A 57,671-nucleotide genomic window follows, 5' to 3' on the forward strand; every position below is an offset into this window, starting at 1 on the left:
GGATAAAGAACCAGAGGTTACTCTTCCTTAGATGGTCAAAAATAAATGTTTTTTTTCAGTTTTTACTTGGATTTTAAAACAGTACCTTTTTTTGTGTTGCTTATAGGATGTTTATAGATGCTCCTGTTTGTTTGGATTATAGAAGTAGGCCAGTACTTTACTTATTTATATGGTAATACCTAAAAAACGGTTTGATGTTTCATCAAACCGTTTTTTATTATTGTGCTATTAATCTAATGTATTTAATAAATCCCTGACCGTTTATTTTCTGATTGAAAATACTATCGGTTAAGACTATTTCTACATCTTTTTTATAATATTCTTGGTCTTCTACTGCGGTTTCAAACCGAATTTTGTAGCCTTTGTTTATTTTGTTGGGCTCTATTTCTAACATACTCATTCCTCGTTTGCCACTACTTAGTGTTGCCCCTGTAATGGCATCCAAAGAAGTTCTTCTTTTTCCGTAGAAATTCCACCATTCCGAAATGTCAAAATACCATTCATCATCTGCACCGTTTACATACAAGGTTTTTTCGTAATCCCCTTGCTTATTGATTAAAGAGACAATTACATAAGCACCCTCTCCTGTGTAGTTTTGCATTTGAATTAAGCACTTGTATTTGTTTGGATTGGAAGTTCCTATAAAAGCAAACAAACACAAGGCTATAGGGAAGTATAGGAACTGTTTCGTTCTTGTTCTCATGAATTTATTTTACAAAATCTTCTATAATTTTACTGATTTTTTCTTGAGATTGGTACTCGTCAGAAAATAAGTATTTGTACAGTAATTTGTTATTTACTTTAGCTTCTAGGTGTACATCTTTATTTCTACTGTATACTTGATCCCATTTTGCACGTACAACAGCCCATTTGTCTTTGTTTTTTGTCCACCAATCCTGGGCTGCTTGGCATTTTTCATCGGCTACTTTTGTGTAGACATTATACCCTTTTTCATGGGCAATGATGATATCTTCTTTTCCTTTTTCGCGAATTACTTTTGCATTGTCTTGATCGTGAACCCAACCTGTTTTTGTGATTTCTTGACGATTTCCTCTTAATGTTATGTTGTAATCACTACGCTTGGTGTATTCTCTTCTAGGTAAAGGGGCTGTAGTGGTACTTTCCCAATAGGTTTTTCCATCTACATGTACCCAAGAACCTGATCCTTCGTATCTAGGACTGTCATCAACCTGATATACTTTTTGAGTCCATTGGTTGTTTACTTCTTTTTTAGATTTCTCTTTAAAATTCCACTCTCTATCTCCATTAAACACATAAAAATCTCTGTTTTGGTATAACCAATCCTGTCTCCAGTGCTTAACAATAAAAGGTTTGTTTGGATCTCCTACTTGCAGTAAGTGTTGTATAGAAATATGGTTTTTATCATCTTTTACCAATTGAGCCCATTCTAGAGCTGTTTCATTTTGTTTGGTTTTAGAAGGTTGGTACAAAGAATCTTTACTGTAATTAAAAGTTTCGGCAAAATTAAAACTCACTTCAAAGCAACCACACATTTCTTTTATGGCTTCTCTGTCTTTCTTTTTTTGAGCTTGTACATTTCCTGCTAGGGAGAAACACAGCATTAGGCTGGTTATCAAAAACTTGTTCATTTATTATAATTTTTAAGAATTTATCTGCCGACAAATTTACTAAATTAATTTAGATTGATTTAAAATAGTTTCTATATTTGCTGAAAATTTATTTGGAATGATTTTAAATAGAATTCATAAAACCTTGCTTTTTTATTTTATATCTACTTGTTTGTGGTCGCAAACAACAGCGCATGATAAAGAAACAACAGCCGTAGAAGCATTAAAAGCCGTAGTACTTACACATAAAGATCAGGTTATGTCTTTAAGTAAAAAGTTGTTTACGGTACAAGAACTTACCAAAGAAGATCTAGAGAAAGTAGCTGCTAATAACTTAGCCGATTTATTGACTCAAAACTTAAATATTACCATTACACCAGATGCATCTACAGGAAAATCAACTATAAGCATGTTTGGGTTGGATGGTCAGTATGTAAAAGTTTTGTTGGATGGGATTCCCGTAGCCAATGACAATGGGATGGGAAACAACATAGATATTAGTCAGTTAAACGTAGAAGATGTATTACGGATAGAGGTGGTAGAAGGATCTATGGGAGTTTTGTATGGAGACAATGCTGTTGCCGGAGTTATTAATATTGTTACCAAACGAAAACAGAGAAGCACATGGCAAATTCAAGCCTCTCTACAAGAAGAAAGCATAGGAAAGGAATATGCCTTTTGGGATAGAGGTAGGCATTTACAAAACTTAAAATTAGCACATAATTTTACTAAGAATGTGAGTCTAACCTTGGGAGTTTCTAGAAATGATTATCAAGGGTTTTACAATGGATATCAAGGAAAAGACTACGTACACATACAAGATGGAGCTGTAAAAAACGATACGTTAAGAGGAACCGAATGGAATCCAAAACAACAAATGACTTATTATGCCAATACGAATATTGTTTTGGGGAAACACAGTATTTTTTACAAGCTTCAATATTTTGATGAATCTGTTTCTGTGTACGACAAGTTTGTTACTGGAAGAAAACAAGATGATGGAAGTGTAAAAGCCACAGCAACTGATGAAATTTTTGATACTCAGCGCTGGGTAAATAATATTACGGTATCGGGACCTTTAAAGGGGGAAACAGATTATAATTTGTTTTTTTCGCAACAAAGTCAGAAACGCTATTACCAAGATTATATCTACAATATTCTGTTACAAGGAATAGAAGGTTATAATACAAATGCTTTAAGTCAGTCTAGCGAAGTGTGGTTTTCTAAGGGGTTTGTAAATCATTTAATTCCGAATTCTAAGGTATTTAATCTGCAATTGGGTTATGAGTTTTCTTGGCAAAAAGGATTTGATGCCATTGCTACAGGAGCCTATTCTGATGATGTGGTTGAAAATCAACTGAACAATTATGACTTTTTTGGAGTTGCAGATTTTCACGTTAGTTCTAAACTATCTTTTTATCCTGGAGCCAGAGTTACCCATAATTCTCAGTTTGGAAAGAAGCTGATTTGGTCTATGTCTTCTACCTATCAATTTACCGATCAATTAAGTCTTAAAGCCGTATTTGGTTCTGCGTTTAGAGCTCCAAATTTTAGTGAGTTGTTTTACTATTTTGTAGATGCGAATCACAATGTACAAGGAAACCAAAACTTACAGCCTGAAGATGGAATTTCTCTTCTTTTGAATATCAACAAGCAAAGTCAGTTTTCTACTCAAAGTCAATTAAAAACCACCTTAAAGGGATATTATTTTGATATAGAAAACAAAATTGCAGATGTGACCCAAGTAGACGAGGATGGAAGTAATCTGTTTACGTTTGCCAATATAGATAACTCTAAAATTGCGGGAATCTCTTTAGAAAACACATTTCAATACAAACATTTATCCTTGGGACTAGGAGGAACTTATTTAGGAACTTCTACCAGTATTAATTCCTTAGCTGTTCGTAATTCCGATTTTTTATGGAGTTTTAATTTGCAATCACATATCAATTATCGCTTTCCCACATTAAAAACCACTTTGTCGGGTCAGTTAAAATACACAGGAAAAAGGCAAGTCTTATTAGGAAACACAACAGGAGGAAATGAAGTAAGCATTGGACAAACCGATAGTTTTACTTGGTTAGATGCCTCTATTAGACAAGAAATTACCCAACACTTACAGCTCACTTTTGGAGCTAGAAACATCTTAAATATTGTTACTGTTAATGCTTCGGATGTTTCTGCCGAAGCACATCAAACTGCATCCAATGCAAGGCTGTTTGGTAACGGAAGATCTTATTTTTTAAAATTATTATTCACTTTAAACTTTAATTAAACATCAATCAATATGAGAACCTTATTATTTACAAAACTACTATGCACCTTATTACTATTTAGTTCGTGTAGTAAAGACGATAGCGACAATTTAATTGACTTTTCGGCCTCTTTTAAAAATGCTAGTACCGGAATTTTGGAAGGAGATTCTGAAATAAACTTAGATATCAATTTTTCTAGAACAGCTACAGAATCTGGAAGTATTGAGATTGCTTATACGACTGACAACGCTGTTTATGGGACTGATTTTACAACACATCCCTCTGGAGAAAATGGTAGCCTTACATTACCTGTAAATGCAGGAGATGGTAAAGCTACTATTACTTTTACCAAATTAACAGATCCTATAGAGGGAACTTCTAGATCTATTGATTTTTCTATACAATCTTTTGAAGGAGTTGGTTGGAATGTGGGAGCTAACAAAAACCTAAACCTTAGTTTTACACCTGTGGCTTCTAGCGGAGCTGTTATTGATTTGTTAACAGGAGGATCTAATTTTCCTAATCAAGTATATATAGACTTAAGTACTAGTAAACAAACAGCTGTACAAAGAGATACTTGGGAATTGGCAGTGTATAATGGAACTGAAAATCGTGTATTTTTAAACTCTTCCTTATTAGTAGCAGCTGCTCAATTAGAAGGAAAAACAGATTTGTTAGCGGTTACAGAAAGCACAGCCTTAAGCTCCCCATTAACTTTAAACTCTTGGGGACAACCCTCTCAAGTAAGTACTGTTGCAGAGTTGTTGGTAAATTTACCTGTAGGTTATTCTCAGTTTAGCAATTTAGCAGAAGGAATTGTATTTACAGATAGTAAAGAAGGAAATTTAGATGAAACTGCTTTTGCAGAAGTATCTACCACAGCAAGTGAAAACAACGTTTATCTTGTTTCTTTAGGAAATGAAATTCCAACCGATGCTGCCGAAGCAGGATCCATTAATACTACAGGAGCTCATAGAGGATTTTTAAAAGTAAGAATTTTGTCAGATGGAAATTCATATACCATTCGTTATGCTGCTTTGAATGAAACTAGCGCTTATCAAGAAATTACCGTAGCAAAAAATAGCGATCAGGTAAAAACAGCGGTTAGTTTCACAAGTGGAACCGTTGTAGCTGTAGAGCCAGAAGCTTCTAAATGGGATCTTAATTTTACAGGAATTTATTCTTACAGTTCAGGAGGTTATGGATTGACTTATTCTGATTATGGATTGCACAATTCTTTAGGAAATGTAGGTTTGTATGAGGTACTTACTTATCAAATAACTGATGCTGTTAGAACTGATTATGATGTACCTAGTTATACTAATTTTTCTATTAGTGATGTAAATGAGTCAGCCTTAATCTATAACAATCAAGCTGTTATTGCGAGTGATTGGAGAAATAGCGGAGATGGAATTGCTAAAGATGACCGATACTATATAATTAAAGACGGAGAAGGTAACTTGTATAAGTTGCGTTTTACAGCCTTGTTAAGCAGTGGAGGAGAAAGAGGGTTTTCTCAATTGGAATATGAGAAATTGAACTAGTAAACAAAGAAGTTTTGTCTTGAAAAAAGAGCGGCTCTCCCTAAGGAGAGTCGCTCTTTTCGTTAGATAAGCATACCAACTATGATTTATAAATGGGTTTTATTGTTTTAATCCCCATCATTATCTGTAGGTAGAACCGTTACTGATAATAAACTAGCCCCATCTACCGAAAAATGATTGTTTAACAAGGTAAAAGAATTGTATAAGGTGGCTACTTGTGTAGGATTTTCTGTAATAGCAGTGTATAAACTATTAGGAATTGCAGTTATGTTGGCATCTACTTCTGTAAAATGCAGTGCTATTTGTTTGGATAGCTCTTTAGAAGTATCAATCCCATCAATAATACTGGCAAAATTCACTTCACTTTTGCTATATACATATTCAATCTCTTCTAAACTAGCTTTGATCAATTCCAGAGAAGTTTCACTTCTATAAGCCTCTAATAGTGTAGGAGCCAAGTTGTCTGATTTTTCTAAACCTGCTGGCTTTCCTATTTTGGTGACTTTGTTGACATCTAATATGTTGATGATTTGATTAAAAGCCAAACAACGAGCATTGTCTGTACAAGCTTTTCCGTTAGAATTTGCAAATTCTGTTTTGTAACCGTTTTCCCAAAAATTAAGTAGATCTTGAATTTGTTTTTGTACTTCTTGGGTAACTCCTATTAAATAGTCGGTTCTAAAAGCCTCTTCCTGAAATAAGTTGAATGCTTGCTGACGATCTTGGTTGTTAAACAATAAATATTCTAGGGTACCTAATCCTTTGACAGTGGTACTTTTGGTTGCTATGTTTTGAATGTCTGTAGGATCCTTTTTTTGGATGACATTTTCTATTACGGTTGTGTTTACTGGAAAATTGTAAATGTTTACATCGTAAAATAAGTCCTTTACTCGTCCAAAATTATAGACTCTTGTTTTGGCATAGGTAGTAGCTGTTACTTTCCATTGCTCTTGCAAGATTTCTAAATTGGCTAAGGTTTTATTTTGTTGAAATTGTTCTGTGTAAAGAATTTGTTTTTCTATTTCCGTTTTAAAATTGGTTAATGCCGGCTGTATGTTAACCTCGTAATAACTTTGGTAAAAGGTGTCTAAAGGTTGATTTTCCTCTTTTTTACAAGCTACTAGTACGGTTAGTGTAGCTAAAATGCTTAGGAATCTTTTTTTCATCTTATAAAGAGTTTAAAAATGCGATTAATTGTTGTCTGCTGCTGTTGTCTAAATTCATAAAATCTTGTTTAGAAGTTTCTGCTTCTCCACCGTGCCATAAAATAGCTTCCTCTATATTTCTAGCCCTACCATCGTGTAATAAATAGGTATGGTCATTTACCAATTCAATCAAACCTAAGCCCCATAAAGGCTGTGTTCTCCATTCTTTTCCTGTTGCTAAATAATCAGCTCTGTTGTCTGCCAAAGCCTCTCCCATATCGTGTAGTAAAAAATCAGAATAAGGTTTGATGTGAATGCCCTCTAATTGAGGTAAAAAAGGATAGTTTCCAGTGGTGAAATTATCTATATGACATTTGACACAAGACAGTTCTGTAAACAATTGTTTCCCTTTTAAGACCTCTTCATTTTTAAAATTTCTTCTGATAGGTACAGAGATTGCTGCCTGATAGGTCATCATTCTACTAAATTGCATGTCGGGTATTTCTACGGTTTCACCTTCGTTATTTCCATTTGGCATATCGGTACAATCCATCCCTTGAGGACAGGTTTCTTCAGGAAAAATAGAAGAGGTTAAACCCATATCTCCATTAAAAGCACCGGCTACTTGTTGTTCTAAACTAGGTTGGTTGGCTTTCCATCCAAATTTACCAATGGTTAATTGGTTTGCTTTTACATTCCAAACGTAATTGGCTTTTCCAGAAATTCCATCACCATCTGCATCATTCTCATCTGCATTGGCTAATAAACTCTCCTCGCTTAAGGCATCAATAAAACCTAAACCAATAACTTGTGGCCCTACTCTAGAGGATTGTTCTACCCCTGACAAGCTTCCATAATTTGGAAGTAGGGTGTAGGTAGGTTTTCTTAATTGATAAGCAGTACCATCAGGATAGGTTCCGTTGATGAATTCAAAACTAACATTGATATCTCCTTCTGGTTTTACGTTAAAGTTGGCATCATCTTGAAACTGTCCTCCATAATTAGGAAAAGGAATGGGACCCTCTGTAAGACTGTTTCCAGCACTTAATCTTATTAAGAAACCAGATGAGGCAGCACCTGTTTCTAACAAAGGTTTTCCTCTACCATCAGCTAAATGGCAAGCACTACAAGCTCTAGCATTAAATAAAGGTCCTAATCCGTCTCTAGAAGTAGTAGTAGCTGGAGCAGAAACCCAGTTCTGATCAAACATAGCATTTCCAACACCAAAAAGAGAAAGTTCTAACTCTGATAAATTAGGAATGGCTCTACCAAAAGCTTTGTCTGCCGTAAAAGCTTCTACAGATAGTTCGGAAACTAAATTTTCTTCTCCCTCTACGTAGTATTTTGTTATGTATTCATTTTCACTATCTATGTTGTCTGTGTCTGCTGTACAACCAACAAAAAGCAAAGCAATTGATAGTTTATAAAAGGTATTCATGCTAATTATTTTAAAGCCAAAAAACTGAAGCCATTATTGGCTTCAGTTTCTATTATTTATTTACTGGTATTTAGGATCTTATTTCTAGTTGATAGAAATGCTTACTCCTAATTCGCTAGCTGCATCTGCAACCGCTGTTCCTTGTGCTTTTAAGGCAGAAGATAATTGGCCTGCAGGTCCATTAGAACCTAAAGTTTCTTCGCTAATAATCTCATCAAAGTTTTTATTTAAGGCTAACAAAGCATTTAATTTTGTGATGACATTTGTTGCTTTTGTATTTAAATTTGTTGCAATTTCAGCATCATATTCAGCTACTACATCAATTAATGAAGTTCCAGAAACTAGGGTGTTGTTTTTAGCTTTGTAAGAACCGTTAATTACATTGTTTAATCCTGTAGCATTTGCCCACATGTCTTGATTGGTGTTGTCTGAAAAACAAGAATGTTCGTTTTCTTGTCCCTCATCAATAGCAGGATCAATTCTTTCTAAGGCTACCTCTCCATTAGAGATGAAGCCTATACCGTTTAAAATATTTTTTAAAGCAACATCTGTATCTAAAGCATTAAACGTAGTTCTGTAAGAACCTCCTGTAGCCCATGTATCGCTTAAGTCTTTTAAATCTTTTACCAATAAATCTGTTACCACTTTTAGGTAATCTTTTCTTCTTTCTGCAAAATCAGCTGCTGAAGTATAATCTGTATAAGGTCTGTTTCCAGAAACAGAATAATCTGTTGCATGAGTTTCTGAATTATAGTTTAAATCTTGTCCCCATAATAAAAATTCAATAGCATGCCATCCTGTAGAAATGTTTGCATCACCACCTTCTTCGTTTTTGGCTATAATATTAGCTTCTGTAATTTCAAATGTATCATCTGCAATTAAACCGTTATTTACATTGTCATGGGTATTGCTATCAAAAACGTAGTCTATATAACCTTCATCTAAAGGCCAAGCATTCATTTGTCCTTCAGTAGCTAATAAATCATCGTTGTCAATAGGTCCATTTGCTTCTCTAAAAGCTTCAGTTTGTCCATAAAAATCACGAGCATATAACCAAGCCTCTTTTGCAGTTTCTAAAGTAGTTTCAGATGGAGTTGCTAAAAAAGCATTAATAGCTGTTTGCATTTCTACAGCCGATGTATAAGCATCGTTGTAGTTGGTTGCTGCAATATTAGCATAAGTACTAATAAAAGCGGTTTTACTTACTTCTAAAGTATTGTCTGTTACGTTATCATCATCATTGTTACAACTTGTAAAAGCTAGAGCTAATACTAAGCTAGATTTGGTGATTAATTTTAAATAGTTAAAATTCATTATTATTTAGATTTATTAAATATAGTATTTGAATGCAAATATATGTTTATTTAGATTGTATTAAAATAATAGTTAGTTTATTTTATATTTATTTAATAACGTATCCATAGAGAGTTTAAAATCAGTCCCTTTTAACAAATCTTTTAATTGTAGTAATTGATTGTAACTTAACAACATTCTTATTTCGGTTTGTTCTGCTTGATAGATAACCATTTTATTTTTCAGGTCAGGAGGACAGGTACATTGGCTGTGGTAATTGAGTATAGACTCTGTAGATTTTACAAATTCGCTTAATTCTCTATCGTTAATTAGAAAAGAAACTTTGTTAATTTCTAGCGCTAAGAAAGCATTATCTTCTGTGTTGTTTATTCTGTAAGAAGTACCTAAGTTGTTTTGATATATATTTTCTAATGTTCTCATTTGATGTTTTTTTACAAAACTATATATTTATTTTTATTTAGAATAAATTAAAATAGATATATTTGTAATGTCTTTATACAAATATGGTCATGTATAGGATTATTTAGTTTGTTTTTGTTTTGGCGATAAGCCTTCTATTGATTTAGAAGGCTTATTTTATAAGAAATAACTTGTAAAGCACTTAAAAATAGGGGGCTTTTTATTTTAAATAAATCTAAATAGTTTATATCTTTGGCATTCCTTTTAAAGAGAAAACGTTCCCTTAAGTAGTTTGTATAGGCTTAGGAAACTTAGTGTTTAAAGGAGTAAGTTAATTGTTTGACAAGACGATTGACTAGGGAGTTTTTATCCTGACAAATATAGAATTGAATGACAAAAGCAAACACAATTGCAGATTTACAAAGAGGGGAAAGAGCCATTATTAAATCTTTTTTTGAACTAGACGTTCCTTTAAAATTGATGGAAATGGGTTGCATAGAAGGAAATTATGTAGAAGTGTTACAAAGAGCCCCTATGCAAGATCCTATCTATTTAAATATTAGCGGTACTTATTTGGCTATTCGTTTAGAAGTGGCTTCAAAAATTTTAGTAGAAAAATTATGAGCGATATTAAAGTAGCTTTAATAGGAAACCCTAATACTGGTAAAACTTCACTATTTAATAGATTAACAGGATTAAATCAAAAAGTAGGAAATTACCCAGGAATTACTGTGGATAAAAAAACAGGGATTTCTAAGATTGACAAAGATATTCAGGCAGAAATTATAGATTTACCAGGGACTTATAGCTTAAATGCTAGTTCTATGGATGAAGATGTTGCCGTACAAGTCCTTTCTGACACTAGCAACGAGAACTATCCAGATGTTGTGGTTGTGGTGGTCGATATTGAAAATTTAAAACGTAATCTTTTTATTTTTACACAAATTAAAGATTTAGGTTTGCCTACCATTTTGGCTATCAACATGGCTGATCAAATGACCTTAAAAGGAATAGACATTGATATTCCTACTTTAGAAACGCTGTTAAAAACCAAAGTAGCTTTGGTAAGTTCTAAACAGAACAAAGGATTGTCTCATCTTAAAAAACTAATTGCTTCTTATGAAGGTCTTGACACAGCCCCTTGTTTTGTAGAACAAGATACGGTGTTGTCTAAGTTTGCTAAAGACGAAAAAAAGAAGCATCATTTAGAAACGGTAAGAAGATACCAGTTTTTAAAAAATGTTTTAGAAAAAACATATAGTCAAGATCCACAAAACGCTAAAGACATTCGTACTCTTTTAGATCGAGTTTTGATTCACAGAGTTTACGGATACCTTATCTTTTTCACTATTTTATTCACTGTCTTTCAGGCTTTATTTAGTTGGTCTGCCATTCCTATGGATTTGATTGATGCAGCGTTTGCCAATTTATCAGAATTGACAAGAACTCATTTGCCCGAAGGAATTTTTACCAATTTATTGGCCGAAGGAATTATACCAGGAGTTGGGGGGGTGGTTATTTTTATTCCACAAATCGCCTTTTTATTTCTGTTTACTTCTTTTTTAGAAGAAAGTGGTTATATGAGTCGTGTGGTTTTCTTAATGGATCGCATTATGCGTAGGTTTGGTTTGAGCGGAAAAAGTATTGTTCCTTTAATTTCTGGAACAGCCTGTGCCATTCCCGCAATTATGGCTGCAAGAAATATAGAAAATTGGAAAGAACGTTTGATTACCATATTGGTAACACCGTTTACCACTTGTTCTGCACGTTTGCCAGTATATGCTATTATTATTAGTTTGATAATTCCTGAAGAAGCTACTTTGTTAAGTTTTAACGTACAAGGTTTGGTTTTAATGGGCTTATATTTACTAGGTTTTTTTACGGCTATTTTGGCTGCAGCTATTTTGGATCAGGTTTTGCATATTACCTCTAAGTCTTATTTTGTGGTAGAAATGCCTAATTACAAAATGCCATTGTTTAAAAACGTAGCTTACAATGTAATTGAAAAAACCAAAGCGTTTGTTTTTGATGCCGGTAAAATTATTTTAGCTATTTCTATTTTGTTATGGGTATTGGCTTCTTATGGACCTGGAGATCATATACAACAAGCCACTGAAGTAGTTCAACAAAATCACCCTAGTTATCATGATGAAGTTTTGCAAGCAGAGGTTGCTTCTTATAAATTGGAACATTCATATATAGGTATAATGGGGAAACTTATAGAACCTGTTATTAAACCTTTGGGGTACGATTGGAAAATTGGAGTAGCTGTGATTACTTCTTTTGCTGCAAGAGAAGTGTTTATTGGAACGTTGGCGACTATCTATAGTGTTGGAAATGCTCAAGAATCTACCATTAAAGAACGTATGAGAAATGAGGTCTTTAATGATACCAAGCAACCCGTTTATTCTTTTGCAACAGGGGTTTCTATTTTATTATTTTATGCTTTTGCCATGCAGTGCATGAGTACAATTGCAGTGGTAAAAAGAGAAACTAATGGGTGGAAATGGCCTTTGATTCAGATGTTTGTGATGTCTGGATTGGCTTATGTTACTGCTTTCATTGCTTATCAAACACTTAGCTAATGGTGTGGATTCAAAACATATTAACTATTATTGTAGTTGCAGGTGCTATATGGTATTTGTATCGTAAATTTATTCGTCCTTCTTCTAACAAAAAAAACTGTGGAGATGATGGTTGCGGATGCTAATTAAACAATAGTCTTACATGAAAAAAGTTGCTTTGCATTGGAAAATTATGATAGGATTGGTACTAGGAGTTGTTCTAGGATTGATTTGTTCTCAAATCACTGGTGGTAAACAATTTATTCTTGATTGGGTGCAACCTTTTGGAAACATTTTTGTAAAACTTTTAAAATTAATTGCCATTCCCTTAATAATGGGATCGTTAATTAAAGGAATATCCGATTTAAAAGATATTTCTAAGTTTCAGTCTATGGGACTTAAAACCATTGTCCTTTATATTTTTTCTACAGTTATAGCCATTTCTATAGGACTTTCTTTGGCTAACTTTTTTAAACCCGGTGATGGAATTTCTTTAGAAACTGTAGAAACACTAAAGAGTAATTATGTAGATAATGCTAGTGTGAAAAGTAAGTTGCTAGAAGCTGAAACTCAACAATCACAAGGACCTTTACAATTTATAGAGGATATGATTCCTAGCAATATTGTAGAGGCTATGGGAGATAATAAGAGCATGTTAAAAGTGATCTTTTTTACCTTATTCTTAGGGATCTGTTTGTTGTTGATTGAAGAAAAAAAAGCCAAACCTCTAAAAGATTTTTTTGACTCTTTAAATGATGTTATTCTTAAAATGATTGACATTATTATGCTTTTTGCTCCTTATGCAGTTTTGTCTTTATTAGCTACCGTAGTAGTTACTTCAGATGATGTTACTGTGTTACTTGCTTTGTTAAAATATGCAGGAGTTGTTGTTTTGGGGCTTTTGTTGATGATTGTTTTTTACTGTTTGTGTATTTCAATTTTTGTAAAAAAATCACCTATATGGTTTTTAAAGAATATTTCACCAGCTCAACTATTAGCCTTTTCTACCAGTTCTAGTGCTGCTACTTTGCCTGTTACTATGGAAAGAGTAGAAGAACATTTAGGTGTAGAAAAAGAGGTGTCTAGTTTTGTGTTGCCAGTGGGGGCTACTATGAATATGGATGGAACTAGCTTGTATCAAGCTGTAGCAGCAGTATTTATTATGCAAGTTTTATGGCCCGAAGGACTAACGTTTAGCAATCAGATTACAATTATATTAACCGCTTTATTGGCTTCTATAGGTTCTGCTGCAGTTCCTGGAGCAGGTATGGTAATGTTGTTAATTGTATTAGATACCATTGGCTTTCCAAAGGAATTATTGCCTATAGGATTGTCATTAATCTTTGCTGTAGACAGACCTTTGGATATGCTAAGAACTACTATTAATGTAACAGGAGATGCTACAGTAGCTATGCTAGTTTCAAAAATGGAACGTACAAAATAAATTTGTTAGGCCATTTTTACACTCATGATAGGGTAGTTGTTTTTGTCAGAAATATCGAATTTCTCACTCTTTTTCAAGAATTTACCTACACTTGTTTTTCCTTGTGTAGACATGGCAATAAAACCAATATTGTTGTCTTCTGCAAAAGTATGCGTTCCTCTACCTACAGATTTACTATCTATGCTTTTAAAGTTTTCTAAGTTGTCTAAATTTCCATCCGCAGCCAATAAAAAGATTTTAATTCTTTCTTTAACTTCTATTGCAGATAAGTATTTATCTCCAAATTTATTTACAAACAAAAGCGTAGGAGTTATGTTTAATCCCTTAAAAATTTGCATTGCTTTTTGGTAGGCAGCAATGGCATTAGGTCTGTAATTACTTACAAATAAGGTATTTTTTGTGTCTAAATCTATTTCAGCTTCTTTCACAACAATTACAGGAATATCTGTAGTTCTTACTGCTTTTTCGGTATCAGCACCTAAAAAGTAATCTTCCACATTGCTAGTACCATGAGTTCCCATGATAATTAGATCACCATTTACGGTGTTTGCAAAATCACCCAATTCACTAAAAATTCGGTAATGCTTAATTAAGTAATCTACTTTTATATCTTTTAAAAGTTCTTGTTTTACAAAAACTTCCATTTTAGCTTCTGCTTGTTGTATAGAAAGAAAGTTATCTTTAGAAAAAGAGATGGTTTCTTCTGAAAAAGAAGAAGGATTTTTAATCATTGTAATTAAAGTAATCTGCAAGTTATTTTTCTTTGCTAAAGAAACTGCAGTTTGTAAAGCATGTTCAGAATACTCCGTAAAATCAATCGGTACTATAATCTTTTTCATTCCCTTTTGTAAAAGTTTGATAATTGTTAAAACAAGAGGCAATTATACTAAGATTCTAGTTAATACACAACCATATTAAAGACAAAAAAAGCCCTGTTTCCGTAGCAAAAACAGGGCTTTTTGTAAAAAAGATAAATATTTTAGATTAAGACTGTTAATACAGGTCTTGTAGATTTATTTGCAATGTCTAAAGAGATACTTTTGTTAAAGAATTTTGATAAACTAGACTTTCCGTGAGTAGCTACAGAAATTAAAGAAATATCATTTTCATCGGCAAAATATCTTACTCCACTAGCAACGGTATAATCGTCGTAGTTTGCAAAAGCATCTAAATTGTCTAAGTTCCCATCTGCTTTCATTAAAAAGTTTTCAAATCTAGCATTCATTTCACTGGTAGATACAAAGCCACCATCAGGTTTGTTAATAAATAATAGGGTAGGTTTTACATTTATAGATTTAAAGAAGTTTTTTGCTTTTTGATACGCTTTCACAGATTCCATTTTAAAATCACTCACAAATACCGAGTTTTTAAAATCAATACTAGGCAGCTCTTCTTTGATCACTAAAACTGGAATAGGGGAATTTCTCACCACTTTTTCGGTATTAGAACCTAAAAAAGTATCGTTGTGTTCGCTAATTCCATGAGATCCCATAATAATTAAAGAAGCATTGTGTTCTTCTGCCAAGTCACCAATTTCTGGGAACAAGGCAAAATGCTTGATAATTACTTGAATTTTTACATCCTGCAAATAGTCTTTTTCAATAAACTTTTGCATTTTCTTTTCAGCATATTTAATTAAAAAAACAATGGTTTTTCCATAATCACTATCATGATCAGAATAGCCCGTTGGCATCTCTAACATGTGCACTAAAATTAGGGTGGAATTTTGTTTTTTTGCAAATTTAGCAGCTGCTTTTAGTGCATATTCAGCATATTTTGAAAAATCTACAGGTATAATAATATTTTTCATAATTGTATTTGTATTAGAGTGTCTATTAAAGTTACTAAAAAACGAGTTGATATACAAAGGTTTAAGGATTGAAAATTCTTTAAATTCCTTTAGTTTGAATCGTTTTAAATGTTGTATATTTGCATGCAATTAAATCATAACTAATTGCAAATGTCTACAAACAAAGTTATTTCTGAAGGACTTACTTACGATGATGTATTATTGGTCCCAGCTTATTCAGAAGTTTTACCTAACACCGTTTCAATAAAGTCAAAATTTACGAAGAATATTCCTTTGAATACTCCGATTGTTTCTGCTGCTATGGATACTGTAACAGAAGGAAGAATGGCTATTGCTATTGCACGTGAAGGTGGAATAGGAGTGATTCACAAAAACATGTCTATCAAAGAACAAGCTAAACAAGTTAAAAAAGTGAAGCGTTCTGAGGCAGGTATGATTTTGGAGCCTGTAACCATTACTGCTGGAGAAACTGTCATGGCTGCAAATTCCTTAATGAATGAGCATAAAATTGGTGGAATTCCTGTTGTAGATGCTGATGGTGTTTTAAAAGGAATTGTTACCAATAGAGATTTGCGTTTTGAGAAAAACAGTCAAAGAAAGATTTCAGAAGTAATGACTTCTAAAGGATTGGTTACTGTTTCTGCCGGAACTTCTTTAAAAGAAGCCGAAGTTATTTTACAAGATAATAAAGTAGAAAAATTACCTATTGTTGATGACAACTTTAAATTGGTAGGCTTAATTACTTTTAGAGATATTGTTAAAGTAAGAGAAAACCCAGAAGCAAATAAAGACGAATACGGAAGATTAAGAGTTGCTGCAGCTATTGGAGTTACTGATGATTGTTTGGAACGTGTTGCTGCTTTGGCAAAAGAAGGAGTAGATGCAGTTGTATTAGATTCAGCTCACGGACATTCTATTAATATTTTAAATAAATTAAAAGAAGTAAAAGCAGCTTATCCTAATTTAGATGTAGTTGCTGGAAATATTGTTACAGCAAAAGCGGCTTTAGATTTAGTTGCAGCAGGAGCAGATGGTGTAAAAGTAGGAATAGGACCTGGTTCTATTTGTACTACACGTGTTGTTGCAGGAGTGGGGTATCCACAATTGTCTGCTGTTATGCAAGTTGCCGAAGCTTTAGAAGGAACAGGAGTACCTGTTATTGCTGATGGAGGAGTTCGTTATACAGGAGATATTCCTAAAGCGATTGCTGCAGGTGCAGATTCTGTAATGTTAGGATCTTTGTTAGCAGGAACTAAAGAAGCTCCAGGAGAAGTTATTTTGTTTAACGGAAGAAGATTTAAGTCTTACCGTGGAATGGGATCTGTTGAAGCTATGAAAAAAGGTTCAAAAGACAGATATTTCCAAGGAGATGAGGATAATAGTAAGAAATTAGTACCTGAAGGAATTGAAGGACGTGTTCCTTATAAAGGAGAGTTGTACGAAACAATGCACCAATTTATTGGAGGGTTACGTGCAGGTATGGGATACTGTGGTGCTGCTACTATAGCAGATCAAAAAACAGCAGAGTTTGTAAGAATTACAGCTTCTGGAATTGCTGAAAGTCACCCACATGATGTTACAATTACCAAAGAAGCTCCGAATTACTCAAGATAATCGTAGTTTTTTTTCAAATAAACAAGGCCACCTACAATTCATGTTAGGTGGTTTTTTTATACCTTTTTAGCTTAAAAAAAAATGAAAAATTAATCGTTTACACAACACCTGTTTAACCTTTTAAGTTATGAATTACATCCTTTTTGATGGTGCTTGTAGAGAAGCATTGTTGCCTTTTACATTTACCAGACCTGTTGCCGATCTTAGAATTGGAATTTTAACGATTCGAGAAAAGTGGGAAACTTTTTTAAGATTTACCACCACAACATTAACAGAAGAATATTTAGAAGAAAAATATCCTATGTTAGAGTTGGAAGAAAACATTTTTATCAATGCAGGTTATTTACCCAATCTAGCTTTTTTTAAGGCAGTTAAAAATTTAAAGAAAAATCAAGCTGTTTTTTGTGATGATGAAATGATTGCTTTTTACAGTTGTGAAGATCAAGAAGAAGTAGATTTTTCTACTTATGATATTATTGAAGTTCAAGATGTAAAAGCTATTGAACACAAATGGGATTTGTTTTTGTTAAATGATTATGCCATTCGACAAGATTTTGAATTGCTAAGCAAAGATGAGTTTTCTGCAGATATTCCTGTTTATGTACAAGCCATCAATAAAGAGCAAATTTTTATAGAAGAAGGAGCGCAAATCAATCCCTGTATTTTAAATGCCTCTTCCGGACCTATTTATATTGCTAAAGATGCAGTTGTTTTAGATGGAGCTATGATTAGAGGGCCTTTTGCTTTGGGAGAAAAAGCTTTGGTAAAAATGGGAGCTAAAATTTATGGAGCTACTACGGTAGGACCTAATTGTAAAGTTGGAGGAGAAATTAAGAACAGTATTTTGTTTGCCAACTCCAATAAAGGACACGAAGGATATTTAGGAAATTCGGTCATAGGAGAGTGGTGTAATTTTGGAGCCGATTCTAATGTGTCGAATTTAAAAAACACATATAGTAATGTAAGATTGTGGAGTTATGAAGAAGAAATTTACGAAGAAACCAATCAGTTGTTGTGCGGGTTAATGATGGGAGATCATTCAAAAACCAGCATCAATACAATGTTTAATACTGGTACAGTTGTTGGAGTAAGTGCCCATATTTTTGGATCTGATTTGCCCGAAAAATTTATTCCATCTTTTAGTTGGAGTGGAAATAAAATTATAGATGTGTATCGTTTTAAAAAAGCAATTAGAACAGCTACTAAAATGATGGAATTGTCTTCTGTAGAAATTTCAGCACAAGACATTGCTATTTTAGAGCATGTAAAAAACATAACAGAAAAATACAGAAAAAAATAACATGAATTTAAGCCTTCAAGACAAGATCAAATCCGTGATTAGAGATGTTCCCAATTTTCCAAAAGAGGGAATTTTATTTAAAGACATTACTCCTATATTATTAGACCCTATTTTGGTTGATGAATTGGTGAGTGCTATGGTAGTACAATTTAAAGATGATGCTATTGATGCAGTTGCAGGTATAGAATCTAGAGGTTATTTGTTTGGGATTTTATTGGCTCAAAAATTACAAGTTCCTTTTATCATGATTCGTAAAGAAGGTAAACTACCCGCTAAAACCATTAAAGAATCTTATGATTTAGAATATGGATCTGCAACTATAGAAGTTCACGAAGATGCTATTGTTCCTGGAAGCAATGTGTTAATTCACGATGATTTGTTGGCAACTGGAGGAACGGCTATTGCTGCGGGAAAATTAATTCAGCAAAAAGCCAAGGTCGCTGGTTTTAGTTTTGTGATTGCCTTGGAGTTTTTAAATGGAATACAGCATTTGAATGAAATGAGTTTAAATACAAAATCTTTAATTACGTATTAATTTATGAAGAGAATAGCCACTTATATTTTATTGTTTGCTGTTGTTTTTTATAGCCATGCGCAACGTGTGTATCGTTATAACGACAATGGAAAAACAAGTACCAAAGAATTTAACTTGATTGACACCAAATTGAATTTAAAATTTGATTTTGAAGAGCAAACCGTAGATGGTGAAGCTTGGATTCAATTAATTCCACATTTTGATAGTGCTAACAGTTTACAGTTAGATGCTAAAAAAATGAATGTGTACGAAGTAAAATCAGAAAATAAAGATTTAAAGTTTTACAATTCAGGTGAAAAATTAAATATTGATTTGTTAAAAACGTATACTAGAAATGATACCATCAATCTTTATGTTAAGTATAAAGGAAATCCGAATAAAATTCAGAACGATGGAGGAGTTGCTATTACGGATAATAAAGGATTGTATTTTATCAACCCTAAAGGATTGGACAAAAACAAACCTACTGAAATTTGGACTCAAGGTGAGCCTGAGCAAAATAGTGCTTGGTTTCCTACTATAGACAAACCCAATCAGAAAACAACAGAGCAAATTACTTTAACGGTTCCTGCTAAATACAAAACCTTATCTAATGGTTTGTTAATTTCTCAAACAGAAAATGCAGACGGTACTAGAACCGATGTTTGGAAACAAGAATTGCCACATGCACCATATTTGTTTTTTGTAGGTGTTGGAGAATTTGAGATTATTAAAGATGAGTGGAACGGGAAAGAGGTAAGTTATTATGTAGAGCCTTCTTATAAAGATACTGCTGCGGAGTTGTTTAAAAATACTCCCGAAATGATTTCCTTTTTTTCTGAGTTAACAGGAATTGATTATCCTTGGGATAAATACAGTCAAATGATAGTTCGCGATTATGTGAGTGGTGCTATGGAAAATACCAGTGCAGTAATTCACGCAGAACAAGCAATGTTGAGCAAAGGGGAGTTGTCTGAAAGAAATACTTGGGAAACAGTTATTGCGCATGAATTGTTTCATCATTGGTTTGGAGATTTGGTGACTACAGAAAGTTGGGCGAATATTACGGTTAACGAATCTTTTGCCAATTATTCTGAGTATTTATGGTTAGAGTATAAATATGGAAAAGATAGAGCGGATGAACATATGCAGAAAACCAAAGATGCTTACTTAAATAAGAATCCTGAGAAATTAAAGGAGAATTACGAAAAGCACTTGGTGCGTTATAACTACACTAAAAAAGATGATGTTTTTGATGTGATTAGTTATAACAAAGGAGGGATGATTTTACACATGCTAAGAAAGTACTTAGGAGATGAAAAATTCTTTGCAGGTTTGAAACATTATTTAACGACTAATAAATTTAAATCTGCCGAAGCTCATCAGTTGCGTTTGGCTATGGAAGAAGTTTCAGGAGAAGATTTGATGTGGTTTTTTAGTCAGTGGTATTACAACAGTGGGCATCCTAAGTTAAAGGTTACTTTAGAAAAGGATTTGTTAGCAGGTGAGCAAAAAGTAAAAATTACACAGTTAGAAAAAGTGTACGATTTTCCGTTGTCTATTGATGTGTACACTAAAAAAGGAAAGCAAAACTATCAGGTATTTGTAGATCAAAAAGAAAAGGTTTTTGGTTTTCCTTATAGTGATGATATTCGATTGATAAAGGTGAACGGAGATTATGATTTGTTGGCAGAAATTACTCAGGATGAATTGACTACTAAAGAATTGATTTATCAATATCAGAACGTAGCACATTTTGTAGATAGAATGCAAGCTCTAGAATTGCTAAAAGATCAACAAGAAGAAAAAGAAGTCTTTAAAGTGTTTGAAGAAGCTATGAATGATCCCTATGATGTGGTTCAGGTGTATGCTATTGAACATATTAATTTATCGGCAAAACACAGTAAAAAGAAAACTATTTCAAAAATAGAGAAGTTGTCTGAAGCTAAAAATCCTAATGTAAAAGCTGCTGCAATTTCTACTTTAGGGAAGTTAATTAATATTGATTATTTACCCATTTTTAAGGAAGGAATTGAAAGTATTTCTCCTAAGGTAAAAGGAAACAGTTTGTTGTCTATGTATTATGTAGATAAAAAGACTGCTAAAGAATATGCTAATAAATTACCTAATGAAATTAAAGATGTTATTTATGTGCCTCTGTTAAAAATGTACTTAGAAGATCGTAAAGATGAACATGTTACTTTTGTGGCTAAGTATTTATTAACAGGAATGTATTTGATCCAAGATGAGAAATTTAAGAAAGATTTTGAAGATGCCTTTGATTGGGTAGCTAGTACTAATAATACAGAAGCTATACAGGTAATGACCGATGATTTTGTAGAAAAAGGACTGAGGTATAAAAAATACAACTTTAATTACGAGGCGATTCGTGTGTTAAGAAAAGTTATAGACAAACAAAGAGAGGTAAAGAATCCTCAACAGTCTAAAATTATTGCTATTATAGAACAGGGAATTCGAAAGTTGGCTGTGGACTAAGCTAAGAATCCTTATTACTTTTCGGAATATTCTTTAAAAGTTCCGTCTTTATAAAAAATAACAATCCTTTCAATAGCTGAAGGGGTTGTTTTTTTTTGGTCTGGTATGAGTTCTATTGCTTTCTCTATATCAGTTGTTGTTTCTTTTTGAGTAAATAGATTGTTATCTTCTGGTTTATCTGTTACTGTAGTTCCTTTTCTTTTAGGGAATGTATTCTTTCCGTAGAGCAACCAATCTAAATCTACTTCTTTATAAGTGTCTACAATTTTTAAAACAAACTCTAAGCTTGGTTTGTTTCTACCAGATAGGAGATGGGAAATGCTTGATCGTTGTACTTTGATTTCATCAGCAAAGGTAGAAGCACTTAAACCGTAATGGTTAAATACTTTGTGGAGTCTATCTATAAATTCTTCTTGGTTTAACATTGTAAACTATTTAATTCCATTGGTTCTTTTGTCACTTGTTACAAATGTAATCAATTCTATTCAATATCACTATACATATATAAATATAAGACTTTACAATACACTAAATAACTTTAGGTAATTGTTCTTAAATTACTAATTTATAGTGTTTTGCGTGTTTTTAATTAGAGTGTTTTAAACCGGTTGGTTTTTAGTATTTTAAAGGTTTACAGAAGTTAAAAGATTGGGTTAGGGTCATTTTTAAAACACCTCAATAAGTTTACTTTTGTAAATTACAATTGTAAACAAAACTTGGTTTACTTTTGTAACATGAAAAAAACAGAATTAGATATTTTAGAAAAATGGTATGCTGCTAATTTTGAGAACCAATTGGCAGGAAGACGAATTTTAATAGAAGATATAGAACCTATACTTAAAGACTTAAAAGCTCCTTTTCAAGTTCAAAAAATTGGAGAGTCTGAAGAAGGTAGAAATATCCATCAGGTGAAGTTAGGTACAGGTCCAAAAAAAATATTGCTATGGACTCAGATGCATGGTAATGAAAGTACAGGTACTAAAGCTTTGTTTGATTTGTTTAAATACATTAATGACTCTGCTCATCAAGATTCTTTTGTAAAGGACTTGTTAGAGACTTGTACTTTGGTTTGCATTCCGATGTTGAACCCTGATGGTTCTAAAAACTTTACACGTGTTAATGCACATCATGTAGATTTAAATAGAGATGCTGTAGACTTAAAAGCAAAAGAGAGTCTTTTGTTAAGAAGTGTTTTAGATAGTTTTCAGCCCCAATTTTGTTTCAATCTACACGACCAGAGAACGATCTTTAATGTAGAAGGATTTAAGAATCCTGCTACCATATCGTTTTTAGCACCTTCTATAGATGTAGAAAGAACCTTAACAGCGGGTAGAAAAGAAACTATGGCTGCTATTGTTGCTATGAATGCAACTTTACAGCAAATCATCCCTAATCACGTAGGAAGATATACCGATGAGTTTTATCCAACAGCGACTGGAGACAACTTTCAGAAGCTAGGACACAATACGATTCTTATAGAAGCAGGACATTATAAAGACGACTACGATAGAGATGTTGTACGTAAATTTAACTTTTATGCACTCCTAAGCGGACTTACCTATCTTGTAAACAACGATACCTATACCGATTATCAGCCTTATTTTGATATTCCTAATAATGGAAAGCAAAATTTTGATCTAATTGTTAGAAATATGAAAATAGACAATAATACACAGGTTGATGTGGCTTTTCAGTATGAATATGAGGTAGTTAACAACGAATTGGTGAGCAAATTAGTCGAATATCAACGAGGTGGTTTGAAAGAATTTTATGGGTATCAGGAATTTTAGTTTATATTATCGTTAAGAATTCCTATATTTAGTTTGTAAAACATCAATAATTTTTTAAAATATTGTATTTTTGTCACTTATAAAATTATAGAAAGTAAAGTACTCATTAAGCCATGAAAAAACATCATTTAGACGATATAGATCACCAAATATTAGATATGTTGATCGAAAATGCAAGAACACCTTTTACCGATATTGCTAAAAAGCTACTGGTGTCTGCAGGAACCATTCACGTACGTGTTAAAAAAATGGAAGATGAGGGAATCATCAAAGGATCTACTTTAACATTAGACTACGAAAAAATGCAATACAATTTTATTGCTCACGTAGGTTTGTTTTTAGAAAGTAGTTCTAAGATTAGAGGAGTTTTACAAGCTTTAGAAGATATTCCAAACGTAACTGTAGCCTATATTACTGCAGGTAAATACAACATCTTTTGTAAAATTAGAGCAAAGGATACCAACCAAGCTAAAGACATTATCTTTCAAATAGATGATATTGACGGTGTAAGAAGAACCGAAACAATGATTTCTATGGAAGAAAGTATCAACGATAAGAAAAGAATGATGCACGCAATTTTTAAAGATTATTAATTGTTTTTATTCTTTGTAAGGAAACACCTTAGTAATCTACTACTAAGGTGTTTTTTTATATACTGTATTTACTTATATGCTTGATCAACCCAAACAGGTTTCCCTTACTAATTCACTTACATTTGCCTATTCTTTCTCTATACAGAGTTTGGAGCGTGATTGGTTACAAACTAAGGTTGACACTATTTATTTACAGCCTAGTTATTTAAAAGCTTTAGAAAACAGTCTATCGGACAAGGTTACTTTTATATATGTAGTTGTTTATCAAGACAAGCTACCTATAGGGGTTGTTTACTTTCAGTGGATTCGTATTGGAGGTGATTTTTTTACACAAGAGAAGTTTCCTAAGGAAATACATTCTAAGCTTACTTCTAGTGTATTAAAACGAGTTAAAGGAAGTCTTTTGTTGTGTGGTAATTTTTTTGCTACTGGAGTTCATGGATTTTATTTTAATTCAGACCTTCCCACATCTACATTATCACTACTTGTTAAAAAAATAAAGAAGCAACTTTGTGCTTCTAAAACCATAGCACATGTAAAGTTTGTGATGTATAAAGAGTTTTGGTTAAACCAAGACGTTGCTTTGCAAGAAAACCTCCTTGAAACGCATGCCTGTTTTCAGATTGATGTAAATATGGTTCTTGAAATCAAAGAGCAGTGGACAGGTTTAGATACATATTTAGAGAGTATGACAACTAAATATAGAACCAGAGCTAAGAGTGTTTATAAAAAAACAGCAGTAGTAAGCAGTAAAGAATTTTCGGCCAAAGAGATTCAGGAAAACTTTAGCATCATTCAACGCTTGTATCAGTCGGTACTAGACACGGCAAGTTTTAATATGGTAGAATTGTCTGTAGCTAGTTTTTATGAATTTAAAGTCAACCTTAAAGAGAACTTTATTTTTACGGGTTATTATAAAGATGATGCATTGGTTGCTTTTAGTACAGCCTGTGTCAACCATCATTATTTGGATGCCAATTATGTGGGACTTGATTATGAGTTGAACAAGGAGATTCCTGTTTATCAAAGAATTTTGTACGATTATGTACAATTGGCTCTCCGTAAAAAGGTTGTAGAATTAAGACTGGGTAGAACTGCAGAACTTATGAAGAGTTCTTTAGGAGCAGTTCCTAAGGAAATGAATCTCTATATTAAGCATAGCAATCCCTTACTGCATACCTTGTTAAAACCTTTAACTCATTATGTAAAACCAAGTACTTATGAAATAAGAAAACCCTTTAAAAAGAGTTTTTGTCAATCTTAAAAGCCAGAGCGTAGAACTCTGGCTTTTGTTTTATAAGGTTTTGTATCTGTGTTAAGAGAATTGACAAATAATTCCACCCATGATCGCTAAACAAAGTACCCAATACCCAGCATGTATCATTACATATTTAAAAGATTTCTTTTCAAACATCGCATTGATCCCAATTACAGGAGTTATTAGCAATAATGCGTTTATAGTTCCGTGCAACACCCCGTGCTTAAAGGTTCTAAAATTGTTTCCATAGTTGACCATAAAATCACTAATATATTTACCTAATTCCGAAGTTGGTTCTTCAAAACCAGGCTCTCCATATAAAACAGAGTAAAAGCCAAATTGATGAATTACCATAGGAGTTAGCATTAAGGCAATTAAAAAGCTTGCTAAGTAACACCACAAGAAAATTAGGGGATTGGGTTTGCCTATTTTTTCAGTTGTCATTCCACTTTCTTTCATCCAAAGAGTTCCCAAGACTTTAGGATTGTACCAAATAAAACCTATTATTAAAGGAATTAAAGCTGCTGTTAAGTGTACTAATAAATTGAATTGCATTGATTTAGTTTTAAGATTTCGTGTTTTAAATATACGGAATTTCAAAAAATAAAATCTAAAGGATGCTAAATGCTATATTTTATTGGTAAAAGTGGGGTAATAATTTCGTAGAACTTTAAAAACTGCGTAGTTTTGCAAAACTCATAAAGCACCATATGGAAGTAGAAGAAAATAAAAAAGTGAAGAAAGGAAAGGAATTATACGATTATCAAAAAGAGAATATAGATAAGGTATTTGCCACTATCGATAAAAAGCCTTCTAATTATAACTTAGTATTTCAGTTACCTACAGGAGGAGGAAAAACCGTTATTTTTTCGGAAATAGCCAGACGTTTTATAGAAGAGTCTAAAAAGAAAGTATTGATTTTAACTCACCGAATTGAGTTGAGTAGTCAAACCTCTAAGATGTTAGCAGAATTTGGTGTTGCCAACAAGGTAATTACAAGTGATGTAAAGTCTTTAGACGATCAAGATGAGTACATGTGTTTTGTAGCCATGGTAGAGACTTTAAAAAACAGGTTAAATGATGACTTGTTAGATATGCAAGACGTTAGTTTAATTATTATTGATGAAGCTCACTACAACTCTTTCAGAAAATTATTTAAATATTTTCAGAACTGTTTTATTTTAGGAGTTACCGCTACACCTTTAAGTTCTAACATTAAGCTTCCCATGAACGAGATTTATGATGAGTTGCTAGTAGGGGAGCCAATTAATACTTTAATAGACAGAGGATTTTTAGCGAAAGCCACTACATATACTTTTGATGTAGCACTTGGAGGATTAAAAGTGGGAATTAACGGAGATTATACCGTAAAATCATCGGATGATTTGTATTCTAGTAATTTAATGCAAGACAAGCTTTTGCATGCCTATGTAGAAAAATCACTAGGAAAGAAAACTCTTATTTTTAACAATGGTATTAACACTTCTTGGCATGTGTACGATACTTTTAAAGCAGCAGGATACGAAAACATTCGCCATTTAGACAACACGTTTTCTAAACAAGAACGTAGTGAAATCTTACGATGGTTTAAACATACACCCGATGCAGTTTTAACTTCGGTAAGTATTTTAACTACCGGTTTTGATGAACCGAGTGTAGATACTATTATTTTAAACAGAGCTACCAAATCTATTACGTTGTATTATCAGATGATTGGTCGTGGATCTCGTGTGTATAAAGACAAAAAAACGTTTAATGTTATCGATTTAGGAAATAATGCAGCCCGTTTTGGTCTGTGGAGTGCACCTATTAACTGGAAACGTATTTTTAAATCTCCAGATTATTACTTAGATAATTTGATTAATGACGAAGATATAGAACGTCAGTTTATTTATGAAATGCCTCCAGAGGTTAGAGAAAAGTTTAAAAACTCAGAGGACATAACATTTAAGGTTAAAGAAGAATACGAAAAAGCCATTAAACGAGGAATTAAGTCTAAAATAGTGCTAGACAAATCTGTAGAACAACATGCACAAATGTGTTTTGAAAATGCAGACGATGTTTTTGATGCTAGAGATTTAGCAATTTTGTTAGATGATGATATTAAAGACAGAATTAAAAAGTACTCACATTATATGATTAAGAGTACTAAAAACTACATTATGTGGTTAGAAGAGGATTACAAACGAAAATTGAATACCTCTATTAATATGAAGTTTAAAGAATAAAAAAAAGCCATCTATTTCTAGATGGCTTTTTTTATGCGTGGTTATTCAGGGGTTTAGGTTTATCATTTGTTAAATTATAATTATTTTTAATGAAAGAACGTTGTTTATAGATGTTCTAAGCAAAAAACCATTTATTTTTACAGCATTAAAAAATATAACCATGAAGAAAATTTTTAAAAAATTAGTATTAGTTTGTTTAAGTGCAAGTATGTTTACAGGATGCTCTAGCATGAACAACACAACCAAAGGAGGTCTTTTAGGTACTGGAGCTGGAGCAGCTATTGGTGCTGGTATTGGAGCTTTAATTGGAGGTAAAAAAGGTGCTGCTATTGGAGCTATTGGTGGTGCTGCTGTTGGAGGAACAACAGGAGTTATTATTGGTAAAAAAATGGATAAGCAAGCAGAGGAATTAAGAAATTCTATTCCTGGAGCTCAAGTTTATAGAGTTGGAGAAGGTATTGATGTTGTTTTTGACGAAGGTTCTGGAATTTATTTTGGATCTAACCAAACAGTAGTAAACCAAGACACTAAAAATGTATTAGATAAATTAGCGGTTGTTTTACAAAAATACCCTGATACTAATTTATTTGTAACAGGACATACAGATTCTGATGGTTCTGAAGCTTACAATTTAACATTGTCAGAAAAAAGAGCAAATGCTGTAGCAGGTTACTTAAAAAACTTAGGCGTTCCTGCAGATCGTTTTACTGTTAAAGGTGAAGGAGAAGTTTTACCAATTGCTGATAATTCTACAAAAGAAGGGAAAGCAAAAAACAGAAGAGTTGAATTGGCTATTGTAGCTAACGAAACGATGATTAAAGAAGCAAAGGCAGAAGCTAAGCAATAAATCAAAAAAAAGGACTGATGTAATTGTCAGTCCTTTTCTTTATGTTATTCTATTTAACATAATATAAATTATAGTACAATATTATATCTGTTACTTTCTTAAATAATATTGATGATGTGAACAATACATAAATAATTACTTATTGAGGAGTTATTTAGCTTTTATAGATTTAATTGTTTGATATGCACTAAGTTAAAAAATATATTTCGTAACTAAATAAAATTAGGAGTTATTTAATTGGTTTAAAAGATCTAATCCTTTTACAGAAACCAATCTGTGTATAAATAGTGAGTTTAAAAAAGCTACTGCATTTTTATTGGTTTGGTAATTAAAAGAGGCATCTGACGTAAAAATAATTTTAGAAATAGTATCAAAAGATTCACAGGTTTCCTGAATATTTAATTCTTGTTTGTAAAGCCCTTCTTGTATTCCTTTTCAATATTTTGTAAAACATAGGATCATTCTTCTGTCTACATCACTTACATAAAAAAACTCTTTGTTTAAAAAACAAAGAGTCTAAAATATTTGATATCAACTAATTTTATTCTTCTCCACCTTCATCCTCAATAGTTTCTGACTCTTCTTCTACCACTTTAATTGGTTTTTTAGCTACGTTGGCTTTTTTACCTTTTTGTGCAAAAGCTAAAAACTCCTCTAAAGAAATAGAACCATTTTCATCTTTATCGATTGCATCGAATTTGTCTTCTATTTTTTTACCTTCTAATTCAGCTTTGCTAATTTTACCATCTTTGTTTTTATCTAAGTTTTTAAACCATTTTTCTGGTGATGGTTTTTCTTTTTCTTGAGAAAAAGAAGTTATAGATGTTACTAAGCAAATTGCACTTGCAATGATTGTGATTTTTTGTGATTTCATTTTATTTTTTTATTTTAAAATTGTGTGTCTACATCTACATAAATAACTGACAACCTTATAGTTATCCCATGTTTTAATGTAATTTTATGCAGCAATAGTAATCAAAGTTTTAAATTAAAATATTTAAATTCTTTTTTTATTTTTAAAACTTACGTATTGTTAACTCCTTATGAAACAGTTATCTAACTGTGATTTGTTTAATTTTATATATTTTGGCTGTAAAACATATAGTTTTAGGTATTAAAAAGTATCTAAAAATTTAGTGTTTATGTCTTATTTCAGATCCTGTTTAAATAGACAACTGTTAACCATTAATGTACTTTTCTTGTATAAGAAAAATAAATACGGAAAACTCTATTTAAGCTATTTGGCGAATAAATAATAAGTAAATAGATATCTACTTAATTAAGAAACTCAAGACCTCATTAAATTGTATATTTGCGCTTATTACAATTAAAAAATTATGTCATTACTTCCTATGCCTTTTAAGAAATTACATGTGCATTTAAAAGAAACGCTTGAACGTCTTGAAATCACAACACCTACGCAATTTCAAAAAGAAACTATTTCTTTTATTAAAAGCGGTGTAAACCTTTTTTGTACAGCTGAAAAAGGAAGTGGAAAAACCACCACATTGGTGCTTACTACTTTGCAAAAATTAAAATGCGAAGCCGAAGGAACTGCTCCTAGAGCTATTGTACTTGTAGAGGATAATGAAAAAGGTAAAGAACTTAACGAGGTTTTTTTACGTTACACTAGATATAGTGAATTACGTGTGTATCACGCTAATGAAAAAGAACATATTGATTTGTTAAAATCCGAAATTTTTGAAGGTGTAGATGTTCTTATTGCTACTCCTAAAACTATAGATAAATTACTTTTACAATACGGAGTAAATACCTCTAATGTAAAGTTATTTAGCATTGATGATGCTGAATTTTTATCACAAGCCAATGCATATAAGTCCGTTTTGGCTATTACACAGAGTATTAGTAAATGTCAATATGTAATTTATGCTGAAAAGATGACTCCAGGTATTCAACGTTTAGAAGCTACATTTATGGAACATTCTAATATCATAAGTGTTTGATATTAATGAATATCCCCTAAAAAAAAGCCTAAATGTATATACATTTAGGCTTTTTTTGTTTTTAAATTTTCTATAAATACTAGGATAAAAACACCTCTCAACATGTTCTGACCCATCTTGAAGAGGTGTTCAACTTAAATAAATCTAACCCTAAAAATTAATAGATTTCTTTTTTCCTTGTTCCGTATAAGTAATGTTAAACTGCAAAGAGTTTAAGTTGGCTTTTAGCTCAGCTGTTTCATCTTTGTGTTTCCAAATCACATTTAATTCATTTTCTAGGGTATCTTTAAAGGTAATTTTTCCTAAAAAGGCAGTATGTGTATTTCTTAATCGAATTAATTCTAGCTGATTGGCTACAATTTCTTTTTCTAATTTATGTTCAACGGTTGCTAAACTTAGGTTGGTTCTGTTAATTTCTTTATGACTGTCCTTCCCTCCTCTTTTTACTGCTTCATAATCATTGGAACCTGCAAAAATATCTAAATACCAAATTTGTGGAGTTCCAGGCATAAATAACTGAATGGCTCTTGCCAATAACATTTTTTGATCATTTTCTCCTAAAGCACTGTAGAACGTAGCGTTTATTTGATAATATGAAATCTTTTTTCCTTCTGCATTGTACAGATTTTTGACCATTCCCCCATTATCCATAATGGTAGTCATAATGTTTTCTATTTCACTATCTTCTAATAAACCTTTGTTATAAGTACCATTTACTTCTTTTCCTTTTAAATCTAGCACAGGAATTCCATCGTGACAACCTAACATATTTACTGTTTGATAGCCTTTTGTAATAATTTCTTTTGCCCAATTTAGTAGTGCTTTGTTGGTTCCTTTTTCTAAGGTATGAATCATCAATCCTGGCAGAAAAAAATCATAAATATGATATCCTTTTTCTGCTACTTCATCATGTAAGTCCAAGCCATATTCAGCATGAATTTCGGGTAATAATATCAAATTATTTTTTAGAGCTATTTGTTTAATTCTCTCCAAATACTCCCAAGTTCCTGGTTTGTTAAAAAAATTGCTCTCTCCCACTTGTTTGTGTAAATAGGCAAAGGCATCTAGTCTTAATATTTTACAGCCAAAATTGCTTAGCTTCTGTAAGGTTTCTTCGTAAAACTCCCATACTAAAGGAGAATTTGCATTCACATCCATTTGTCCTAAATAACAACTATTTAAGACCACTACTTGTAGCGCTTCTTTTTTGTAAATGCTATATTCTCTAAAGTCTAGTTCAAAAAGATCTTCGTTTTCTTCTATAGCAACGTTAATTTTATTCGCTATTTCTTTTGCTGTTGTTAGGCTTACGTAAGGAATGTCTGTTAATTCTTCAGGTTTGATTTTTTGATATGTTATTTTCTGATAAAAGGTATTCCAATAAGCTTGTTCACTTCCATCGGGAAAACGAACTTTTAGAATAGGTAAGCCCGATTTACGCATGAACAGTTTGTCTAAATGTTCTTTTTTGGGTACTACAACTCCATCGGCACCTAAAGTTCCTTCGTTGTTCCAAAAATTATTCCAGTTGATGAAAAAGTCTTTGTATTTAGAATTGTGTCCGTTTTTTAACAAATCTTTAAATTGTGGAGAAGCCACAGATAAGTGATTCAACACGATGTCAAATTTTAATTTGATGTTTAGCTTTTCTAGATCATCTAAATCTTTTTCAGAAACTAAATCTTTGTTAATGTTGTAATCTATAATAGAAAACCCTCTATCTAAATCGCTATTAAAAAAGGTAGGTAATACATAAAACAGTGAGAAAAGATCTTTGAATTCTGGTTTCTTTAATACCGTAATCATGTCGTGTAAATTGTTTCCAATACTGTCTGGATATGCATTAAGCATTACTCCATTCATATGATTTTTCATGTTTTTCATAGTTGTATTTTTTATAGCTGAATAGCATCTGGTAAACCTCCAATATTTTGTAGTTTGATGGCTGCTGTTTTTAAACCCGATTCCAAACAAATACGCATGGGTTTGTTACGGGTGTAGCTTGTTAAGAACCCAGACCAAAAGGCATCTCCAGCTCCTGTAACATCTGCAATTTTCTCTAATCTAATGGCTGGTAACTCTATTGTTTCTTTTCCTTTTTGTGATAAAATAACTCCCTCAGCCCCTAGTGTTAAACAAATAGTTTGTACCCCTAAGTTGTGGAAATAATCAAAAATTTGTTGATGTGTTAGTGTTTTGTGAAACAATCTAAACATATCATCTTCGCTTACTTTTACCAAAGGATTGTATTGGCAATATTCTTTTAATACCTCTAAGATTCCTTTGCTACTATCCCATATTTTTTCTGAGTAATTGACATCAATACTTAATTGACAACCTAATTCATAAGCCTCTTTAGCTTTGTTTAAGATCGTTGTTTGTGCTATGTCTTTACTCAGAGCAAAACAAGTGGTGTGAAAAATTTTGGTAGCTAATAACATCTCCTTGGTAATTTGATCTTCTGTAATATGAAAATCTGCATCACGATAAGGAATAAAATCAGGAGTAGTTTCTGATTTTGATACAAAAATTACACTGGTTGCTTTTTTATCTATTTTTTTAATGTAGTTGGTGTTTACCCCTACTTTTTCTATTTCCTTTAAAACAAACTCTCCAAGACCGTCATTTCCAATAGAAGAAACAATAGCAGAATTTAAGCCTAATTTGTGGCAATTCATAGCTACATTGGTAGGAGAACCTCCTAAATATCTACGATAATCGCTAGTGTTGTTTATTTGTGCTCCGGATTGATGACCAATAAAATCAATCAATACTTCTCCAACACAAAGGATGTCTATGTGTTTTGTATTCGTTTTCATTTTTAATTTTATTTTAGTGATTGCTAGAAAGAACTACCTCTGTTGTTGTCTTTTTTGTTTTCATAAAAAGCGTAACTACAGCACTAATTAGTAAGAGTACTCCTGCAAATGTAATTGCCAAACGAGGGTCGTTGTTTAGGAAGTTTTTTAAGATGTATCCAAAAGATAAATTTTGAATAATCATTGGAATCACAATCATCATGTTGATGATTCCCATGTACACGCCGTAACGCTCCTTTGGAATGTCTGCCACTACCATTAAATAGGGAATTCCCATCATACTAGCCCATCCAATTCCAAAACCAGTAATGGCAATGAATAATAGATTTTTATCTTCAATATTAGGAAAGGCTAAAAAACCAACAGCTGCTAATAACAAGCAAATTGCATGAACATTTCTTGCACTGTATTTTTTAGCAAAACCTACTAGTAAAAAGGCAACTAAAAAGGTTACAATGTTGTACCATCCGTTTACCAAACCCGTCCAACTTACGGCTTGTTCATAAGCCTCTGGATTGTCTTTTGGAGTTGCATTCCAAACAGATAATGCAATACTTTTAGACGAATTTTGCCAGTAACAAAATAAAGCATACCATTGAAACAGGTAAACCAAAGCCAAATGCCACATAATTCTAGGCATGTCTCCAATTGCTGCAAAAATTTCTATCAAAGGTTGAAAAGCACTTCTTTTTTCGGCTTTCATTTTTGCCAGTTCCTCATCCGTTGGTGGTATTTCTTTGGTGGTTTTAATACTCCATAAAATAGAACCTATAGAACACACTGCTCCTAAAAAGAAAGAAGCATATACCCATGTTGGTAAAGAACCTGTTTTTCCAATAAAAATCATTGGAAAAATAAATAAAGATAAGTTTGCTAATGTTTGTCCAAAACCTGTAAAAAAGCTTTGCATTTGAAACCCTAAAGGTTGTTGTTCATCATCTAATTTGTCTGCAATAAAAGCTCTGTATGGCTCCATTGCTGTATTGTTTCCTGCATCTAAAATCCATAATAATCCTGCTGCCATCCATAAAGAACTACTAAAAGGAAAGGCTATTAAACACAAACTACACATTAATGCTCCAATTAGAAAGAAAGGTTTTCTACGTCCAAACCTAGGAGACCATGTTTTATCGCTTATAGCTCCAATAATGGGTTGTACTAACAAACCCGTTACTGGACCTGCAAGGTTTAACAATGGAATTTCGTGAGGACTAGCTCCTAAAAAATCATAGATAGGATTTACGGCACTTTGTTGTAATCCAAAACTGTATTGAATCCCAAAAAAACCAACATTCATGTTTAGAATTTGCCAGAAACTTAATTTTACTTTTTTGAACATAACTTTTGGGTTTAGGTAAGTTAGCAATTTGTTTTATAAAGAGTTGCTGTAAGAAAATTTACAGCAACTCTTATAGTTATTGAGTTCTTAGAATTGGTATTTTAATGCTAAGCTCATAGATCTACCTGGTAAAGTTCTAGCTCTTACGTAGTTTACTTGGTTGTTTGTAATACTACCTTCTTCTGCTTCTGTTACTGCAATTGAATCAAAGATATTATTTACAGAGAAGTTTGCATTTAATGATTTTGTAATTGCGTAGTTGATAAATCCACTAGTTACAACAAAACTTGGCATTACTAACTCGTTAGAATCTTGTGCATATGCTTTAGACTGTCCTACAAAACTTAATCCGATAGAGTTTTGTTTTTGTGTTCCAAAGTTATAAGATGGCATTAAGTTGTAAATTACATCCGGTTGTCTTCTTGGCTTGTTACCTTTGTTTGCTCCCGAAGTAATTTCTGCTTTAGTATATGTTACAGCACCTCTTAAGTTAAAGTCTCCAAAGTTATAGAATCCTTCAATTTCAACTCCCATAGATTTGTAATCATTTTCTATAATACTGTTAGACGATGCTTCAAAACCACCTTCTTCATTGGTTGTTGCGTAAAAAGCTGTTGCATATACTGCACCTCTTTTTAAGTTTCTTTTGAATCCAATTTCTGCTTGAGAAAGGAAATCTAATGCGTTAATTTTATCTCCATCTAAGTAATCCAATCCAGAGAATAAAATACGATCTGCTTTTGCAGAAGCTCCTTTACTATATCTAGCAAATATAGATTGATTGTCAGAGAACTTATAGTTGATACCTGCAGAATAAGAAATGTAGTTGTAATCATAATCTACTGCTGTAGGGTTTGCATTGTCTACCACATGAGCTGTTTGTTCTGGAGTAGAAATGGTTCCGTCACCGTTTACATCAATAGCACCTTCTTTTCCTCCTGCAAAAGATCCACTTACTGATCCCATATCATATCTTACACTAGCATCAATAGTAAGGTCATCTGTAGCATCTACTGAAATGTGCGCATAAGGTGCAGATACATTGTATTGAGTATCGTAGTTACGTTGTAAATTTCCCCAAGCAGGTGTTCCGTAGTTTAACAATCCGTTTTCACTTAAGGTTCCTACATTGATTAATTTAGCATTGTTATCTGTAGCATCTTGTACGTATGTGTTCCATAACCAAGACATAGAAACGTTTTGGATTGATTTAAAATACCCTGCTGTAATACTTACGTTTTCAATTGTTTTAGACAATTTTACATCGTTCATAAAATTGTTAAAGTTGTTTAACTCTACATCAAACATATGAATTCTACTTACTAAAGTATTTCCATCTACAGCATTTCCATTAGCAGCAAAGGTTAAAGGACCTCCTAAAGTTACCGCCATATCGTTTGCTGTTCCCACACTTTCTACAAAAGGAGTTACAAAACTACCTTTGTTCATAGAAAAACGTCCGTTGTTGGTAATTTTCCAATCATTATCTAAATCAAAACTCGCTTCAAAACCTAAAGATGTAGATATTGGGTGCATTCCATCTGTTACGCTTCCTCTTGTTGTCGCTCCATCTGCTCCTGTACGTAAAGTTTGTGTAAGGTTTGCTGTATGAATAGAACCTGTAGTTGCATTAAAACCTGGTGCATTTTCCCATGTTGGGTTGCTGTTAGTTCCTGTTACTTTAATAGGAACTGGCATGTAAGCTGCTGTTCTATCGTTTAAGTATTTTGCATATAACCTAACACGTCCGTTTTCAAACTTTTTTGTCAAGCTCATTTTTAACTGACCACCATTGTTAGCTGTAAATCCTGTAGATCTAATTCCTTCTCCTGCTCTGTAGAATCCACCAGCATGTAAGAATAAATTATTGCTTACTTCTGTTCCGTAATCAAAATCTGTTCTAAAAGAGTTGTAGTCTACTCCAAAAGTAGTTCCTATAGAACCTCCTTCGTTTTCTCCTGTTTTACTAATAATGTTGATGATTCCACCAGGACCATTAGATGTTAATGTAGATGCAGAACCTCCACGGATTGCTTCTATTTTGGCAACGTTGTTGTCAAATCTTGTAAAAATATCCGAAGTACCAAAAGCAATATCTCCATATAATAATACTGGTAAACCATCTTCTTGTAATTGTACATATTTAGAACCTCCAGAAGAAATTGGCACCCCTCTTACAGCAATGTTAGAATTTCCTTCCCCTCCTGATGATTCAGCACGAATACCAGGAATAGTTCTAAAAATTTCTGCTGTAGATCTTGGAGCAGATTGTGTTATTACAGAAGGTTTCATGGTTGTTACAGAAACACTCGATTCAATTTTAGATTTTGGAGTGGCTACCCCTGTAATAATAATTTCATCTAAAGATTGTGCATCTGCATTCATTACAAAATTCTGTACAAGGTTTCCTCCTTGTGCATTTAATTTTTTTGTGTAGTTGGTATATCCAATAGAACTAGCCTCTAAAATATAATTTCCGTTTTTTACATTTATAATTGTATAGTTCCCGTTAAAATCTGATACAGATCCTTTTCCTGTTCCTTTTAAAAGAACGCTAATTCCTAATAAAGGTTCTCCGTTTTGATCTGTAACATTTCCCGAAATAGTTGTTTGAGCTATTATTGATGAAGCAGAAAATAGCATCACTAATAAAAATCCCCATCTGACTTGAATTGTTTTTTTCATAATCGTATTATTTAGTTATTTGTTAGTTATTCACTTATTTAACTGCTAAATTATCATAAGAATACATTTTAAATTTACAATTATATAACGAAAACGTTATCGATTTTACCTAAAACGTTTTCGTTACTTATTTTTTTACTACATTTAAACATCAAAAAGAATCCATGAAGCCTGTAACCTTAAAAGAAATTGCCGAAAAATTAAATATATCTGTTACTACCGTATCTAAAGCCTTAAAGGATTATCCGGATGTTAGTAAGAAAACCAAGGCCTTGGTTAAAGAGTTGGCAGAGACCTTAAACTATAAGCCTAATAGTTTTGCAGTACATTTAAGAACTAAAGAATCTAAAACTATTGGATTGGTAATCCCTGAAATAGTACATCACTTTTTTTCTAGTGTGATTAAAGGGATTATTTCTGAAGCAGAAAAAGAAGGGTATTTGGTGATTATTTTACAGTCCAATGAATCTTATGAATTGGAGAAAAAACAAATAGATTTGTTATTGAGTCATCGTGTAGATGGTATTTTAATTTCGTTGGCTAATGGAACTGCAGATTTTAAACATTTGAATGCTATTTTAGAACAAGACAAACCTTTGGTAATGTTTGATAAAATTGCCAAATTGGTAAAATGTTCTAAGGTTATTATTGATGATCAGAAAGCTGCATTTATAGCTACGCAACATTTAATAGATAGTGGTTGTAAACGCATAGCTCATTTTAGAGGACCTTTATTGCCTCAGAACTCCATTGATCGATTTTTGGGATACAAAAAAGCTTTGTTGGCTAATGGTATGGAGTACGATCCAAGACTGGTGTACTTAAGTGATTGTGGAGAAAATAGTTTTGACGATGGAAAAGTAAACGCAGCTCAACTCTATAAAGATCATAGTGATGTGGATGGTATTTTTATCAATACCGATTTGGTTGCTATAGGAGCTATTTCTGAATTTCAGAAGTTAGGAGTTCAAATTCCGGAAGAAATTTCTATTGTTGGATTTAGTAACTGGTTTATGTCTTCTGTTATCTCTCCTACTATTACAACAATTGATCAGCCAGGTTATGTTATGGGACAAACTGCATTTATTCAATTGTATAAAGAGATTCAGGCTCTAAAGAAAGGTACTCCTTTACAACCTGAAACTATTACGTTGGAAACCGCTTTGATTAAAAGAGAATCTACCAAAGGGAGTTGATTGATCTAAGTTCTTCGGTAGTTTCCATTAATTCCTTTATTTTAAACTTGTTATAGGCATCTGGGTGTGCGTTGTTAAAACCTCCGTTGTCATTGTCATAATAAGTTCCTGTACTATTTTGGTAATTTTCAGAACAAGCTAACTCATACAAAATATCAGAACCTTTACTTGCTGGAGACCAATGCTGTCCGTAAGCTTCATTTGCCATTTTTGTATTTAATAAAGATCCTGGGTTTACTGCAATTATATTTAGTTTAGGTTCTTTTTTAGCTAAGTAAAAACTCCACATGGTTAAGGCTAATTTGCTCTGTGCATAAGCTTCGTTTACCAATAGTTCTTTGGTTCCTTTTAAAGCTTTTATGGATACGGTTGTTTGAGCAGCAGAACTTAAATTGATAATTCTTGTTTGAGTTCCTTTTTTTAACAAAGGCAGTAGCGTATTGGTAAGAACATAGGGAGCTAAGTAATTGACTACTAAACGTAAATCTATTCCTAAGTGATTTATTGTTGTTGTTGTACTTTTGAATACTCCTGCATTGTTAATTAGTACATCTATTTTTGGAACATCTTTTATAATCTGTTCTGCTAATCTTGAGACAGCTTCTAAATCAGAAAAATCTGCAACTAAACCATGAATATTGTGATTGTTTGTTATTGTTTTTATTTCCAAAATAACAGCATCTACTTTAGCTTTACCTCTTCCATGTATATAAACCGTATGTCCTTTTTTAGCAAAATTTAAAGCTGTTAACTTTCCAATACCGTCTGTACTTCCCGTTACTATTATTGTTTTACTCATAATTTTTAGGTTGTTTATTTTGATGTCACCTTTATCGTTGTTGAAATATTTTTTTAATTTTAAACGATGCTCTACCTTATGTTTTTTTATGAAAAAAAATGTGCTAAAAAGGTGCAAAGGTGTCTTTGGGACTCTTTGGCACACTCCAACGCTCACGAGCACTAATACTATCTGATGTCACAACTTTAGACTCTGAGTTATCGACACTAGCATAGCTACTTGCTCCTCCTCGTGGGATTTGCATACGATCTCCGTATAACCATACGACCAAATTACTGCGCTGTCCACTGATAATTGGATGCGTAGCGTGTGCTACATCACCTCTGTGAATTATTGCTTTCCCTGATTCAAACGTAGTTTGTACTGTTTTTCCTGTGGTTTTATCGTAAAAATCAACTTGCGAACCTGTAAATACTTCATTCGGTAAATTTATATTTATATTCAAGGTAGCGGCCGAGGCATCCGTGTGTGCACGTAAATCTACATCTTTATCTGGGTTGTATTGAATAGAAAACCCAAATGTTTGGTTGTCATAGCCATAAGTACCTAATAGCAAACGAGCAATTGGACGCATGTAACGATCCATAATGTTATTGTAAAATGTCTGAAAATTAGGAGCTGCAAGATAGCCTTCTGAGCGTGGATCAAGCATAATTCCGTAACGATTCAATTGAATTCCGTATGGTGCTCGTTTAGGAATTTGTGAATTTACTACAGCTTCTAGATAATTACGAAATTCCGCTAAGCGTTCAGGATTAAAAAATTGTGCAACATAAACCCCAGGACTAATTTCTTCCCATAAATCAGCAACAGCAACTTCTTTTTCAGGATTTTCCCATGCTTCTTTAATGGCCTTTTGTAAGCGTGCATCAAGCAGTGTTTCGTCAGGAATTAGTAAACTATCTTTGTTTTCAATTTCCCATTCTGTCCATGCATTTTCGAGTAAATTTTGGTTACTCTTCCAAAAATGAGAAACAGAAGCTTCACGGTTTAAAGACGCTTCACGAGAAGGTAAAGTAAGTGCACGAGCTTGTGCTAGCATATTTTTATTAGTCATTATTTCTATATTTTTTCACCAAAAACTATTGCAATAGGATATTTGGGTTTTGTGTCTATTTTTTAAGTGGTGTTGATTGTTGTTAGCATACGTTGTTTTGTTACCTGAACGATACCCCCTTAACAATAGGTTTGAATCTGAATATATAAAAGGGTTTGGTTGCTGTACTTTGACCGTTGTTAAACACAGCACCTCTATTTACCTGTGCAGCTGACACATACATATAACCATCTACATGATTGTAACTCACTCCATCTGGCCATACCAAGCGAGGATCTTGTATTAGGGTTTGATTTGTTTGATCTTTGGCTAAAACTACAGCTACACTATTAGTTTCTAATGCTGTTAAATATAGATTTCCTTTTTTGTCTATCGACATTCCCCCGTTGTTAGGCTTTTCAGCATAAACATCAATTTTAGCCTCTAACTCTGTTTCTGTCAATTTTGGATTGATTAAATCTAAGGTTTTAACTCTGTATATTTTGGTTCCGTTTAAAGGACCATAATACACATATTCAAAATTAGCATCGGCTGTTATTCCATCGTTTCCAACTAATAAGTCTTTTCCATTTACTGCTAAGTGCTTTCCTTTGATTATGGTTGGTGTATTTTCTGGTTGGGTTGTACGAGTACCTTCTAAAATACGACGAGCTTTTCCCGTTTTCATATTCACCAAAATAAAAGCAGCTTTACTCCCATCTCCCCCATTTCCAATACCTTCATCAGCAATTATAAAGTATCCGTTTTTGGTATCTACTACCATATCATTGGGTTGAGCTATTGCTGGTATTACAGATTTTGGCAAATAATAAATACGTTCTAATTGATTTTTTTGGGTGTTCCATCCTACAATTTTAGGTGTCACATCGTTACGTTGTGCCATATCTAGCATCCAAATAATCCCATTTTTATCGTTTCTAATACCTAGTACATTGCTCAAATAATGATCGTCAGTAGTTCGTGGTGTATTCCACGATTTATTAGGAAATGGTTTGCTTTCTTTAGTTTTTGCATCCATGATCATCACTCTATTTTCTGGTGAGAAAAAAGGATGATGACTATACACTAAATCGCCAGTATAAGAAAAGGAAATATTACCGACTGCTTGCGCTGTAGTTGCAAAAACTTCGGTTTCACCTACTGTGTTTTGTGCTTTTATGGTCATAACTGAAGCGAATACTAATATTTTGAAACTTACGTTTTTCATGATTATTTTACTTCAAATTTTCCGTTACTTCTAATATAAAGAACAGTTTCTTTTTTTGCTGAAATGATGGAAGTTGCGTTTTCTTCTGCTCCAAAATAAGAACCAGGTTCTAAAACATTTTTATCCTCCTTTATAGAAAACTGATGTGTTGCTTTACCAGAAATAACCACCACTCTAAAATTTGGACTTAAATTTTTAATTTTTCCTTTAAAACCTGCTGGTAATCTTAAAAGCGTTGCACGTAATTGATTTTTTTCGTGACTTCCCCATAAAAAAGCAGTTTCTACATTACTTTTTGAAGCTACCCATTCTATATCGTTGGCATTTAACCAAACCATATTCGATTTATCTACATTTACTGGACGCTCTCCATTATCAAAAGCATCTGAAGTTGGTTTTACTAAATATGGACCTTCTTGAATATCTAAAAACGCCATATTTTCCTGACCATCTGCAGCAGTTATGTGTGCTTCACCTGCTGGTTGTTGCCAATAAGAACCTGCTGGCAGCCATTGTTTTTCTGCTTGTTCATCATCATTATGTAATAAACCTTGAATTACTACTCCACGATAGGTAATATTGTGAATGTGTGGTGGCGAAGAAAAACCTTTCTTGAATTTTACTAAAAATCCTGCTGGTCCGTTTTTTGTTCGGTCTCCCCAAAGTTTGCCTGCAGCTGGACTTTTATCTCCTCGTAACGGATTTAACCATCCCCATTCTACATTGCCTGCGGTTACTACTTCATTTATAGATTTTGTAGTATCTGTTGTTGGTGTCTGTGCATTTGCATAAAAGCCTACGACTAATGCTATTAGGATATTTTTTTTCATTTTAAAGTTTTTAAATAGTACTAATCTTGTTTTTCTGTCTTTTTTAAATACTCTGGCAACTCTTTAGATAACCAATCTTGACGAACAGGTACATGTACATCTAAATCCACCGTTTTTTCTAAAGCCCAAAATTCATGTGGTACATTTTCTGGAAATACAATTACTTCTCCCGTTCCTACTATGATTATTTTTTCTTTTCCATCAACGATTGTTTTAATTTTTACCTTTCCAGACATGATATAGGTAATTTGTTCGTTAGGATGTTTGTGCCAAGGAATATGGGCCTCTTTTTCTAGGTTAAAAATGGTCATTTGTCCTTTGTCACCATGAAACCATTTTCTTTGAATCCCTTTTCCTATAGTTTCAGACTTCATCTCTTCAAAATTGAAATGTTGTACTTTACTAACAGGTGTTTCTTGGGCACTAGTGTTCAAAACCATCCATAGTCCTAAAACTATGGATAGTAAATTGTTGTTGTTCATTTGTGTGTTGTAAAACAATTATTAAAAAGCAGGAATTATTTCCAAGAAACAATATCTTCTATATTTCTTCTTGATTTTGGGAATTCTGGATCTGCTTTTCTATATCCAAAAGCGACCATGAATGATAAACCGTATTTGTCGGTATCTACTCCAAATTTTTCTCTTAATAAAGCTTCTGCTTTTTCTTGATGAAATCCTTCTATAGGGCAACTATCTATACCTGTTAAAGCTGCCGAAGTCATCATATTACCTAAAGCAATGTAGGTTTGTTTAGAAGCCCAATCGAACATTTTTTTATCGTTGTCTAAGTTAAAATCACGCTCTTGAAATTCTCTATAAAACTTAGTGTACATTTCTATAACATCTTCTGGTAATTGTTTTACCTCTTTCATCATGTGCATAATGTATTCCGAATCCCATTTTACCATAGGAGCTTTCATACTTAAGCCTAATACAAAATGACTAGCAGTGTCTAATTTTACAGGGGCACCCCAAGCTACAGGCTTTAACAACTCTCTTAATTCTTTGTCTTGTACTACAATAAAATGCCATGGTTCAAAACCAAAAGAACTCGGTGATAATTGTGCTGTTTCTAAGATAAAGTTGATATCTGCATCTGCTATTTTTTTAGTCGCATCAAATTCTTTGGTTGCATGTCTAAAGTTAAAAGCATTTATAATTTCTTGTTGTGATATTTTAGGTGTGTTCATAATTTTTATTATTTATTTTTAAGCAAAGATAAAACGGAACAGACTCTATTATAAGGTATAATAAAAGGAGATATATGTACAAATAAAGGTTTTAGGAGGTTGATTAACATAAAAAAGCCTAGTAACTATTGCTACTAGGCCTATTATCTGTAAAAAACAAATTTATTATTACGCTTCTCTTCCTCCTTTTTTTCTTTCTGGTTTAGGAGCGTTTTCAAATTCATCTTTGTTGATGAACCCATCATTATCGGTATCTATCTTCTCAAAATGCTTTTCTAAAGGTCCCTTAGCTTCTTCTTTAGAAATCAATCCATCTTTGTTTGTATCTTTTTTATCTAATACCTGTTCAAAAGTAAGACGAGACTTTTTTCCTTTCTTTTTACTGTTTTTCTTTCCTTTTTTCTTAGGAGTATTTTCTAATTCTTCTTTGGTAATAAAACCATCTTTATTTGTATCAATTTTGTCAAAGTGCTTTTCTATAGGTCCTTTTGTTTCTTCTTTAGACAGTTTTCCATCATTATTAGTATCCATTTTTTCTAATAATTGCTCAAAGCTTGGACGACCTTTACGTTCTTCTCTATTACCTTGTTGAGCATTTGCTTGTAGGGTTCCTAATGTGATGAAAGCTATTGCTAAGAAACCTTTTTTTACGATTGATTTTTTCATTTTATGTGTTTTTATGATTAACTATGGTTCAAAGATGCAGTTATTCTATGTATGTAATTTGAGTTTTCTGTGAATAGGGGTTTCTTTTAAGTGAAACCCCTTTACTAAGGAATTAAGCTCCTCAAAAACTATGTAGGGACTGGTTTATAGTATTCTCTTATTTTAAATAATTTTTAACTGCAGCCACACGAGAAGTTACATGACTTTTTAAGGTGTTGATTGCCGATTGAAAATCTGAACTTGAATTTAAGAACGTATAGCCTTGCTTTTCTGTAGTAGCGTAGGGTTCTATTAAGGTTGCATAAGCATTGTATTTGATCTGCATAATGCTTGTGTTAAAAACAGTCTCAACTACATCTCCTACATAAGAATCGTACTTTGCTCTATAGATTGCATCATTATAGATATAACCAATTAGTGGCCATTCGGAATCATTTAAGTCTGAAAAATCTAAGGCAAGAGAACCTTCTCTGTTTCCTGTTTGTAAGGCTTCGTTGTTATCCCAAGGAATCCAATTTAACTTGGCTGTATCTGGATTGTTGTATAAAAAATAGTTGTGTGTCATTCTACCATACGTGTCCCAGTTTTGAATGACGGTATTTACGGCCAAGTATATTAAAAATACATCTACATCAAAAATAGCTTCTAAGTCTGCTCTCCATGTTTCAGGGTCACTAGTTCTTGTACTTGCATTTACAATGGCTAGTAAATTAGAGACATCTGAAAAGTTTGCATCCTCTTCATTTGTTTTTTTTACATACTCCTCTTCATTATAAGTACCTACAGCAAAGGTTGCTGCATCACCGTCTGGTTTGTATAAATTTCCATCATTGTTAGAAAACTGTGTATCAATTACCGTATCATCAACTTCTTCTACTAAGGTGTATACTCCAAAGTATATGGGCCCATTACCATGATCTACATATACGGTGTAAAATGCTGCATGAGAACTAACGAGTCCAAAACCTCTAAAGACATCGGTAGCTACTTTTTCACGTAACATAGATTTGTCGTTATAATTGTTCTTTAGACTTAGTTTTTTAAATCCATAAAAACGCTGATTGTCTATTTGTGGGTATTCATCTTCAAATTCGTCAAAATCTAGTTTGAATGATAATTTTAAATTTCCATTAGACCAAGTAGATTGTAAACTAGAATTCCCTTTAAAACGAACTCCTACTCTGTACCATTCTTTCTCTTTATACCTAATTTCGGCAGGTACAAAAATTGGGTTTTCATCAACTTCTATCAATCCAGCTCCTCCACCAGGACGACCGCCAGTTCCGCCAAAGGCTCCGTAGTTAGCAGTCATGTCCTCTAACATACTTTGCCAACGTTCTTCTGTAATTACAATATCTAATCGTTTTACGGCATTATCTTCAAAAATTTCATCAAAATTAGGATTTGCATTTTTACTGTGGGTGTCCCCTGTCCAATCGGTTGTCTCAAAATCTGTATCTTCATACAATTCTGTATATGTTTCACTTGTGGTTGTTCCTCCTCCAGTTGTAGTTTCTTCTTCTGATGTGATGTTTTCCATATGATCAGTAGCACAAGCACAAATAAAAACGGCTTGAAGTACTACTAAAAATGGAATATATACTTTTCTCATTTTACAATACTTTTATGTGTTATGTATATATAACAACTATGTAATTTATTACCCTACCCTAATTCTGTGAATGGGGCTTGTTTTTAAGTGAATCGGGTTTTAGCAACCTTAAATAGGGGTTCTAAGTCTATAAACAGGAAGGTTTTGAGTCTTGAATTGATTTTTATTTCACTTAATTTGTGTTATGAATACAACAAAAAGATTTATTTCTCAGCTCCTGTTTTGGTTGCTTATATGGTTAATTTTATGGGCACAAAAATCTTGGGATATCTCCTTTGTAAGAGAGAATACCTTGTCTTTTCTATCTCAAATACTCATTATTGCTAGTTTGGTTTATTATTTAATTCCTCAACTTTTAGTAGAAAAAAAGTATTTGTTATTTGTATCCCTATCATTGGTCTTGTTATTTGTGGTTTCTTATGTATGCTTACAATTCCCTGATAAAACAGTACGATTCAAAAATATGCCACGTCCTCCTATGGGAAGGCAAGCTGCCAGAAAATTTCTGTCACCACGGGTGTTTATGACTCTTTTGTTGTTGTTTTCTTCTTATAGTTTAACTACAGTTATCGAAATTTTATTGTTTGCTCAAAAGAAGGATGAGGAAATTATTAGAAGTAAAAACGAGAATTTACAAACTGAATTAAAGTTGTTAAAATCTCAGATCAATCCTCATTTCTTATTCAATTCACTAAATAATATATATGCTTTATCTGTAATGGATTCTAACAAAACTCAACAGAGTATTAGTTATCTATCAGACATGTTACGCTATGTATTGTACGAGTGTGAACGAGCTTTTGTTCCCATAGAAAAAGAAATTCAATACATAGAAAACTACTTGCAATTGTTTTCTTTAAAAAGCAGTAGTAAATACCCAATAGAAATTAGTTACCAAATAAAAAACTCACAAATTTCTATTGCTCCTATGTTGTTAATTCCTTTTGTTGAAAATGCTATTAAACACAGTAATATAGAGCGTATTACCGATACTTTTATTCACATAGAATTAACAGAAATAGAGGATGCAATTTTGTTTAGCGTTCGCAATAGTATTGCTTCTTCTGCTATTAGCAAAGATCAAGTGGGAGGCATTGGTTTGGAGAATGTAAAAAAGAGGTTGTCTATTATTTATCCTGACCAACATACCTTAGCTATTCATACGGAAGAAGGGGTTTTTCAAGTAAATTTAAAATTGAACAAGCATGTTTAAATGTATTATTATTGATGATGAGGAGTTGGCTAGAATGTTGTTAAAAACATATGTAGATAAACTAGATTTTCTAGAGTTGGTTGCTTCTTATGACAATCCTTTAGAGGCTATGGCTACGCTTAAAAACAATTCCATTGATGTGGTGTTTTTAGACATACAAATGCCTGATTTGAAAGGAACAGATTTTGCAAAAATGATTCCTCCTACTACCAAGGTTATATTTACCACGGCTTATTCAGAATATGCTTTAAAAGGGTTTGAATTGAATGCTTTAGACTATTTATTGAAACCCATTACTTTTGAACGTTTTTTAAATGCGGTGAACAAACTACAAACGTTAGCCATTTCAAATCCCATAGCAGAACAAAGTATTACCGTAAAGTCTGGTTATGATTTGCACAAATTAAAACTAAATGACATCATTTATATAGAAAGTGATAGTGAATATGTGATTTTTCATACCAACACTCAAAAAGTGATGAGCAATCAGACTTTAAAAGCTTTGGAAAAAACGTTAGATGCCAATTTGTTTCTTCGTGTACATCGCTCTTATATTGTTAACAAAACTAAAGTAACTAGTTTAAAGTCTAGAGAATTATTATTGGGTACTATTAATATTCCAGTAAGTGATTCTTATTATGAACAGGTAAAAAAAGAGTTGTTTTAACCAGTTTTTCTTTATTTCTGTATTCATAAACAATTCATTTTTATGCTTTACAAGTTTAAAATGAATTCTTTAGCATTAAGATTAATGCTTTCTTTTGTTCTTTCTTAATAGAACAACACAGATGATGATTACAATGGGAGTTCCTAGGTAAAAAATGACTTCCATCGGGTTCGAAAAATCAAGAGCTTTGTTGTGATCTGGATGTGGAATTTCTGAAGGTATTTGGAGGAATAATAAGGATTTAAATAAAAACATACTTAACTTTTTTTTAGGATTCTCTTTTTAAGATACAAAATAGTTAGCGCATTAAAAAACCTCCTGTTTCTTTACGCTTTTAAACGCAAAACACAGGAGGTCAAACTTAACTATTGGGGTACTTAACTTTAAAAAGGGTATTCAAAATTTTAGGCATTTATAATTTCGTCAATAGCTTGTTGCTCAATTTTAGGATTGGCTCCTTTACTACTAGCCACAATAGCTCCCACGGCACAAGCAAAATTTATAGCTCTTTGTGGATGGGTTTCTTTTAATAGTTGATCTATTAAAGAAGCTAAAAAAGAATCCCCAGCTCCTACGGTGTCAACTACTTTTATTGGGTAGCCTGGGTTGTTGTAAAACACATTGTTGTAATACAACATAGCTCCTTTGCTTCCTTTGGTTACACAAATAGATTTTGTATTGGTTTTTTGAGCAATTAATTTTACAGCCTCCTCTAAGGATTCCATAGAGGTATCGTAATTTTGGGCAATTTCTAAAATCTCCTCATCGTTAAATTTGATAAAATCAGCCTCACACATTAAGTGATTCAATACATCTGCACTGTAATGTGGTTTTCTTAGGTTGACATCAAATATTTTATAAGGAGCTAGTTTTAACAATTCATACAACGTATTTCTAGAGGTAATATCTCTAGATGCTAAACTTCCAAAAACAAAAGCATCTGTAGTTTGTAAAGCCGTTTTTGCTTGGTCTGTTAACTGAATGTTGTCCCAGGCTGTAGGGAATTTTATATCATACGAAGCAGAACCTGTTGGGTCTAAGGTTACTTTTACTTTTCCTGTTTCTAAAACAGCATCTTTTTGAACTAGTGATGAGCTGACTTTGTTTTGTTGAATGAAATCTATAATTTCTTCACCATCTCCATCTTTACCTACACTACTTATTAATGAAACATGATTCCCTAAAGATTGTAGTCTTACGGCTACATTTAAAGGAGCTCCCCCTATTTTTTTATGTTCGGGAAATACATCCCACAACACTTCTCCGAAGCAAATTATATTTTTCATTTTGTTGGTCTTAAAGGGTATTGTTTATCTCAATCACACATTTTTCTACTCCGTGTGTGGTTATGTTTTCATAAGCTTCTTTGTATGCTTGTACAAATACAGCAGACTCTTTTAATGTTCCAAAAACAGTTTCTATGTCTAAAAACGCTGTTGGATTCTTTTGTGCTACTTGTGCTTTGGTATGTAATGTAGATTTTAAAGCATCTTTAATGACCAATTCCTTCCCTTTTTCATCGGTACCTATACTGTATACCGCCCAAGCTGCTAATACAAAAGCTGCACGTTTTACCAATGCCTTGTCTTTTAATTGGGCTTGCACTGTTGGTAACATAAAAATTGGAATTTTAGCAGAACTCTCAGAGCAAATTCTGTCTAATTGATCTTTGATATTGCTATTTCCAAAACGTTCTATTAAAGATTGTTTATACACTTCTAAGTCTACTCCTTCTAAGGTTCCTAAAGTAGGTGTTACTTCCTCATCCATGTATCCTTTTAAAAAAGTACTAATATTTGGGTTGTGTACTACTTCATCAATGGTATTGTATCCTAATAAAGAACCCAGTATTCCTAAAACGGAATGTCCTGCATTTAATAAGCTCAACTTCATTTTTTCATAAGGAACTACATCTTTTGCAAACTGTGCTCCTACAGTTTCCCAAGCAGGTCTTTCTGTAGCAAAATCATCTTCAATTACCCATTGTTTAAAAGGTTCGCAAACCACTGGCCAAGCATCTTCAATTCCTGAAGTTTCTTTTAAATCAACAATATCAGAAGGTGCTGTTGCTGGAGTAATTCTGTCTACCATGCTATTAGGAAAAGAAACGTTACTTTCTATCCAAGAAACCAATTCTGGAGCTGCAACTTTTACATAACTCAACAACATTTTTTGAGTCATGTGTCCGTTTCCTTGAATGTTATCACAAGATTGTATGGTAATCCCTGGCAACCCTCTTTCCTTTCTTAATTTTAAAGCTTGTGTTAAGTAACCAAAAATGGTTTTAGGAGCCTGTGGATTTTCAATATCTGACTGAATCTGTGGATTCTCAAAATTAAATTCTCCCGTAGCTTCGTTGTAATTGTATCCTCCTTCTGTAATGGTTAAAGTGATGATTTTTACGTCTGGACTGGCCATTTTTTCAATCACTTTTGATGGATCTTCTGGAGCAAATAAACACTCTACTATAGAACCAATAATTCTTTTGGTAAAGGTCCCATCTAGTTCTTTAACGACTAGTGTATACAAACCATCTTGTTCTTTTAAGGTGTTGTATATTTTTTGATCAAAGTCTAACAAGGCTACTCCACAAATCCCCCATTGGTTTACCGATGGATTGTGTAATAATTGTTCGGTATACAAAGCTTGATGTGCTCTGTGAAAACCACCAATACCTACGTGTACAATTCCTGTTTTAACTTGACTTCTATCATATGTAGGAACAGCAACTTGATCTTTAAATTTTGCTAAGTTCTGATTGTTTAATTTGTAACTTTTCATTTTGATTTCTTTTAAAATTATTTGGTTTCAAAACGTTGTAATAACACGGCAAACACAATAATTGCTCCTTTTACTACTTGTTGTGGATAAGAGGGTACATTTAATAGGTTTAAAATGTTTCCTATCAATCCTAAAATAAGAACTCCCATTAACGTGTTAATAGCGGTTCCTTTTCCTCCATTTAAACTAGCACCACCAATAACTACCGCAGCAATGGCATCTAATTCCCAGGCCATTCCCATGTTAGGAGATCCTAAGTTGGTTCTAGAAGCCACAATAATAGCAGCCGTAGCAGCCAAAGCTCCTGAAATAGCATAAACTAAAAACTTGTATTTGTTTACTTTAATTCCAGACAAACGAGCTGCTTCTTCATTACTACCCATGGCAATAATTAAACGTCCAAATACATTGTATTTTAACATGACCATAGCAGCCATTACAATGATAAAAAAGACAATAGCAATGTTAGGAATTCCTAAGGTTGAGTTGTTTGCAAAATTAGACATAAACAATCCTCCTGCCGTTTCAAAAGTAATAGGAGAACCTTTAGAATAAATAAACCCTAAACCTCTGGCAATGGTCATTAAGGCTAACGTTGCAATAAATGGAGCCATTTTTTGAAAAGCAACCAAATACCCTGCAATACTTCCCAGTCCAAACCCAATGGCAATGGTTAATATAATGGCAAGAGGCAATACTATAGTGTTTACCAGTATGGCAAAGGTTACCGCAAGTAAAGCGACCATAGAACCTACAGATAAATCTATCCCTCCGGTTAGAATTACAATCAGCATCCCAATACTAATAATTCCAATTCCCGATACTTGCTTTAATAAGTTTGATAAGTTTACCGATGTGAAAAACACATCAGAAATAAAGGCTGAAAAGACAACCAATAAAATGAAAATAAAAATTGTGTTGTGCTTGATTAAAAAGTTAAGCCATCCCCTTGGGCTGCTTAGTTGTTGTTTTATAGTTAAAGCCATAATATTTTTGTTTATTTTTTGATAAGTAAGTTTATTTTAATTCTTTTCCAATTGCGTAACGTAAAATGTTTTCTTCAGAAAATTGTGCTTTAGATAGTTCCCCATAGATGCTACCTGTGTGCATTACCTGAATTCTGTCTGCAATTCCCATTATTTCGGGCATGTCTGACGAGATGACAATGACTGCTACTCCTTTTTCGGCAACTTCATTAATTAGATTGTAAATTTCAATTTTAGCTCCTACATCTACTCCACGTGTAGGTTCATCAATAATAATAACTTTACTATCTATACTTAACCATTTTGCCAAGGCTACCTTTTGTTGATTTCCTCCACTTAAGTTTTTTACCGTTACTTCTGAACTAGGTGTTTTGATATTTAATTTGCTAATTAAATCCGAAACATTTTCTTGTTCTTTGTCTAGTTTTAGAAAGCCAAATTTGTTGGAGATAAAACCAAAATTAGTCACACTAATATTCTTTTTGATAGACAGTGGTAAAAAGACCCCTTCTTCTTTTCTGTCTTCTGATACAAATCCTATTTTGTGTGCTACAGCTTCTACTGGAGAGCTGGTTTTAATTTCTTTTCCGTTTAAAAGAATGGTTCCAGATTTCTTTTTGTACAATCCAAAAATAAGCTTTGCCATTTCGGTTCTACCACTTCCTCCTAAACCTGCAATTCCTAAGACTTCTCCTGGTTTTACGGCAAAAGAAACATCGTGTACCAGGTTGTCTTTTGCGGTTAAGTTTTTAACTTCAAAAATGGGAGTATCTCCAATTTTAGCCGTACGTGTAGGGTATAAATCCTTTAATTCTCTACCAATCATTAAACGAATTACGTGATCTGTATGGGTTTCTGCTGTTGGCATACTTCCAGTATCTACACCATCTCTTAATACGGTAATGGTATCTGCTATTTTAAAAATTTCTTCTAAATGATGAGAAATGTAGATAATAGAAATTCCCTTTTCTTTTAACTTAAACAGATTGTCTAATAACTTTTGTGTGTCTTTAGGATCAAAAACGGTTGTGGGTTCATCTAAAACCAAAACCTTTGTGTCTTCGGACAAAGCTTTGGCAATTTCTACCACTTGTTTTTGGACAATACTTAAGTCTCTAACAATAGCCGAGGCATCAATTTCAAACCCTAAAGAATCAATTAAGTCTTGTGCGTTTTTAGTAATTTCTTTCCAGTTCATCCAAAATTTACTACTCCCTAATTTGTGTAGATAAATATTTTCGGCTACTGATAAGTCATTTACTAAAGACAATTCTTGAAACACCACACTAATTCCTAATACCTGACCATCGTGTGTGTTTTTAGGATTGATTTCTTGTCCGTTTAATAAAACCTGACCACTATCTTTTTGATGCACTCCACTTAATATTTTAATTAAAGTAGATTTTCCGGCACCGTTTTCTCCAAGTAAAGCGTGAATTTCTCCAGGTTTTACTTTAATGTTTACATCTTTTAGTACCGACACAACACCAAAACTTTTTGATATTCCAGTCATTTCTAGTCGGTAGTCACTTGTTGAATTTTGCATATTGTATCGGTTTAACTATTAAAATAATGCTTTTGGATTGTAGTACTGAGCTGCATTTTCTTTGGTAATTAATAAAGGAGCCGTAAACGATGTTTTAGCAAAATCTGTTTTACCATTCATGTATTCAATAGCATATTGTACTGCGTTTTTACCTATTTGTACAGGACTGTTCATGGCTGTACATCCGTAAAAATCTGTATCCATAATGTATTTAATAGCTTCTTTTTGACCATCGGCACCTGCAACAATTAAAATATCATCTGTTTTACCTGCTTGGGCAATGGCTTTAATAGCTCCTAATACACAAACATCAGACTCAGTAATCACTACATTAATATCTGGGTGTGCTACTAAAATATCTTCCATAGCTTTTAACCCTCCTGCATAAGACCATTCTGTATAGGCTTGTGTTTTTACGTTTAAGTCAATTTTTCCTTGTGTTCTTAATTGCTCTTCTGTAATACCTTGTAACAATCCTTGTTTACGGGTTCTTCCTACTGGGTTTCCTGCGTTACCACTTAACAAAGCAATATTCATTCTATTCCCTTTAAAGTTTTTTACCAACCATTCTCCAGCTAAAGCTCCGTTTGCCAAGTTGTTAGATTGTACGGTAGTTACATAATCTGCTTTAGGGTTGATAGAACTATCTATAATAAATACTGGAATTCCAGCTGCTTTTGCCATTTTAGTTACCCCTACTAAAGCATCAGGATCTTTAGGGTTTAACAATAAGGCATCTACTCCTTTGGTAATTAAATCTTCTACTGCAGCAATTTGCTTGTTGATGTCATCTTGTCCATCGGCAGATAAAAATACCATTCCATTTTTTTCTGTGGTACTTTTAATGCTTTGCAATAAAGCTTGGTAATAAGGAGCGTTTAAAGAAGGTGTACAGTATCCTATTTTTTTACCTGTAAGATCTATAGCACTTTCTATTAGTTCTCCTGTTTGTTCTGTGTTTGTACTTGTATCTGATTTAGATGAATTTAATTTTTCTACACAGCTTGTTACACTTAAAGCCAAAGCACCTGCTAAGATTACTTTTGAAATTTGTTTGAAACTAAATTTTATGTTTGTTGTTTTCATAATATATATAGAATTAAGTTGTTCGTTTATTAAATAGTGTTTGTTGTTATTAAAAGATAGTGAAATCTACTTGAAGAACCGTTTTTTCTTGTTCCGGATTCCACATTGCTGTTACTTCTACAGGTAATTTAAAGTTTCCTAGGTTTACTTTTTTATTTAAAGTAGCCCCTACATTAATTAAGTTTCCTTGTCCTTTGGTGTAAAATGTTTTGTCTGTTAAGAAAGACCATGCTCCTCCTGCAAATAAAGATAAGCTAGCCTCTTCTTTTTCCCATACTTTACTTTTTACTTCAAAATAATGAGTCCAAGAGTTTTCTGTAGAACCATCAGATTTTGTTTCGTAATCACCAGAACCCCCACCTATAATGGTTGCTAAGTATAATAATGTATTAGGGGTAATGTTATAACCAAAGTTTACATCTACAAAATTATATCCTTGTGTAATATCGTAACTCCAATAGTGTAAGGTATCTCCTCTTTCTTCTACTCCAGTGTAGTTGTTGTGTGATACTGCTTCTATAAAAAATTTATCAGAAAAACGATAAGCCGTATATATAGAAAACTCTTTATAGTTAGCACTTACGTTTTCTCCTGTTGTTTTGTTTACTACATCGGTACCTGCAAAACTTGCTCCTCCCCATACTCCAAATGTGTATTTTTTATCTCTAGAGTTAAATTCTAAGTTGGTGGCAATCATAGCTCCAGAATTTACTACAAATCCGTGCCATAGGTGCATGTTTTTAATATGGACTCCCCCATTAAAAGCTTGGTAGGTATCTGCTACTTCTGTTTCAGTTTGTGCATTCATAGTAGTGAATCCTAAAAACAATACAAACAATGTTTTTTTTAACAAACTTACTTTGTTCGTAAAACTAGTTTTGTTTTGTATGATTTGATTTTTATCCAATTTTGATTTCATGATATAGAGGTATTTAAATTAGTTGTTTTCTATAAAACGTATAATTGACGTTTGTTTTACAAATGTATATAAATTAAATAGTAGAAAACAAATAATAATTAAATTATTTGATGATAAATTACTTAAATCCAACAAATACTAGTGTTTTAGTGGTGATTTTATAAAATACTATTACTATATTTGTGGATATCTTAAAGTGTATTAAATTATTTATAATGTATTTTTAACGTTTAATAGATTTAAGAGCACAATAAATTAATCATTAGAACCGTTGTATTAGCTATGGAATTTATAAAGAACCCGAACATCTCTGTTGATTGTGTTGTTTTTGGTTATGACCCTAAAACAAAATCATTAAACCTATTATTAATCAAACGTTATTTAGAATCTAAAGATGGATCTGAAGTTTTGGTGGATGATTATGTGTTAACAGGATATCATATATATGAGCATGAAACATTAGATGACTCAGCTACACGTGTGTTAAAAGAGTTAACAGGATTAACCAATACTTATAAAAAACAGTTCAAAGCTTTTGGAGATCCTAATCGTTTAAAAAACGAAAAAGACATGCTTTGGATAGATAACGAAGCCTTTAACTTTAGAACTGTTACGATTGCCTATTATTTTTTAGTAAAAACAGAAGATGTAGATGTGAACAAAAATAAATACCAGGCAAAATGGTTTCCTATTACAGATTTACCCGAATTAGGATTTGATCATGAAAAAATTATTCTAGAAGCCTATGAAGATTTAAAAGTTAAATGTTTGGCAGAACCTATTATTTTTGAATTGTTGCCTGATAAGTTTACCATTAATGAAGTACAAGATGTGTATCAATCTATATTAAACATAGAAATAGACAATCGTAATTTTAGAAGAAAACTCATCAATAAAAAATACATTATTCCTTTGGATGAAAAACAAGTTGGAGTTTCTAAAAAGCCCGCACAACTCTATATGTTTAGTAAAGATATTTATGAGAAAATGTATCAAAAGAATTATTTAATAAGCATGTAAGTATGAAACCAACTACTTTTATTTTTGATATGGACGGAGTCATGATAGACTCTGAACCTTTTTGGCAACAAGCACAAATAAATGTTTTAGGAAACTTAGGAGTTCCTATTACAGCTAAAGACTGTGAAACCTATACCATGGGAAAAAGAATAGATCATGTGGCAGAAACTTGGTATAATTTGTATGACTTAAGCAGCTCTCCTATTGTTTTGGCAGACCAAATTTTAGATCAGGTAGTGTTTCAAATTCTAAAAAACGGAAACGCTATTAGGGGCTTAACAGAATTGTTGTCTTATCTAAAAAAAGAAAAATATAAAATAGGCTTAGCTACTTCTTCTAGTTGGAAAGTGATTGATGCTGTTTTGCAACGATTAAATGTTGCTTCTTACTTTGATCAAATTTGTAGTGCCGATGATGAAGTGTACGGAAAACCCAATCCGGCAGTGTATTTACAAGCGATGAAACAATTAAACTCCCAACCCGAAGAATGTATTATTTTAGAAGATTCGGTAACAGGAATGATTGCCGCTAAAGCTTCTATGGCATATACCATTGTATTAACCAACAATAGTAAAGCTCCCAAATTTGCTATTGCCGATGCTAGATGCGCTAGTTTGATTGGTGTTATAGACCAGCTACAAAAGCTATAAAAAACAAAAGCCCCTTGTAAGTTTACAAGGGGCTTTTTAGGGTTTTAAATTAGAGATTATTCCTCTCCACCATCATTGTCTTCGTTGTCTGTATCTTCGTTATGGTTGTGAGCAGGTTTTTCTTTTTTAGCTTTTCCTTCTCCCTTACCTTTTCCTTTCCCTTTCTTGTTCATTGCATTTGTTAACTCTTCTAAAGTAATAACACCATCACCACTAGCATCAATTTTATCAAATCTGTTTAAGATTTTTTTACCTTCTAATTCTTCTTTAGTTACTTTTCCATCTTTGTTCTTATCAAAATTCTTGAACATTTTTTCTGGAGATGGTTTTGGTTTTGCTTCTTGTGCAAAAGAACCTACGGTAGCAAATAAACAAATTGCTGATGCGATCACTGTAATTTTTTGAGATTTCATTTTTCTTAATGTTTTTTAATTTTATTGTAATTATTTCTTTTATACGGTTCAATCTTCTAGATATATATACTTCATCACCTAATTTTTTATATATCTATGAATTGAATCTAAGCTAAGACCTCCTTTTATAATTATGGTTTAATCAGCTAACATAAAAAAACTTCTTTTTTTATGATTATTTTCAAAAACACACCTAATCTACTGTAAGTCAATAGTTAATATTTACTAATGATTTGCATTTCTTATTAAATTTTAGAAGTATTAGTAAATAAATGAACGTTCATTCATTTATTTACTATCTTTGTATTGTAATACCAAAGAGATCATGAAAGAATTAAGCAAAAGTGAAGTAAAAAGAGAAGCCCTTATTAAGGCAACCATTAGTTTGGTGATTAATAATGGTTTTCATGCCACTTCTATGTCTAAAATAGCCAAAACAGCAGGAATCTCTCCTGGTACTATTTATTTGTATTATGAAAACAAGCAGGATTTAATTAACAAGGTGTATTTACATGTGAAAGAAAACTTTACCACTTATGTATTTAAAGGTTATCATGAATCTGTACCTGTAGAAAAAGGATTTAAAATTATTTGGCATCAAATAGCAGACTTTAGGTTAAAGTTTGTAGAAGAGGCATTGTTTTTGTCTCATTGTGACAATACTCCTATTATTGATGAAGAAAGTAGAAAAGAAGGAATAAAACACATTCAGCCTTTGTTGGCTTTATGGGAAAAAGGACAAGAATTAGGTATTATTAAAAAAGCCTGTCCTTATATATTATACGCATATACCGTGTATCCTATGGCTTTTTTAACCAATGCACAGCAAAGAGACGAATATCATTTAACAGAAGAAAATAGAGCGCTAGCCTATCAAATGTC

Annotated in this window: 51 protein-coding genes and 1 pseudogene (1 of these 52 running past the window's edge); 22 read left to right on the forward strand and 30 right to left on the reverse strand. The window is 32.7% G+C overall.

The annotated features are described in order from the left end of the window. Positions 1-217 precede the first annotated feature (217 nt). Positions 218-703, reverse strand: a complete 486-nt coding sequence (locus GGR97_RS12410) for a DUF2271 domain-containing protein (RefSeq protein ID WP_167898844.1) — start codon at positions 701-703, stop codon at positions 218-220. Positions 704-707: 4 nt separating this feature from the next. Further along, positions 708-1,610: a DUF6607 family protein gene (locus GGR97_RS12415; RefSeq protein WP_167898845.1), complete on the reverse strand. Its 903-nt coding sequence runs from the start codon at positions 1,608-1,610 to the stop codon at positions 708-710. A gap of 97 nt (positions 1,611-1,707) precedes the next feature. Between GGR97_RS12415 and GGR97_RS12420 the strand changes: the two genes are divergently transcribed. Both GGR97_RS12420 and GGR97_RS12425 read left to right on the forward strand, forming a co-directional pair. Then, positions 1,708-3,864, forward strand: a complete 2,157-nt coding sequence (locus GGR97_RS12420) for a TonB-dependent receptor plug domain-containing protein (protein ID WP_167898846.1) — start codon at positions 1,708-1,710, stop codon at positions 3,862-3,864. A gap of 12 nt (positions 3,865-3,876) precedes the next feature. Continuing rightward, positions 3,877-5,388: an HmuY family protein gene (locus GGR97_RS12425; protein ID WP_167898847.1), complete on the forward strand. Its 1,512-nt coding sequence runs from the start codon at positions 3,877-3,879 to the stop codon at positions 5,386-5,388. Positions 5,389-5,495: 107 nt separating this feature from the next. Here the strand turns inward: GGR97_RS12425 and GGR97_RS12430 are convergent, their stop codons facing one another. From GGR97_RS12430 to GGR97_RS12445, 4 genes are all read right to left on the reverse strand, one after another. Continuing rightward, a complete protein-coding gene (locus tag GGR97_RS12430; RefSeq protein WP_167898848.1) occupies positions 5,496-6,554 on the reverse strand; it encodes an imelysin family protein in 1,059 nt (352 codons plus the stop codon). Position 6,555: 1 nt separating this feature from the next. Continuing rightward, on the reverse strand, positions 6,556-7,971 hold the full coding sequence (locus GGR97_RS12435) for a di-heme oxidoreductase family protein (protein ID WP_167898849.1): 1,416 nt from the start codon (positions 7,969-7,971) through the stop codon (positions 6,556-6,558). 84 nt (positions 7,972-8,055) lie between these two features. Beyond that, positions 8,056-9,285, reverse strand: coding sequence for an imelysin family protein (locus GGR97_RS12440; protein WP_167898850.1), 1,230 nt, complete (start codon positions 9,283-9,285; stop codon positions 8,056-8,058). A 72-nt stretch (positions 9,286-9,357) separates the two neighbouring features. Beyond that, entirely contained in the window at positions 9,358-9,705 is a 348-nt protein-coding gene (locus tag GGR97_RS12445; protein WP_167898851.1) for a hypothetical protein, read from the reverse strand. A 369-nt stretch (positions 9,706-10,074) separates the two neighbouring features. Between GGR97_RS12445 and GGR97_RS12450 the strand changes: the two genes are divergently transcribed. The 4 genes from GGR97_RS12450 to GGR97_RS12465 are packed head-to-tail and all read left to right on the forward strand — an operon-like array spanning position 10,075 to position 13,692. Continuing rightward, complete coding sequence (locus tag GGR97_RS12450) at positions 10,075-10,308, forward strand: FeoA family protein (RefSeq protein WP_167898852.1); 234 nt, start codon at positions 10,075-10,077, stop codon at positions 10,306-10,308. Beyond that, positions 10,305-12,269 carry a ferrous iron transport protein B gene (gene feoB / locus GGR97_RS12455; protein ID WP_167898853.1) on the forward strand — a complete coding sequence of 655 codons (1,965 nt, stop codon included), beginning with the start codon at positions 10,305-10,307 and terminating at the stop codon, positions 12,267-12,269. Before GGR97_RS12450 ends, feoB begins: the two co-directional genes overlap by 4 nt. Further along, positions 12,269-12,394, forward strand: a complete 126-nt coding sequence (locus GGR97_RS12460) for a FeoB-associated Cys-rich membrane protein (protein ID WP_167898854.1) — start codon at positions 12,269-12,271, stop codon at positions 12,392-12,394. Before feoB ends, GGR97_RS12460 begins: the two co-directional genes overlap by 1 nt. Positions 12,395-12,411: 17 nt before the next feature. After that, entirely contained in the window at positions 12,412-13,692 is a 1,281-nt protein-coding gene (locus GGR97_RS12465; RefSeq protein WP_167898855.1) for a dicarboxylate/amino acid:cation symporter, read from the forward strand. A gap of 5 nt (positions 13,693-13,697) precedes the next feature. On the opposite strand, the gene GGR97_RS12470 is transcribed toward GGR97_RS12465, so the two are convergent. Continuing rightward, entirely contained in the window at positions 13,698-14,531 is an 834-nt protein-coding gene (locus tag GGR97_RS12470; protein ID WP_167898856.1) for a universal stress protein, read from the reverse strand. A gap of 140 nt (positions 14,532-14,671) precedes the next feature. Then, positions 14,672-15,502, reverse strand: a complete 831-nt coding sequence (locus GGR97_RS12475) for a universal stress protein (RefSeq protein ID WP_167898857.1) — start codon at positions 15,500-15,502, stop codon at positions 14,672-14,674. Positions 15,503-15,652: 150 nt separating this feature from the next. Between GGR97_RS12475 and guaB the strand changes: the two genes are divergently transcribed. From guaB to GGR97_RS12495, 4 genes are all read left to right on the forward strand, one after another. Beyond that, complete coding sequence (gene guaB, locus GGR97_RS12480) at positions 15,653-17,116, forward strand: IMP dehydrogenase (RefSeq protein WP_167898858.1); 1,464 nt, start codon at positions 15,653-15,655, stop codon at positions 17,114-17,116. 127 nt (positions 17,117-17,243) lie between these two features. Continuing rightward, positions 17,244-18,416 carry a putative sugar nucleotidyl transferase gene (locus GGR97_RS12485; protein ID WP_167898859.1) on the forward strand — a complete coding sequence of 391 codons (1,173 nt, stop codon included), beginning with the start codon at positions 17,244-17,246 and terminating at the stop codon, positions 18,414-18,416. A 1-nt stretch (position 18,417) separates the two neighbouring features. Beyond that, positions 18,418-18,951 (forward strand): adenine phosphoribosyltransferase, encoded by a 534-nt coding sequence (locus tag GGR97_RS12490; protein ID WP_167898860.1) that lies wholly within the window; start codon positions 18,418-18,420, stop codon positions 18,949-18,951. 3 nt (positions 18,952-18,954) lie between these two features. Then, on the forward strand, positions 18,955-21,426 hold the full coding sequence (locus tag GGR97_RS12495) for a M1 family metallopeptidase (protein WP_167898861.1): 2,472 nt from the start codon (positions 18,955-18,957) through the stop codon (positions 21,424-21,426). 14 nt (positions 21,427-21,440) lie between these two features. Here the strand turns inward: GGR97_RS12495 and GGR97_RS12500 are convergent, their stop codons facing one another. Continuing rightward, complete coding sequence (locus GGR97_RS12500) at positions 21,441-21,851, reverse strand: helix-turn-helix domain-containing protein (protein ID WP_167898862.1); 411 nt, start codon at positions 21,849-21,851, stop codon at positions 21,441-21,443. A gap of 309 nt (positions 21,852-22,160) precedes the next feature. Here GGR97_RS12500 and GGR97_RS12505 point away from each other — a divergent pair, with 309 nt between their 5' ends. The 3 genes from GGR97_RS12505 to GGR97_RS12515 all read left to right on the forward strand — a co-directional run bounded on the left by GGR97_RS12505 (position 22,161) and on the right by GGR97_RS12515 (position 25,073). After that, positions 22,161-23,216 (forward strand): M14 family zinc carboxypeptidase, encoded by a 1,056-nt coding sequence (locus GGR97_RS12505; RefSeq protein WP_167898863.1) that lies wholly within the window; start codon positions 22,161-22,163, stop codon positions 23,214-23,216. 113 nt (positions 23,217-23,329) lie between these two features. Further along, positions 23,330-23,809, forward strand: coding sequence for an Lrp/AsnC family transcriptional regulator (locus GGR97_RS12510; protein WP_167898864.1), 480 nt, complete (start codon positions 23,330-23,332; stop codon positions 23,807-23,809). A gap of 76 nt (positions 23,810-23,885) precedes the next feature. Further along, positions 23,886-25,073 (forward strand): hypothetical protein, encoded by a 1,188-nt coding sequence (locus GGR97_RS12515; RefSeq protein ID WP_167898865.1) that lies wholly within the window; start codon positions 23,886-23,888, stop codon positions 25,071-25,073. 51 nt (positions 25,074-25,124) lie between these two features. Here the strand turns inward: GGR97_RS12515 and GGR97_RS12520 are convergent, their stop codons facing one another. Then, complete coding sequence (locus GGR97_RS12520) at positions 25,125-25,622, reverse strand: DUF1761 domain-containing protein (RefSeq protein ID WP_167898866.1); 498 nt, start codon at positions 25,620-25,622, stop codon at positions 25,125-25,127. 155 nt (positions 25,623-25,777) lie between these two features. Here GGR97_RS12520 and GGR97_RS12525 point away from each other — a divergent pair, with 155 nt between their 5' ends. Further along, positions 25,778-27,295: a DEAD/DEAH box helicase gene (locus GGR97_RS12525; protein WP_167898867.1), complete on the forward strand. Its 1,518-nt coding sequence runs from the start codon at positions 25,778-25,780 to the stop codon at positions 27,293-27,295. 160 nt (positions 27,296-27,455) lie between these two features. After that, positions 27,456-28,142: an OmpA family protein gene (locus tag GGR97_RS12530; protein WP_167898868.1), complete on the forward strand. Its 687-nt coding sequence runs from the start codon at positions 27,456-27,458 to the stop codon at positions 28,140-28,142. Positions 28,143-28,683: 541 nt separating this feature from the next. Here GGR97_RS12530 and GGR97_RS12535 read toward each other — a convergent pair. Next, the gene (locus tag GGR97_RS12535) at positions 28,684-29,016 is read right to left on the reverse strand and encodes an EF-hand domain-containing protein (protein WP_167898869.1); all 333 of its coding nucleotides are present in this window, start codon (positions 29,014-29,016) and stop codon (positions 28,684-28,686) included. Between the two features lie 463 nt (positions 29,017-29,479). Here GGR97_RS12535 and GGR97_RS12540 point away from each other — a divergent pair, with 463 nt between their 5' ends. Further along, on the forward strand, positions 29,480-30,106 hold the full coding sequence (locus GGR97_RS12540; protein WP_245229502.1) for a DEAD/DEAH box helicase: 627 nt from the start codon (positions 29,480-29,482) through the stop codon (positions 30,104-30,106). Between the two features lie 150 nt (positions 30,107-30,256). Here the strand turns inward: GGR97_RS12540 and GGR97_RS12545 are convergent, their stop codons facing one another. The 4 genes from GGR97_RS12545 to GGR97_RS12560 all read right to left on the reverse strand — a co-directional run bounded on the left by GGR97_RS12545 (position 30,257) and on the right by GGR97_RS12560 (position 36,949). Beyond that, positions 30,257-31,990, reverse strand: a complete 1,734-nt coding sequence (locus GGR97_RS12545; protein WP_167898870.1) for an alpha-amylase family glycosyl hydrolase — start codon at positions 31,988-31,990, stop codon at positions 30,257-30,259. 11 nt (positions 31,991-32,001) lie between these two features. Continuing rightward, the gene (locus GGR97_RS12550) at positions 32,002-32,925 is read right to left on the reverse strand and encodes a carbohydrate kinase family protein (RefSeq protein WP_167898871.1); all 924 of its coding nucleotides are present in this window, start codon (positions 32,923-32,925) and stop codon (positions 32,002-32,004) included. A 13-nt stretch (positions 32,926-32,938) separates the two neighbouring features. Continuing rightward, the gene (locus tag GGR97_RS12555) at positions 32,939-34,264 is read right to left on the reverse strand and encodes an MFS transporter (protein ID WP_167898872.1); all 1,326 of its coding nucleotides are present in this window, start codon (positions 34,262-34,264) and stop codon (positions 32,939-32,941) included. 87 nt (positions 34,265-34,351) lie between these two features. After that, positions 34,352-36,949 (reverse strand): TonB-dependent receptor, encoded by a 2,598-nt coding sequence (locus GGR97_RS12560; protein WP_167898873.1) that lies wholly within the window; start codon positions 36,947-36,949, stop codon positions 34,352-34,354. A 152-nt stretch (positions 36,950-37,101) separates the two neighbouring features. On the opposite strand from GGR97_RS12560, the pseudogene GGR97_RS12565 reads away from it, so the two are divergent. Next, a pseudogene (locus tag GGR97_RS12565) lies at positions 37,102-38,145 on the forward strand (LacI family DNA-binding transcriptional regulator); the annotation flags it as partial. Here GGR97_RS12565 and GGR97_RS12570 read toward each other — a convergent pair. From GGR97_RS12570 to GGR97_RS12605, 8 genes are all read right to left on the reverse strand, one after another. Further along, positions 38,129-38,944, reverse strand: a complete 816-nt coding sequence (locus GGR97_RS12570) for an SDR family NAD(P)-dependent oxidoreductase (protein ID WP_167898875.1) — start codon at positions 38,942-38,944, stop codon at positions 38,129-38,131. The pseudogene GGR97_RS12565 and the gene GGR97_RS12570 sit on opposite strands and share 17 nt — an antisense overlap. 103 nt (positions 38,945-39,047) lie before the next feature. Beyond that, the gene (locus tag GGR97_RS12575; protein WP_167898876.1) at positions 39,048-40,001 is read right to left on the reverse strand and encodes a 2OG-Fe(II) oxygenase; all 954 of its coding nucleotides are present in this window, start codon (positions 39,999-40,001) and stop codon (positions 39,048-39,050) included. 100 nt (positions 40,002-40,101) lie between these two features. Continuing rightward, positions 40,102-41,208: a major royal jelly family protein gene (locus GGR97_RS12580; RefSeq protein ID WP_245229503.1), complete on the reverse strand. Its 1,107-nt coding sequence runs from the start codon at positions 41,206-41,208 to the stop codon at positions 40,102-40,104. Between the two features lie 2 nt (positions 41,209-41,210). Then, positions 41,211-42,038 (reverse strand): DUF4437 domain-containing protein, encoded by an 828-nt coding sequence (locus GGR97_RS12585; protein ID WP_167898877.1) that lies wholly within the window; start codon positions 42,036-42,038, stop codon positions 41,211-41,213. A 20-nt stretch (positions 42,039-42,058) separates the two neighbouring features. Beyond that, a complete protein-coding gene (locus GGR97_RS12590; protein WP_167898878.1) occupies positions 42,059-42,520 on the reverse strand; it encodes a cupin domain-containing protein in 462 nt (153 codons plus the stop codon). A 35-nt stretch (positions 42,521-42,555) separates the two neighbouring features. Beyond that, complete coding sequence (locus tag GGR97_RS12595; RefSeq protein WP_167898879.1) at positions 42,556-43,230, reverse strand: NAD(P)H-dependent oxidoreductase; 675 nt, start codon at positions 43,228-43,230, stop codon at positions 42,556-42,558. Positions 43,231-43,398: 168 nt separating this feature from the next. Then, on the reverse strand, positions 43,399-43,896 hold the full coding sequence (locus tag GGR97_RS12600) for an EF-hand domain-containing protein (protein WP_167898880.1): 498 nt from the start codon (positions 43,894-43,896) through the stop codon (positions 43,399-43,401). 157 nt (positions 43,897-44,053) lie between these two features. Further along, on the reverse strand, positions 44,054-45,508 hold the full coding sequence (locus GGR97_RS12605) for a CotH kinase family protein (RefSeq protein ID WP_167898881.1): 1,455 nt from the start codon (positions 45,506-45,508) through the stop codon (positions 44,054-44,056). Between the two features lie 184 nt (positions 45,509-45,692). On the opposite strand from GGR97_RS12605, the gene GGR97_RS12610 reads away from it, so the two are divergent. After that, complete coding sequence (locus tag GGR97_RS12610) at positions 45,693-46,721, forward strand: sensor histidine kinase (protein WP_167898882.1); 1,029 nt, start codon at positions 45,693-45,695, stop codon at positions 46,719-46,721. Next, on the forward strand, positions 46,714-47,388 hold the full coding sequence (locus GGR97_RS12615) for a LytR/AlgR family response regulator transcription factor (RefSeq protein ID WP_167898883.1): 675 nt from the start codon (positions 46,714-46,716) through the stop codon (positions 47,386-47,388). Before GGR97_RS12610 ends, GGR97_RS12615 begins: the two co-directional genes overlap by 8 nt. A gap of 404 nt (positions 47,389-47,792) precedes the next feature. Here GGR97_RS12615 and GGR97_RS12620 read toward each other — a convergent pair whose 3' ends face one another. The 6 genes from GGR97_RS12620 to GGR97_RS12645 are packed head-to-tail and all read right to left on the reverse strand — an operon-like array spanning position 47,793 to position 54,706. Beyond that, a complete protein-coding gene (locus tag GGR97_RS12620) occupies positions 47,793-48,674 on the reverse strand; it encodes a carbohydrate kinase family protein (protein WP_167898884.1) in 882 nt (293 codons plus the stop codon). Between the two features lie 10 nt (positions 48,675-48,684). Then, positions 48,685-50,169 carry a mannitol dehydrogenase family protein gene (locus GGR97_RS12625; RefSeq protein ID WP_167898885.1) on the reverse strand — a complete coding sequence of 495 codons (1,485 nt, stop codon included), beginning with the start codon at positions 50,167-50,169 and terminating at the stop codon, positions 48,685-48,687. A 17-nt stretch (positions 50,170-50,186) separates the two neighbouring features. Then, positions 50,187-51,155: an ABC transporter permease gene (locus GGR97_RS12630; RefSeq protein WP_167898886.1), complete on the reverse strand. Its 969-nt coding sequence runs from the start codon at positions 51,153-51,155 to the stop codon at positions 50,187-50,189. 31 nt (positions 51,156-51,186) lie between these two features. Further along, positions 51,187-52,701 carry a sugar ABC transporter ATP-binding protein gene (locus GGR97_RS12635; RefSeq protein ID WP_167898887.1) on the reverse strand — a complete coding sequence of 505 codons (1,515 nt, stop codon included), beginning with the start codon at positions 52,699-52,701 and terminating at the stop codon, positions 51,187-51,189. A gap of 18 nt (positions 52,702-52,719) precedes the next feature. Continuing rightward, on the reverse strand, positions 52,720-53,787 hold the full coding sequence (locus GGR97_RS12640) for a substrate-binding domain-containing protein (protein ID WP_167898888.1): 1,068 nt from the start codon (positions 53,785-53,787) through the stop codon (positions 52,720-52,722). A gap of 49 nt (positions 53,788-53,836) precedes the next feature. Beyond that, entirely contained in the window at positions 53,837-54,706 is an 870-nt protein-coding gene (locus GGR97_RS12645) for a hypothetical protein (protein WP_167898889.1), read from the reverse strand. 282 nt (positions 54,707-54,988) lie between these two features. On the opposite strand from GGR97_RS12645, the gene GGR97_RS12650 reads away from it, so the two are divergent. Both GGR97_RS12650 and hxpB read left to right on the forward strand, forming a co-directional pair. Then, positions 54,989-55,726: an NUDIX hydrolase gene (locus GGR97_RS12650; RefSeq protein WP_167898890.1), complete on the forward strand. Its 738-nt coding sequence runs from the start codon at positions 54,989-54,991 to the stop codon at positions 55,724-55,726. A gap of 2 nt (positions 55,727-55,728) precedes the next feature. Continuing rightward, the gene (gene hxpB, locus GGR97_RS12655; RefSeq protein WP_167898891.1) at positions 55,729-56,376 is read left to right on the forward strand and encodes a hexitol phosphatase HxpB; all 648 of its coding nucleotides are present in this window, start codon (positions 55,729-55,731) and stop codon (positions 56,374-56,376) included. Between the two features lie 56 nt (positions 56,377-56,432). On the opposite strand, the gene GGR97_RS12660 is transcribed toward hxpB, so the two are convergent. Beyond that, on the reverse strand, positions 56,433-56,789 hold the full coding sequence (locus tag GGR97_RS12660; protein ID WP_167898892.1) for an EF-hand domain-containing protein: 357 nt from the start codon (positions 56,787-56,789) through the stop codon (positions 56,433-56,435). A 325-nt stretch (positions 56,790-57,114) separates the two neighbouring features. Here GGR97_RS12660 and GGR97_RS12665 point away from each other — a divergent pair, with 325 nt between their 5' ends. Then, positions 57,115-57,671: the 5' portion of a TetR/AcrR family transcriptional regulator gene (locus tag GGR97_RS12665; protein ID WP_167898893.1), read on the forward strand. 34 nt of this gene lie beyond the right edge of the window; the window shows 557 of its 591 coding nt (coding positions 1-557); the start codon lies at positions 57,115-57,117; its stop codon lies beyond the right edge, outside the window.

The sequence above is a fragment of the Wenyingzhuangia aestuarii genome (assembly GCF_011927765.1).
Lineage (GTDB): Bacteria > Bacteroidota > Bacteroidia > Flavobacteriales > Flavobacteriaceae > Wenyingzhuangia > Wenyingzhuangia aestuarii.

Coding starts and splice junctions, on each gene's coding strand:
- GGR97_RS12590 (WP_167898878.1), bottom strand. CDS start 42,520: ATGAACAACAACAATTTACTATCCATAGTTTTAGGACTATGGATGGTT.
- GGR97_RS12420 (WP_167898846.1), top strand. CDS start 1,708: ATGATTTTAAATAGAATTCATAAAACCTTGCTTTTTTATTTTATATCT.
- GGR97_RS12640 (WP_167898888.1), bottom strand. CDS start 53,787: ATGAAAACAACAAACATAAAATTTAGTTTCAAACAAATTTCAAAAGTA.
- GGR97_RS12645 (WP_167898889.1), bottom strand. CDS start 54,706: ATGAAATCAAAATTGGATAAAAATCAAATCATACAAAACAAAACTAGT.
- GGR97_RS12540 (WP_245229502.1), top strand. CDS start 29,480: ATGTCATTACTTCCTATGCCTTTTAAGAAATTACATGTGCATTTAAAA.
- GGR97_RS12660 (WP_167898892.1), bottom strand. CDS start 56,789: ATGAAATCTCAAAAAATTACAGTGATCGCATCAGCAATTTGTTTATTT.
- GGR97_RS12435 (WP_167898849.1), bottom strand. CDS start 7,971: ATGAATACCTTTTATAAACTATCAATTGCTTTGCTTTTTGTTGGTTGT.
- GGR97_RS12430 (WP_167898848.1), bottom strand. CDS start 6,554: ATGAAAAAAAGATTCCTAAGCATTTTAGCTACACTAACCGTACTAGTA.
- GGR97_RS12535 (WP_167898869.1), bottom strand. CDS start 29,016: ATGAAATCACAAAAAATCACAATCATTGCAAGTGCAATTTGCTTAGTA.
- hxpB (WP_167898891.1), top strand. CDS start 55,729: ATGAAACCAACTACTTTTATTTTTGATATGGACGGAGTCATGATAGAC.
- GGR97_RS12425 (WP_167898847.1), top strand. CDS start 3,877: ATGAGAACCTTATTATTTACAAAACTACTATGCACCTTATTACTATTT.
- GGR97_RS12550 (WP_167898871.1), bottom strand. CDS start 32,925: ATGAAAACGAATACAAAACACATAGACATCCTTTGTGTTGGAGAAGTA.
- GGR97_RS12585 (WP_167898877.1), bottom strand. CDS start 42,038: ATGAAAAAAAATATCCTAATAGCATTAGTCGTAGGCTTTTATGCAAAT.
- GGR97_RS12500 (WP_167898862.1), bottom strand. CDS start 21,851: ATGTTAAACCAAGAAGAATTTATAGATAGACTCCACAAAGTATTTAAC.
- GGR97_RS12580 (WP_245229503.1), bottom strand. CDS start 41,208: ATGAAAAACGTAAGTTTCAAAATATTAGTATTCGCTTCAGTTATGACC.
- GGR97_RS12415 (WP_167898845.1), bottom strand. CDS start 1,610: ATGAACAAGTTTTTGATAACCAGCCTAATGCTGTGTTTCTCCCTAGCA.
- GGR97_RS12505 (WP_167898863.1), top strand. CDS start 22,161: ATGAAAAAAACAGAATTAGATATTTTAGAAAAATGGTATGCTGCTAAT.
- guaB (WP_167898858.1), top strand. CDS start 15,653: ATGTCTACAAACAAAGTTATTTCTGAAGGACTTACTTACGATGATGTA.
- GGR97_RS12525 (WP_167898867.1), top strand. CDS start 25,778: ATGGAAGTAGAAGAAAATAAAAAAGTGAAGAAAGGAAAGGAATTATAC.
- GGR97_RS12460 (WP_167898854.1), top strand. CDS start 12,269: ATGGTGTGGATTCAAAACATATTAACTATTATTGTAGTTGCAGGTGCT.
- GGR97_RS12440 (WP_167898850.1), bottom strand. CDS start 9,285: ATGAATTTTAACTATTTAAAATTAATCACCAAATCTAGCTTAGTATTA.
- GGR97_RS12605 (WP_167898881.1), bottom strand. CDS start 45,508: ATGAGAAAAGTATATATTCCATTTTTAGTAGTACTTCAAGCCGTTTTT.
- GGR97_RS12510 (WP_167898864.1), top strand. CDS start 23,330: ATGAAAAAACATCATTTAGACGATATAGATCACCAAATATTAGATATG.
- feoB (WP_167898853.1), top strand. CDS start 10,305: ATGAGCGATATTAAAGTAGCTTTAATAGGAAACCCTAATACTGGTAAA.
- GGR97_RS12610 (WP_167898882.1), top strand. CDS start 45,693: ATGAATACAACAAAAAGATTTATTTCTCAGCTCCTGTTTTGGTTGCTT.
- GGR97_RS12600 (WP_167898880.1), bottom strand. CDS start 43,896: ATGAAAAAATCAATCGTAAAAAAAGGTTTCTTAGCAATAGCTTTCATC.
- GGR97_RS12445 (WP_167898851.1), bottom strand. CDS start 9,705: ATGAGAACATTAGAAAATATATATCAAAACAACTTAGGTACTTCTTAC.
- GGR97_RS12620 (WP_167898884.1), bottom strand. CDS start 48,674: ATGAAAAATATAATTTGCTTCGGAGAAGTGTTGTGGGATGTATTTCCC.
- GGR97_RS12520 (WP_167898866.1), bottom strand. CDS start 25,622: ATGCAATTCAATTTATTAGTACACTTAACAGCAGCTTTAATTCCTTTA.
- GGR97_RS12635 (WP_167898887.1), bottom strand. CDS start 52,701: ATGCAAAATTCAACAAGTGACTACCGACTAGAAATGACTGGAATATCA.
- GGR97_RS12630 (WP_167898886.1), bottom strand. CDS start 51,155: ATGGCTTTAACTATAAAACAACAACTAAGCAGCCCAAGGGGATGGCTT.
- GGR97_RS12575 (WP_167898876.1), bottom strand. CDS start 40,001: ATGACTAATAAAAATATGCTAGCACAAGCTCGTGCACTTACTTTACCT.
- GGR97_RS12475 (WP_167898857.1), bottom strand. CDS start 15,502: ATGAAAAATATTATTATACCTGTAGATTTTTCAAAATATGCTGAATAT.
- GGR97_RS12450 (WP_167898852.1), top strand. CDS start 10,075: ATGACAAAAGCAAACACAATTGCAGATTTACAAAGAGGGGAAAGAGCC.
- GGR97_RS12650 (WP_167898890.1), top strand. CDS start 54,989: ATGGAATTTATAAAGAACCCGAACATCTCTGTTGATTGTGTTGTTTTT.
- GGR97_RS12485 (WP_167898859.1), top strand. CDS start 17,244: ATGAATTACATCCTTTTTGATGGTGCTTGTAGAGAAGCATTGTTGCCT.
- GGR97_RS12410 (WP_167898844.1), bottom strand. CDS start 703: ATGAGAACAAGAACGAAACAGTTCCTATACTTCCCTATAGCCTTGTGT.
- GGR97_RS12615 (WP_167898883.1), top strand. CDS start 46,714: ATGTTTAAATGTATTATTATTGATGATGAGGAGTTGGCTAGAATGTTG.
- GGR97_RS12570 (WP_167898875.1), bottom strand. CDS start 38,944: ATGAGTAAAACAATAATAGTAACGGGAAGTACAGACGGTATTGGAAAG.
- GGR97_RS12490 (WP_167898860.1), top strand. CDS start 18,418: ATGAATTTAAGCCTTCAAGACAAGATCAAATCCGTGATTAGAGATGTT.
- GGR97_RS12515 (WP_167898865.1), top strand. CDS start 23,886: ATGCTTGATCAACCCAAACAGGTTTCCCTTACTAATTCACTTACATTT.
- GGR97_RS12495 (WP_167898861.1), top strand. CDS start 18,955: ATGAAGAGAATAGCCACTTATATTTTATTGTTTGCTGTTGTTTTTTAT.
- GGR97_RS12465 (WP_167898855.1), top strand. CDS start 12,412: ATGAAAAAAGTTGCTTTGCATTGGAAAATTATGATAGGATTGGTACTA.
- GGR97_RS12545 (WP_167898870.1), bottom strand. CDS start 31,990: ATGAAAAACATGAAAAATCATATGAATGGAGTAATGCTTAATGCATAT.
- GGR97_RS12625 (WP_167898885.1), bottom strand. CDS start 50,169: ATGAAAAGTTACAAATTAAACAATCAGAACTTAGCAAAATTTAAAGAT.
- GGR97_RS12560 (WP_167898873.1), bottom strand. CDS start 36,949: ATGAAAAAAACAATTCAAGTCAGATGGGGATTTTTATTAGTGATGCTA.
- GGR97_RS12595 (WP_167898879.1), bottom strand. CDS start 43,230: ATGAACACACCTAAAATATCACAACAAGAAATTATAAATGCTTTTAAC.
- GGR97_RS12555 (WP_167898872.1), bottom strand. CDS start 34,264: ATGTTCAAAAAAGTAAAATTAAGTTTCTGGCAAATTCTAAACATGAAT.
- GGR97_RS12530 (WP_167898868.1), top strand. CDS start 27,456: ATGAAGAAAATTTTTAAAAAATTAGTATTAGTTTGTTTAAGTGCAAGT.
- GGR97_RS12470 (WP_167898856.1), bottom strand. CDS start 14,531: ATGAAAAAGATTATAGTACCGATTGATTTTACGGAGTATTCTGAACAT.